Source organism: Arenibacter sp. ARW7G5Y1, from assembly GCF_003201775.1.
Lineage (GTDB): Bacteria > Bacteroidota > Bacteroidia > Flavobacteriales > Flavobacteriaceae > Arenibacter.
In genome coordinates this window covers 1-57,671 of the sequence record NZ_QJJZ01000019.1, presented here as the reverse complement: position 1 = coordinate 57,671, position 57,671 = coordinate 1, and the positions used below count along the sequence as shown (strand labels likewise).

Annotated in this window: 58 protein-coding genes (1 of these 58 running past the window's edge); 31 read left to right on the top strand and 27 right to left on the bottom strand. The window is 39.9% G+C overall.

Going from position 1 to position 57,671, the window contains the following annotated elements:
• Positions 1 to 650, bottom strand: partial view of a DUF6503 family protein gene (locus C7972_RS20630; RefSeq protein WP_110358065.1) — the 5' portion only. Its footprint begins 97 nt before the window's first position; only the first 650 of its 747 coding nucleotides appear in the window; its start codon is at positions 648 to 650; its stop codon lies off the left edge, out of view.
• A gap of 135 nt (positions 651 to 785) precedes the next feature.
• On the opposite strand from C7972_RS20630, the gene smpB reads away from it, so the two are divergent.
• Entirely contained in the window at positions 786 to 1,247 is a 462-nt protein-coding gene (gene smpB / locus C7972_RS20625) for an SsrA-binding protein SmpB (RefSeq protein WP_110358064.1), read from the top strand.
• A 7-nt stretch (positions 1,248 to 1,254) separates the two neighbouring features.
• On the opposite strand, the gene C7972_RS20620 is transcribed toward smpB, so the two are convergent.
• Entirely contained in the window at positions 1,255 to 1,896 is a 642-nt protein-coding gene (locus C7972_RS20620) for a protein-L-isoaspartate(D-aspartate) O-methyltransferase (RefSeq protein WP_110358063.1), read from the bottom strand.
• A 280-nt stretch (positions 1,897 to 2,176) separates the two neighbouring features.
• On the opposite strand from C7972_RS20620, the gene C7972_RS20615 reads away from it, so the two are divergent.
• The 7 genes from C7972_RS20615 to C7972_RS20585 all read left to right on the top strand — a co-directional run bounded on the left by C7972_RS20615 (position 2,177) and on the right by C7972_RS20585 (position 8,530).
• The gene (locus C7972_RS20615; protein WP_110358062.1) at positions 2,177 to 3,145 is read left to right on the top strand and encodes a Gfo/Idh/MocA family protein; all 969 of its coding nucleotides are present in this window, start codon (positions 2,177 to 2,179) and stop codon (positions 3,143 to 3,145) included.
• Between the two features lie 71 nt (positions 3,146 to 3,216).
• Positions 3,217 to 4,104 carry a 3-hydroxyacyl-CoA dehydrogenase family protein gene (locus C7972_RS20610; RefSeq protein ID WP_110358061.1) on the top strand — a complete coding sequence of 296 codons (888 nt, stop codon included), beginning with the start codon at positions 3,217 to 3,219 and terminating at the stop codon, positions 4,102 to 4,104.
• 85 nt (positions 4,105 to 4,189) lie between these two features.
• A complete protein-coding gene (locus C7972_RS20605; RefSeq protein ID WP_110358060.1) occupies positions 4,190 to 4,843 on the top strand; it encodes a YggS family pyridoxal phosphate-dependent enzyme in 654 nt (217 codons plus the stop codon).
• A 71-nt stretch (positions 4,844 to 4,914) separates the two neighbouring features.
• Positions 4,915 to 6,282: an exonuclease domain-containing protein gene (locus C7972_RS20600; protein ID WP_110358059.1), complete on the top strand. Its 1,368-nt coding sequence runs from the start codon at positions 4,915 to 4,917 to the stop codon at positions 6,280 to 6,282.
• A 3-nt stretch (positions 6,283 to 6,285) separates the two neighbouring features.
• A complete protein-coding gene (locus tag C7972_RS20595; protein WP_258364914.1) occupies positions 6,286 to 7,113 on the top strand; it encodes an ion transporter in 828 nt (275 codons plus the stop codon).
• On the top strand, positions 7,113 to 8,027 hold the full coding sequence (gene miaA, locus C7972_RS20590; RefSeq protein WP_110358057.1) for a tRNA (adenosine(37)-N6)-dimethylallyltransferase MiaA: 915 nt from the start codon (positions 7,113 to 7,115) through the stop codon (positions 8,025 to 8,027). The genes C7972_RS20595 and miaA overlap by 1 nt, the downstream gene beginning before the upstream one ends.
• Entirely contained in the window at positions 8,024 to 8,530 is a 507-nt protein-coding gene (locus C7972_RS20585; protein ID WP_110358056.1) for a gluconokinase, read from the top strand. The genes miaA and C7972_RS20585 overlap by 4 nt, the downstream gene beginning before the upstream one ends.
• 188 nt (positions 8,531 to 8,718) lie before the next feature.
• Here C7972_RS20585 and C7972_RS20580 read toward each other — a convergent pair whose 3' ends face one another.
• The 13 genes from C7972_RS20580 to C7972_RS20520 form a co-directional block, all read right to left on the bottom strand.
• The gene (locus C7972_RS20580; RefSeq protein ID WP_110358055.1) at positions 8,719 to 9,426 is read right to left on the bottom strand and encodes a response regulator transcription factor; all 708 of its coding nucleotides are present in this window, start codon (positions 9,424 to 9,426) and stop codon (positions 8,719 to 8,721) included.
• A 7-nt stretch (positions 9,427 to 9,433) separates the two neighbouring features.
• The gene (locus C7972_RS20575) at positions 9,434 to 11,008 is read right to left on the bottom strand and encodes a sensor histidine kinase KdpD (protein WP_110358054.1); all 1,575 of its coding nucleotides are present in this window, start codon (positions 11,006 to 11,008) and stop codon (positions 9,434 to 9,436) included.
• Positions 11,009 to 11,088: 80 nt separating this feature from the next.
• The gene (coaE, locus tag C7972_RS20570) at positions 11,089 to 11,676 is read right to left on the bottom strand and encodes a dephospho-CoA kinase (protein ID WP_110358053.1); all 588 of its coding nucleotides are present in this window, start codon (positions 11,674 to 11,676) and stop codon (positions 11,089 to 11,091) included.
• Positions 11,673 to 12,629 (bottom strand): hypothetical protein, encoded by a 957-nt coding sequence (locus C7972_RS20565; RefSeq protein ID WP_110358052.1) that lies wholly within the window; start codon positions 12,627 to 12,629, stop codon positions 11,673 to 11,675. The genes coaE and C7972_RS20565 overlap by 4 nt, the downstream gene beginning before the upstream one ends.
• 4 nt (positions 12,630 to 12,633) lie before the next feature.
• A complete protein-coding gene (locus C7972_RS20560; protein WP_110358092.1) occupies positions 12,634 to 13,641 on the bottom strand; it encodes a glycosyltransferase family 2 protein in 1,008 nt (335 codons plus the stop codon).
• A gap of 156 nt (positions 13,642 to 13,797) precedes the next feature.
• Positions 13,798 to 14,610, bottom strand: coding sequence for an enoyl-ACP reductase (locus C7972_RS20555; RefSeq protein ID WP_110358051.1), 813 nt, complete (start codon positions 14,608 to 14,610; stop codon positions 13,798 to 13,800).
• A 202-nt stretch (positions 14,611 to 14,812) separates the two neighbouring features.
• Entirely contained in the window at positions 14,813 to 16,465 is a 1,653-nt protein-coding gene (gene recN / locus C7972_RS20550) for a DNA repair protein RecN (RefSeq protein ID WP_110358050.1), read from the bottom strand.
• Positions 16,466 to 16,767: 302 nt separating this feature from the next.
• A complete protein-coding gene (locus C7972_RS20545; protein ID WP_110358049.1) occupies positions 16,768 to 17,658 on the bottom strand; it encodes a DUF4835 family protein in 891 nt (296 codons plus the stop codon).
• A complete protein-coding gene (coaBC, locus tag C7972_RS20540) occupies positions 17,651 to 18,856 on the bottom strand; it encodes a bifunctional phosphopantothenoylcysteine decarboxylase/phosphopantothenate--cysteine ligase CoaBC (protein WP_110358048.1) in 1,206 nt (401 codons plus the stop codon). The genes C7972_RS20545 and coaBC overlap by 8 nt, the downstream gene beginning before the upstream one ends.
• Before the next feature lie 3 nt (positions 18,857 to 18,859).
• Positions 18,860 to 19,192: a DNA-directed RNA polymerase subunit omega gene (locus C7972_RS20535; RefSeq protein WP_031444521.1), complete on the bottom strand. Its 333-nt coding sequence runs from the start codon at positions 19,190 to 19,192 to the stop codon at positions 18,860 to 18,862.
• 13 nt (positions 19,193 to 19,205) lie between these two features.
• Complete coding sequence (locus tag C7972_RS20530; protein ID WP_258364913.1) at positions 19,206 to 20,015, bottom strand: outer membrane protein assembly factor BamD; 810 nt, start codon at positions 20,013 to 20,015, stop codon at positions 19,206 to 19,208.
• Between the two features lie 155 nt (positions 20,016 to 20,170).
• Positions 20,171 to 21,061: a 4-hydroxy-tetrahydrodipicolinate synthase gene (dapA, locus tag C7972_RS20525; RefSeq protein ID WP_110358046.1), complete on the bottom strand. Its 891-nt coding sequence runs from the start codon at positions 21,059 to 21,061 to the stop codon at positions 20,171 to 20,173.
• Positions 21,061 to 21,597 (bottom strand): DUF6913 domain-containing protein, encoded by a 537-nt coding sequence (locus C7972_RS20520; RefSeq protein ID WP_110358045.1) that lies wholly within the window; start codon positions 21,595 to 21,597, stop codon positions 21,061 to 21,063. The genes dapA and C7972_RS20520 overlap by 1 nt, the downstream gene beginning before the upstream one ends.
• A 112-nt stretch (positions 21,598 to 21,709) precedes the next feature.
• Between C7972_RS20520 and C7972_RS20515 the strand changes: the two genes are divergently transcribed.
• The 6 genes from C7972_RS20515 (at position 21,710) to C7972_RS20490 (ending at position 27,840) form a co-directional block, all read left to right on the top strand.
• Positions 21,710 to 22,432 carry a 5'-nucleotidase C-terminal domain-containing protein gene (locus C7972_RS20515; protein ID WP_258364912.1) on the top strand — a complete coding sequence of 241 codons (723 nt, stop codon included), beginning with the start codon at positions 21,710 to 21,712 and terminating at the stop codon, positions 22,430 to 22,432.
• 2 nt (positions 22,433 to 22,434) lie between these two features.
• Positions 22,435 to 23,346 (top strand): bifunctional UDP-sugar hydrolase/5'-nucleotidase, encoded by a 912-nt coding sequence (locus C7972_RS20510; protein WP_110358043.1) that lies wholly within the window; start codon positions 22,435 to 22,437, stop codon positions 23,344 to 23,346.
• A 9-nt stretch (positions 23,347 to 23,355) separates the two neighbouring features.
• Complete coding sequence (gene fdhD, locus C7972_RS20505; RefSeq protein ID WP_110358042.1) at positions 23,356 to 24,189, top strand: formate dehydrogenase accessory sulfurtransferase FdhD; 834 nt, start codon at positions 23,356 to 23,358, stop codon at positions 24,187 to 24,189.
• A 68-nt stretch (positions 24,190 to 24,257) separates the two neighbouring features.
• Positions 24,258 to 24,632, top strand: coding sequence for a DUF7009 family protein (locus tag C7972_RS20500; RefSeq protein ID WP_110358041.1), 375 nt, complete (start codon positions 24,258 to 24,260; stop codon positions 24,630 to 24,632).
• Complete coding sequence (locus C7972_RS20495; RefSeq protein ID WP_110358040.1) at positions 24,632 to 26,935, top strand: FdhF/YdeP family oxidoreductase; 2,304 nt, start codon at positions 24,632 to 24,634, stop codon at positions 26,933 to 26,935. Before C7972_RS20500 ends, C7972_RS20495 begins: the two co-directional genes overlap by 1 nt.
• Positions 26,936 to 27,063: 128 nt before the next feature.
• Entirely contained in the window at positions 27,064 to 27,840 is a 777-nt protein-coding gene (locus C7972_RS20490) for an NIPSNAP family protein (protein WP_110358039.1), read from the top strand.
• 140 nt (positions 27,841 to 27,980) lie between these two features.
• Here the strand turns inward: C7972_RS20490 and C7972_RS20485 are convergent, their stop codons facing one another.
• From C7972_RS20485 to C7972_RS20460, 7 genes are all read right to left on the bottom strand, one after another.
• Positions 27,981 to 28,289 carry a hypothetical protein gene (locus C7972_RS20485; RefSeq protein WP_258364911.1) on the bottom strand — a complete coding sequence of 103 codons (309 nt, stop codon included), beginning with the start codon at positions 28,287 to 28,289 and terminating at the stop codon, positions 27,981 to 27,983.
• A gap of 19 nt (positions 28,290 to 28,308) precedes the next feature.
• The gene (locus C7972_RS20480) at positions 28,309 to 29,142 is read right to left on the bottom strand and encodes a fumarylacetoacetate hydrolase family protein (protein WP_110358038.1); all 834 of its coding nucleotides are present in this window, start codon (positions 29,140 to 29,142) and stop codon (positions 28,309 to 28,311) included.
• A 10-nt stretch (positions 29,143 to 29,152) separates the two neighbouring features.
• Complete coding sequence (locus C7972_RS20475) at positions 29,153 to 30,487, bottom strand: GntP family permease (protein WP_110358037.1); 1,335 nt, start codon at positions 30,485 to 30,487, stop codon at positions 29,153 to 29,155.
• Positions 30,488 to 30,577: 90 nt separating this feature from the next.
• Positions 30,578 to 32,572 carry an NAD-dependent DNA ligase LigA gene (ligA, locus tag C7972_RS20470; protein WP_110358036.1) on the bottom strand — a complete coding sequence of 665 codons (1,995 nt, stop codon included), beginning with the start codon at positions 32,570 to 32,572 and terminating at the stop codon, positions 30,578 to 30,580.
• On the bottom strand, positions 32,573 to 33,154 hold the full coding sequence (locus C7972_RS23945; RefSeq protein ID WP_181422956.1) for a TIGR00730 family Rossman fold protein: 582 nt from the start codon (positions 33,152 to 33,154) through the stop codon (positions 32,573 to 32,575).
• A 93-nt stretch (positions 33,155 to 33,247) separates the two neighbouring features.
• Entirely contained in the window at positions 33,248 to 34,111 is an 864-nt protein-coding gene (prmC, locus tag C7972_RS23940; protein ID WP_181422955.1) for a peptide chain release factor N(5)-glutamine methyltransferase, read from the bottom strand.
• Between the two features lie 67 nt (positions 34,112 to 34,178).
• Positions 34,179 to 34,664, bottom strand: coding sequence for a GNAT family N-acetyltransferase (locus C7972_RS20460; RefSeq protein WP_110358035.1), 486 nt, complete (start codon positions 34,662 to 34,664; stop codon positions 34,179 to 34,181).
• 42 nt (positions 34,665 to 34,706) lie between these two features.
• Between C7972_RS20460 and ribD the strand changes: the two genes are divergently transcribed.
• From ribD to C7972_RS20440, 4 genes are read left to right on the top strand one after another with little or no spacing between them, the layout of a single operon-like run.
• On the top strand, positions 34,707 to 35,756 hold the full coding sequence (ribD, locus tag C7972_RS20455) for a bifunctional diaminohydroxyphosphoribosylaminopyrimidine deaminase/5-amino-6-(5-phosphoribosylamino)uracil reductase RibD (RefSeq protein WP_110358034.1): 1,050 nt from the start codon (positions 34,707 to 34,709) through the stop codon (positions 35,754 to 35,756).
• Positions 35,749 to 36,351, top strand: coding sequence for an HAD family phosphatase (locus C7972_RS20450; protein WP_110358033.1), 603 nt, complete (start codon positions 35,749 to 35,751; stop codon positions 36,349 to 36,351). Before ribD ends, C7972_RS20450 begins: the two co-directional genes overlap by 8 nt.
• A 1-nt stretch (position 36,352) precedes the next feature.
• On the top strand, positions 36,353 to 37,216 hold the full coding sequence (locus C7972_RS20445; RefSeq protein ID WP_110358032.1) for a DMT family transporter: 864 nt from the start codon (positions 36,353 to 36,355) through the stop codon (positions 37,214 to 37,216).
• A 9-nt stretch (positions 37,217 to 37,225) separates the two neighbouring features.
• Positions 37,226 to 37,837, top strand: a complete 612-nt coding sequence (locus tag C7972_RS20440; RefSeq protein WP_110358031.1) for a YigZ family protein — start codon at positions 37,226 to 37,228, stop codon at positions 37,835 to 37,837.
• Here the strand turns inward: C7972_RS20440 and C7972_RS20435 are convergent.
• Positions 37,826 to 38,224, bottom strand: coding sequence for a thioesterase family protein (locus tag C7972_RS20435; protein WP_110358030.1), 399 nt, complete (start codon positions 38,222 to 38,224; stop codon positions 37,826 to 37,828). The two genes, C7972_RS20440 and C7972_RS20435, sit on opposite strands and share 12 nt — an antisense overlap.
• A 199-nt stretch (positions 38,225 to 38,423) precedes the next feature.
• Between C7972_RS20435 and dnaA the strand changes: the two genes are divergently transcribed.
• Genes dnaA through C7972_RS20420 form a run of 3 tightly spaced genes read left to right on the top strand, consistent with a single transcriptional unit; the run spans position 38,424 to position 41,053 of the window.
• On the top strand, positions 38,424 to 39,848 hold the full coding sequence (dnaA, locus tag C7972_RS20430; RefSeq protein WP_110358029.1) for a chromosomal replication initiator protein DnaA: 1,425 nt from the start codon (positions 38,424 to 38,426) through the stop codon (positions 39,846 to 39,848).
• 13 nt (positions 39,849 to 39,861) lie between these two features.
• Positions 39,862 to 40,320 (top strand): low molecular weight protein-tyrosine-phosphatase, encoded by a 459-nt coding sequence (locus tag C7972_RS20425; protein WP_110358028.1) that lies wholly within the window; start codon positions 39,862 to 39,864, stop codon positions 40,318 to 40,320.
• A 10-nt stretch (positions 40,321 to 40,330) separates the two neighbouring features.
• Positions 40,331 to 41,053: an SAM-dependent methyltransferase gene (locus tag C7972_RS20420; RefSeq protein WP_110358027.1), complete on the top strand. Its 723-nt coding sequence runs from the start codon at positions 40,331 to 40,333 to the stop codon at positions 41,051 to 41,053.
• Between the two features lie 53 nt (positions 41,054 to 41,106).
• Here the strand turns inward: C7972_RS20420 and C7972_RS20415 are convergent, their stop codons facing one another.
• From C7972_RS20415 to dapF, 4 genes are all read right to left on the bottom strand, one after another.
• Entirely contained in the window at positions 41,107 to 41,736 is a 630-nt protein-coding gene (locus C7972_RS20415; protein ID WP_110358026.1) for a hypothetical protein, read from the bottom strand.
• Between the two features lie 159 nt (positions 41,737 to 41,895).
• The gene (gene mltG, locus C7972_RS20410; RefSeq protein WP_110358025.1) at positions 41,896 to 42,939 is read right to left on the bottom strand and encodes an endolytic transglycosylase MltG; all 1,044 of its coding nucleotides are present in this window, start codon (positions 42,937 to 42,939) and stop codon (positions 41,896 to 41,898) included.
• Complete coding sequence (locus C7972_RS20405) at positions 42,939 to 43,463, bottom strand: GNAT family N-acetyltransferase (protein WP_110358024.1); 525 nt, start codon at positions 43,461 to 43,463, stop codon at positions 42,939 to 42,941. Before C7972_RS20405 ends, mltG begins: the two co-directional genes overlap by 1 nt.
• Positions 43,450 to 44,232, bottom strand: coding sequence for a diaminopimelate epimerase (gene dapF, locus C7972_RS20400; RefSeq protein ID WP_110358023.1), 783 nt, complete (start codon positions 44,230 to 44,232; stop codon positions 43,450 to 43,452). Before dapF ends, C7972_RS20405 begins: the two co-directional genes overlap by 14 nt.
• Positions 44,233 to 44,358: 126 nt before the next feature.
• Between dapF and C7972_RS20395 the strand changes: the two genes are divergently transcribed.
• The 10 genes from C7972_RS20395 (at position 44,359) to C7972_RS20350 (ending at position 56,856) form a co-directional block, all read left to right on the top strand.
• Entirely contained in the window at positions 44,359 to 45,753 is a 1,395-nt protein-coding gene (locus tag C7972_RS20395; protein ID WP_110358022.1) for a S1C family serine protease, read from the top strand.
• A gap of 122 nt (positions 45,754 to 45,875) precedes the next feature.
• Positions 45,876 to 47,324: a glyceraldehyde-3-phosphate dehydrogenase gene (locus C7972_RS20390; protein WP_110358021.1), complete on the top strand. Its 1,449-nt coding sequence runs from the start codon at positions 45,876 to 45,878 to the stop codon at positions 47,322 to 47,324.
• A 142-nt stretch (positions 47,325 to 47,466) separates the two neighbouring features.
• Positions 47,467 to 48,087, top strand: a complete 621-nt coding sequence (locus tag C7972_RS20385; protein WP_110358020.1) for a tRNA (guanine-N1)-methyltransferase — start codon at positions 47,467 to 47,469, stop codon at positions 48,085 to 48,087.
• A gap of 279 nt (positions 48,088 to 48,366) precedes the next feature.
• Positions 48,367 to 49,044 (top strand): tRNA (guanosine(37)-N1)-methyltransferase TrmD, encoded by a 678-nt coding sequence (trmD, locus tag C7972_RS20380; protein WP_110358019.1) that lies wholly within the window; start codon positions 48,367 to 48,369, stop codon positions 49,042 to 49,044.
• Between the two features lie 244 nt (positions 49,045 to 49,288).
• On the top strand, positions 49,289 to 49,639 hold the full coding sequence (rplS, locus tag C7972_RS20375) for a 50S ribosomal protein L19 (RefSeq protein WP_110358018.1): 351 nt from the start codon (positions 49,289 to 49,291) through the stop codon (positions 49,637 to 49,639).
• Between the two features lie 684 nt (positions 49,640 to 50,323).
• Positions 50,324 to 52,543 carry an NADP-dependent isocitrate dehydrogenase gene (locus tag C7972_RS20370; RefSeq protein ID WP_110358017.1) on the top strand — a complete coding sequence of 740 codons (2,220 nt, stop codon included), beginning with the start codon at positions 50,324 to 50,326 and terminating at the stop codon, positions 52,541 to 52,543.
• A gap of 123 nt (positions 52,544 to 52,666) precedes the next feature.
• A complete protein-coding gene (locus C7972_RS20365; protein ID WP_110358016.1) occupies positions 52,667 to 55,042 on the top strand; it encodes a TonB-dependent receptor in 2,376 nt (791 codons plus the stop codon).
• Positions 55,043 to 55,046: 4 nt separating this feature from the next.
• The gene (locus tag C7972_RS20360) at positions 55,047 to 55,880 is read left to right on the top strand and encodes a DUF4249 family protein (RefSeq protein WP_110358015.1); all 834 of its coding nucleotides are present in this window, start codon (positions 55,047 to 55,049) and stop codon (positions 55,878 to 55,880) included.
• A gap of 35 nt (positions 55,881 to 55,915) precedes the next feature.
• The gene (locus tag C7972_RS20355) at positions 55,916 to 56,152 is read left to right on the top strand and encodes a DUF6095 family protein (protein ID WP_110358014.1); all 237 of its coding nucleotides are present in this window, start codon (positions 55,916 to 55,918) and stop codon (positions 56,150 to 56,152) included.
• A 182-nt stretch (positions 56,153 to 56,334) separates the two neighbouring features.
• Positions 56,335 to 56,856, top strand: a complete 522-nt coding sequence (locus C7972_RS20350) for a 5'(3')-deoxyribonucleotidase (protein ID WP_110358013.1) — start codon at positions 56,335 to 56,337, stop codon at positions 56,854 to 56,856.
• Positions 56,857 to 57,671: the final 815 nt, after the last annotated feature.

The following is a 57,671-nucleotide window of genomic DNA, read 5'->3' as shown; positions in this document are numbered from 1 at the left end:
CCATCCCCTAATGGGGCCTCATAATTTTCATAATCAACAAAACGGATACCACCAAGATAGCGCTCGTTATACGCTACCCTAAAGCGTATTCCTCCCCCGTCCACATAAAACCGATACGCCAGGTAGTCGGGCTTAAAGGTCTCCTTGTTAAACCAATACAGATAAATATCCTCATAATCCTTTCCTCCATCTTGCTGGTCAAAGGTTACTTTTACCTTATAATACTCCTTACCTCCAATGGTAACTTCCCCCATTAGCTCCTTATTCACTGCGGGATCGTTCAATCCGTATGGCAAATAGGCAAAGTAATGTACCGAGTTCACAGAATTTGCATACAAATTGGCAATGGAATCCCTTAGAGGCACCAAGCTATCGTTAACAAATCTATTAAACCCCCTTAAACTTTTTACATCTTCTACCTTTAGGGAATCTGTGAATCCAATCCGTTTTAAAATTCTACTTCCTCCTTTCCATTCGGAGACATATTGATAATCCCTGAATTTATAGAATAAATCATTGGCTGTATAATGCTCTCCACCACTGGCCATTATGGACTTATCCACTATTTCCTGGGCAGAAAAGTTGGTTTGTGCCTTCTCCTTACACGAAACGGTCAAAAGCACAAGAGTTAAAAGATATACTACTTTCATTGGGTTACTTTTCAATTTAATCGTAGTACCAAGACATACATTACAAAAAAAACGTATTTATCCTAAAAAATTAGTGTCAACTATACTTGCGCCCTAATTGCCAATCGGATAATTGTTTCTATTTTTGTCGAACATATGCAGAAGAAAATAAACATAAAGAACAAAAGGGCCCGCTTTGACTATGAGCTACTGGATACCTATACGGCCGGTATTGTATTGTCCGGTACCGAAATTAAATCTATCCGGGAAAGCAAGGCATCCATCTCCGAGAGTTTTTGTGAATTTAATGATCATGGAGAATTGTTTGTCATTAACATGCAGGTAGATGAATATTCCCATGGCACCCACTATAACCACAAACCCAAAGCGGAGCGAAAACTTTTGCTCAACCGTGGTGAACTGAAAAAATTGGAAAAAGAAGTAAAAAATTCAGGCTTAACCATCATCCCCCTAAATCTTTTTTTAAACGACAGGGGCTTGGCCAAGATAAACATTGCATTGGCAAGGGGCAAGAAATTATACGACAAGCGCGAGACTATCAAGGATCGTGACAACAAGAAAAACCTGGATAGGATCAAAAAGAGCTTTAACAATTAAGACAGCTCTAATTTTTATCCTCCAATAAAGGCACGAACCTAAAAGACCCAAATTCCTTTTTTTCAAATTCTTTGGCCGATTTTCGAACAAACAGCGTCATCACTTGCTCGTCCAACCCAACCGGTATCACCAATCTGCCTCCTATCTTGAGCTGGGCCAGTAAAGGATTTGGAACAAATGGGGCCCCGGCGGTTACAATGATACTATCAAAAGGTGCCTCTTCCGGCAATCCTTTATAACCATCACCAAAGATTACTTTTTTGGGTCTATAGCCCATCTTTTTAAAAAAGAGATTGGTCTTCTTAAAGAGCTCCAACTGACGCTCAATAGTGTATACCCTTGCCTTCAATTTTAACAATACCGCGGTTTGATACCCGCTCCCAGTTCCGATTTCCAATATTTTATGATTGGGCCGTACCTGTAAAAGCTCGGACTGAAAAGCAACTGTGTAAGGCTGGGAAATGGTTTGATCCGCTCCAATGGGAAACGCCTTGTCCTGGTAGGCGTGATCCTCAAAACTACTATCTAAAAACAAGTGTCTTGGTACGGCCCGGATAGCTTCCAGAACAGAATTGTCCACTATTCCCTTCTCCAAAAGAATGTCCGCCAATTTATTGCGCATTCCCCTATGTTTTAATGTATCTTTCAATTGATTGGTTTTGGTCCGTAAAGTTAAAAAATGAAAAACTTAAAATGAAGAAATTAGAAAAATTACATGCTGCAATCTAAGCCATTCTTTCATTAAAGGGTAAATTTAGGTCAGATTTCTTTAATTGCGAAAATCACAGTTCCATTGTCTATCCCAATATTATTATCCCAATTAGCTACTTAAGTTTGATGAAAAAAAAGATAGGACTTAAAACTCAACTTTTATTTTTTAAGCCCTTAAACTTGCAAACTATCCTTATTTTTGAGGAAAATAAATACATATGCTTAATGTTGGCGTCCTAGGAGCAGGACATTTAGGAAAAATTCATCTAAGATTGCTGAACGAGTCCCAAAAATATAATTTGGTCGGTTTTTATGATCCCGATGTCATCAATGGTAAAAAAGTAGCAGCTGAATTCGGCTATACTTTTTTCGACAATATAAACAAACTAATTGATGCGGTAGATGTAATAGACATAGTAACGCCTACCCTTTCCCATTTCGATTGTGCCAAAAAGGCCATGGAAAAAGGAAAACATGTTTTCATTGAAAAACCCATTACCAACACCTTTCAAGAGGCCGAAGAATTGTTGCTTTTGGAAAGGAAACATGGGGTAAAGGGTCAAGTAGGCCACGTTGAAAGATTCAATCCAGCTTTTATGGCGGTTAAGGACAATATTAATAACCCCATGTTCATTGAGACCCATAGGTTGGCCGAATTTAACCCAAGGGGGACAGATGTACCTGTTGTATTGGATTTGATGATCCACGATATTGATGCCATCCTTAGCGTGGTAAAGTCCGAAGTTAAACAAATTAATGCCAGTGGGGTTTCGGTCATTAGCAACTCACCGGATATTGCGAATGCCAGAATAGAGTTTCAGAATGGCTGTGTTGCAAACCTGACCGCTAGTAGAATTTCCCTAAAAAACATGCGGAAGTCGCGCTTTTTCCAAAAAGATGCCTATATCGCCGTGGATTTTCTGGAGAAAAAAGTGGAAGTGGTAAAAATGAAGGATGCCCCGGAAAAACCAGGGGATTTTGATATGATCCTACAAAATGCGGAAGGAGTAAAAAAACAAATCTATTTTGAAAATCCGGACATAGCTATAAACAATGCCATTCTGGACGAATTGGAAACCTTTGCCGATGCCATAAACAACAACTCCGTCCCCGTGGTCTCCCTAGAGCAAGGTACCCAAGCTTTAAAGGTTGCTTTGGAGGTCATTGCTTCATTCCAAAAGAAATAATCACTAGCTTCTCCTAATGTAGCCACAAGACATTAAATAATAGCATAAAATTCCAAATAAAAAGCACTTAAATGAAAAACATAGCAGTCATAGGGGCCGGAACAATGGGTAATGGAATTGCCCATGTAATTGCACAAAACGGATATAAAACCAACCTTATAGATATTTCACAGGACGCCTTGGAAAAGGGGCTGTTGACCATAGAGAAAAATCTTGACAGAATGGTAGCCAAGGAACTTATCACAGAAAAGGATAAGAAATCCACTTTGGGCAATATAACCCCCTATACCACACTTGCCGATGGGGTACAGAAAGTGGATTTGGTAATAGAGGCAGCAACGGAAAACACGGCCCTTAAAATAAAGATCTTTAGGGAATTGGATGCTATCTGTGAACCGACTACCATTTTAGCGACCAACACCTCCTCAATTTCCATTACGCAGATTGCAGCCGCCACCAAAAGATCGGACAAGGTCATTGGCATGCACTTTATGAATCCCGTACCTATTATGCAATTGGTAGAGATTATAAGGGGCTATAACACCTCTGATGACGTTACTGGAACCATCATGGCACTGTCCACCAAGCTTGGAAAAACACCAACGGAAGTAAATGACTTTCCCGGCTTTGTAGCAAACCGAATTCTAATGCCCATGATCAACGAAGCCATAGAGACCTTGTTCCATAAGGTTGCAGGGGTTACAGAAATCGATACGGTTATGAAATTGGGCATGGCCCACCCTATGGGCCCCTTACAGCTTGCCGATTTTATTGGACTGGATGTTTGTCTATCCATTCTCAACGTAATGTACGACGGCTTCAAAAACCCAAAATATGCACCCTGTCCCTTATTGGTAAATATGGTAACTGCTGGAAAATTGGGTGTTAAATCCGGGGAAGGTTTTTATGATTATTCGGAATCCAGGAAGTCCGATAAGGTTTCCAAACAGTTTAATTAATAGTTCATTACACCTGTTTACTTCAATTATAGTTTTGATGATGAACAGCAGCCATGTTTAGTTTAACAGCATAAAATACAATTGAATGTCCATTAAAGATAGTTTAATAAAAATCAAGGAATCGCTTCCCTCCCATGTACAGCTAGTGGCGGTTTCCAAAACCAAGCCAATAGCCGATATAGAGGAAGCCTATGCGGCTGGACAAAGGGTTTTTGGAGAAAATAAAATCCAGGAAATGACAGAGAAGCAAGAAGTGCTTCCAAAGGATATTGAATGGCATATGATAGGCCACATACAGCGCAACAAGGTTAAGTATATGGCAGCGTATGTAGCGTTGATCCATGGAGTGGATAGTCTAAAACTTTTGAAGGAAATAAACAAACAAGCCAAAAAACACAACAGGGTTATTCCATGCCTGTTACAAGTCCACATTGCTGAGGAGGACACCAAGTTTGGTTTTGACGGGAACGAACTCAACGAATTGATCTCCTCAAATGACTTGGAGGCACTTACCAACATAAAGATAGTGGGACTGATGGGAATGGCAACATTCACGGAAAACGAGCAGCAAATCCGAAAAGAGTTCCAACAACTTAAAAGTCTGTTCGAAAAAATTAAACCCACATTCCCCCATCTCTTGCATTTATCCATGGGAATGAGTGGGGATTACAAGATTGCAATAGAGGAAGGCAGTACCATGATACGAGTGGGAAGCAGCATTTTTGGGTCTAGAAATTAGCGCACAAGCTTGCCGTTTCCTTGACGGGAGAATACGTATCTTTGTTTAGTAATTTGAATTAGAGATTTTACATGTACGTCATATTAGATATTGAAACCACAGGAGGAAAATACAATGAAGAGGGGGTTACCGAAATCGCTATCCACAAATTTGACGGGCATAAAGTAGTGGACCAGTTCATTAGTTTGGTAAATCCTGAAAAAGATATACAACCCTTTGTTGTTAATCTTACCGGTATTAACAACAACATGCTCCGCACTGCCCCAAAATTCCATGAGGTAGCCAAGCGTATTGTGGAAATAACCGAAGATGCAGTAATTGTGGCCCATAATGCCCAATTCGACTATCGGATATTGAGGACCGAATTCAGGCGATTGGGCTATAATTTTGAGCGAAAGACCCTCTGTACCGTAGAACTGGCCAAGCAATTATTGCCAGATGCCGAATCGTATAGTCTAGGCAAATTGGTACGGTCTCTCGGAATCCCCGTAAGTGACCGCCATAGAGCTAACGGAGATGCTCTTGCCACCCTACAATTATTTAAACTATTACTTTCAAAAGACCTGGATAAATCCATTTTTAAGAGTGTTTTAAGAACGGAGACCCAAGGAGAGCTGTCACCCAGGCAATTGGATATGGTAGACGAATTACCTTCGGATACCGGGGTCTATTACATGCACAATAAGGACGGTGACATTATTTTGCTGGGCAAAAGTAACAATATTAAAAAAAGGGTAAACCAACATTTTACCAATAACAGCCCTAAGGCCAGAAGAATTCAGAAAGAAACAAAAAGGGTTTCATATGAAAAAACGGGGAACGAATTGGCTGCACTCTTAAAGGAGAATGCAGAATTATTAAGGAACAAACCCAAATATAATTCTCTTTACAGAAAAAGACTTTTTTCGCATGGCATTTATCAGTCCAGTAACCAGGACGGCTATATTTCATTGACCGCAGAGGTTATAAATCCTAAAAAAAAGGCAGTAGCTACTTTTAATAGTCTACAAGGTGCGGAGAATTTTTTACACAGCATCAGGGAGGAATTTCAGTTGTGCAATAAAATAAATGGGCTATCACAGGCAAGGATGCATTGCTCCCATTATGAGGACAATGGTTGCCTTGGGGGCTGTATAGGGCAAGAGCCCGTGGAGGCCTATAATGCACGAGCATTACAAGCTATTGATAAGTACAGTTTATCAAAAAAGAGCATCCTGATCATGGACAAGGGAAGGGAAATTGGTGAGCGTTGCGGTATCGAGATCAAGAACGGTGTCTTTAAAGGCCTTGGCTATTTTAATTTAAACCATCAAATCAATAATATTCATATCTTGGAATCCATAATTACACCTATGGAAGGAAATGAAAACACGACCCATATTATTTCTTCCTATCTCAGAAAAAAAAAGGTCCTAAAAATTATAGAGCTAAAACAGTAGATTTTGAAAATCAAAAAAAGTTGGAAACACAAAATTCACGAGGTAATCTACGGGACCCACACTCCCGCCGGCAAACTTTTTGATATCCTTTTGCTCATTTTGATTGTTTATAGTGTAATCATCGTAATGTTGGAAAGCATCCCTACTTTTGATGAAAAGCACCATAAATTCTTAAACTATTCCGAATGGACGGTGACCATACTATTTACCATAGAGTACATATTGCGTATTATCTCTATAAATCGGCCCAAAAAATATATTCTAAGCTTTTTTGGCGTAATCGACCTACTTTCCACCATCCCAAAATATCTTTCCCTTTTCCTAGTCGGTTCGCAATACATAACAGCCTTTCGCATTTTAAGATTGTTAAGGGTTTTTAGAATTTTAAAACTGGTTCGCTTTGTTGGGGAATCCAATAAACTTGTGAGGGCCTTGAATGCCAGTAGGACTAAAATATTTGTATTTGTTTTTTTTGTCATCGTCATATCCGTTCTTTTGGGCACGGTAATGTATATTGTAGAAGGTCCCACACATGGTTTCACCAGTATTCCCCACAGTGTTTATTGGACCATAGTTACCCTAACCACAGTAGGCTATGGGGATATTTCACCTGAAACGCCCTTAGGGCAATTCATTGCCACCTTGATCATGATCATAGGGTATGGGGTAATTGCAGTACCAACAGGAATAGTATCGGCCGAATATGCGGCAGGTGTAATTAACAAAAAAGATATAGATACAGACAGAACCTGCCCGGAATGTGGTACGGAAATCATGCGTATCGATGCCCATTACTGTAGGCAATGTGGACATAGATTAAGTGAGGATTAATGAATAAAAAAAATCTTATTTCCATTGTTGGACCAACTGCCATAGGAAAGACAAGCTTGGCCATTGCCATCGCCAAACACTTTAAAACAGAGATTATTTCTGCGGACTCCCGTCAGTTTTTCAAAGAAATGTCCATAGGGACCGCTGTGCCTTCCCCCGAAGAATTAGCCAGTGTACCCCATCATTTTATTCAACACAAAAATATTTATGAAGAATACACCGTAGGGGATTTTGAAAGGGAAGCCATAGAAAAACTAGAAATACTTTTCCAAGCAAATGACATTGTTGTTATGGTAGGTGGAAGCGGTCTATATGTTGACGCCATAAAAGAGGGACTTGATCATTTTCCAACAATCGATCCCGAAATCCGGGAGACCCTGAACGAAAATTTAAAAAGCAAAGGCATTATAAGCCTTCAGGAGCGACTTAAAGTTCTAGATCGGGATTATTATGGCCAAGTAGATCTGAACAACCCACATAGGCTTATTAGGGCCCTAGAGGTATGTATTGGCTCAGGGTTCCCATACAGCTCTTTCTTGAATCAACAAAAACCTGAAAGGAATTTTAGCACCCATACCATAGCCATAAATGCCGAAAGGGCCATTGTTTACGACCGTATTAACCAAAGAGTGGATATTATGATGGAACAGGGTTTATTGGAGGAGGTCATGTCCCTAAAGGAACATCAGCACCTAAATGCATTGCAAACCGTAGGTTACCGGGAATTATTTGGTTATTTCAAAGGAGATTTTGATCTTGATACTGCGGTTGCCGAAATAAAGAAAAACACCAGAAGATTCGCAAAAAGGCAATTGACCTGGTTACGAAAAAAAGAGGATATTCTTTGGGTGGATTATAAATATGATTTAAACGATTTACTAAGGAAGTTAGCACAAAAACTTAATGGACAATGACTTTAAGCAATAAGAACATTCTGTTTGTAATTGGAGTTTCTGGTACGGGTAAATCTACCATAGGCCAGTTGTTGGCAGAAGAATTGAGGCTACCATTCTTTGACGGGGATGATTTTCACTCAGAAGCCAACATAAAAAAAATGTCCAATAAAATCCCGTTGACGGACGGGGACCGCTATGAATGGTTGGTTAGTCTGAACAAGTTGGCCGCGTCCCACCAAGAAACCGGAGCTGTCATTGTCTGCTCCGCCTTGAAGGAGTCTTACAGGAAATTATTGGAAAATAAAATTGAAGAAAAAGTGGTATGGATTTCCCTGGAAAGTTCTTTTGAACTGTTAATGGAACGCCTACAAAAAAGAAAGGGCCATTTTATGCCAGCCGAATTATTACGGTCCCAACTGGACACCTTTGAACCTCCAACCCGAGCCATAAAAATCTCGATAGAGCCCAGTCCCCAAGAAATAGTGGACCAAATATTGCGGGAGTACCGGAACTATCAATAGGGCCGGTCTCAAGCTTCATGGAAGAAGCTGCCCCAAGGATCCTGTGTCAAGACCATAATTCCACAAATAGAGGCGGGATCGGTTTTACTATTGCATTATGAGCCCACGGGCTTAATAATAAGGGCATAACAAATAAAAAAGCACCAAGAAAAATCTTGGTGCCATAAAAACTCTTATATACGTGCCAATTACTCGGTCTTAATCACCAATCTAAAACCTTCCCCGTGGATATTTAATATCTCCACGTTCTCATCTTTTTTGAGATATTTACGCAATTTTGCAATGTACACGTCCATACTTCGCGAAGTGAAATAATTATCATCCCTCCATATTTTCGTCAAGGCCAATTCCCTGGGCATTAAATCGTTCTCGTGCAATGCCAACAACCTAAGCAACTCATTTTCCTTAGGGGAGAGTTTAATAGCATCCTCATCCTTGTATTTTAAGAACCTAAGCTTGGAATTCAATTGAAAACCACCAATAGTAAATTCAAATTGTTTACTGTCCGCCAAGGAGCTTGAAGATTTTCTTTGAATTATGGCTTTAAGTTTCATCAATAGCACTTCCGAATCAAAAGGCTTGTTAAGATAATCGTCGGCACCTGCTTTATACCCTTTTAGGACATCTTCCTTCATTGTCTTGGCCGTAAGAAAAACGATAGGTACATTTTCGTTCTTTTCACGGATTTCCTTAGCAAGGGTAAAACCATCCTTATAAGGCATCATTACATCCAAGATACAGACATCAAAATTGTCCTTCTTAAATTTTTCAAAACCTTCCATTCCGTTTTTTGCCAACGTAACGTCAAAATCGTTCATTGCCAAATAATCTTTTAGTACAATTCCAAAATTGGGATCGTCCTCTACGAGTAATATTTTCTTATCTACTGTTTCCATTATTGTTTTAAATTAAAGGTAGTTTTATATAAAAAGTGCTTCCTTTTCCTTTTTCACTTTCTGCATAAACCTCACCTTGATGATCATCAACTATTTTCTTTACGTAAGCGAGCCCTAAACCGTGCCCCTTAACGTTGTGTATATCTCCTGTATGTTCCCTATAAAACTTTTCAAAAACCTTTTTTAGCACCGTCTTGCTCATTCCAGCTCCCTGATCCTGTACTTTTATTATGATGGAATTGCCCACCACTTCTGTATAAACATCGATCTTGGGCACTTCTGGAGAATATTTAACAGCGTTATCCAGTATATTCACTATAACATTGGTAAAATGCATCTCATTGGCCAATACCTCTGAGCGTTCCGCCTTTAAATGGGGCTTAATATACCCACCCCTATCTGCGACTATAAGCTCTACATGGGTAATGGCGTCCTCTATTATGTCGTGAACATCTGCCCTATCCTTACTTATATCCAACTGATTTTTCTCCAACTTGGATATCCTTAACACATTTTCCACCTGCGCGTGCATTCTCTTATTTTCGTCCCTTATCATTTGCAAATAGCGCAGTACCTTCTCCTTGTCATCTATAATCTTCGGATTTTTTATTGCTTCAACAGCCAAATTGATAGTAGCAATAGGAGTTTTGAACTCATGTGTCATATTATTGATGAAATCCGATTTAATCTCTGAAATCTGCTTTTGTTTTATCAACTGATAGATAGCACTGGAATAGGCCACTACAATAATCAAGGTAAACGTCAGGGACAAAATTGCCATTCCCAAAATGGACTGGATAAGGAACCTTTTCTTTTTGGGAAAGGTCAACAAAAGGGAAAAATTGGTATTCCCTTCACTGTCCTTAAACAAAGGAGCCTTATAAAGCGTGGTCTCCGAAAACTTAAATTTTTTGGATTTCACTTTTGTAGGCAGGCCTTTACTGTATACCCCATATTCATAATCTATATCTATGCCCCTATTTTTGAGTTCCCTCCCAAGAAACAGTTCGATCTCCTGTTTGGAAACGCGTTTATGGATAGGTCTGTTTTTGGCCTGTTCCCTAAAAACATCATCCATTGCAAACTGCTCAAGATCTGTCATAGACCCAATTTTCTCGAGCTTTTGGACGGGTGTCAAGGAATATTGCCTACCGTCCAGACCAAAATCCTCTTTATAAATTTCGGTTGTTCTGGTACTGGTGATGTTCCTAAAAGTGGTTGTATCCAAGCCTATATCAAAGAACGTAGATGCCATATTGTAATCCTCTTCCAAAATACCATGGCTATAAAACCGTATTTCATTGGAATTGATATCACGATCAAAAAAGAAAAAATTCTTAAGATGGGTAGCTTTTGGCTTTCCTATACTATCACTTAGTTTGTAAAACTCGTTTAGATAATCCTGTACTTCCCGTTTTTCAATATTTTCTGTAACCCTGCTCAAAATTTGGTTTACAGTGTTTGAAAATTGTTCCTCCTTGTCCGCTACCGACTTATTGATCCAATAGCTCTGAACAAAAATGATTCCGATTAGGGAAAGGCTCATCAAGACTACCAAAAGACCAAATAACCTCTTATTCATTTATTAACAAAATTAGAAATTTAACATTTAGCGAATTGCACGTTTAACCTAACCTTAACAAAAATGTTAAAATTACGTGCTTAAGCCCTTATTTTAAGTAATTTATGGTGAATTTGGGAAACCTGCCTTTGCGTAGCCTCCAATCCGGTATTTTCAATTATGAAGTCTGAAAGCTTTTCTTTATCGCGATCCGGCCATTGATTTTCTATACGTTCCATTACCGCTTCCGCAGTAACTCCGTCCCTATCAACAACCCTTTGTATCCGAATTTCCCTAGGAGAGGTCACTAGGATTATTTTATCATAAAAATCGTTGGTCCCATTTTCAAATATAATGGCAGCTTCTTGAATTACGTAAGGTGCATTCTGGCGTTTGCACCAACTTTTAAAATGCCGTCTCACGGCGGGATGGACTATATTATTGAGGGCCTGTAATAAATCTTTATCGCGGAATACTTTTTTGGCGATATACTCCTTGTTGAGTTCCCCATTTAAATAACTCCCCTTGCCCAATAAGGCCTCAATATCCTTTTTAATCTTTTTTGACCGGGTCATTAAATTCTTTGCCTCTACATCTGAATTGTAGATGGGAACCCCTAATTTTTGAAACATAGATCCCACGGTGGATTTTCCACTGCCAATTCCTCCTGTTAAGCCCACGATCATCATTGCCTCTTTAGTATAAATTCCACTTTATTCTCCCTTAACTGCACAACATTTACACTATCGGGCTTTTTGGTCAATTTCAAATCCAAAACATTTTCACTTTTATCCTTTAGGCTCGAATAGTCGGCAGTAACCACAAAATCTGTCACCGCCAGTTCCTTTATCGCACTTAATCGCCCTCTGCACAAAACTGAAACTATTTCTGGAAAAGTTCTTATCCCAACTCCTTCAGGCACATTGATGACCACTACAGGCACCTTAAAAACCTTCTCGGAAAATTTAAATACTTTGGCCGATAAGGTTATGCTATGATGTGAGTATTTGGTATTTTTTAGATTTGCCGGAAGATTTAGCTTCAATTGCTCCGAAATATCATTTGTAGTATGTGGCAGCACCAAAATTTCGGTAGTGAGTCTGGTCAGGGTATCTATTTCCTTTTTAGGCCCCATTACTGTTATGGAGTCGGGCAACAAGCTATAGTTGTTATCCATTAGATAATTTTGCTCCAAATCAATTGTTACTTTAGGAAGTACTGGTACCTTTTTTTTATAAAGCCTTTGAAAATCAAAAAACAAGGTATCCCTATCCATGTCCTCTATCCTTATAAATTTTGAAAGCTGATTTTCTATCTGACTTCTATAGGTTGATGGGGATACAAAATACTTCTCCCCTTTTTTTTCAAGTTCGGTCAAGTCCACTTCCACTGTTTTGTTCTTAAAACCAAACATCAAAAATTGAAACCCACTGGCCCTTAATCTAACCTTGATGTTGTTTTTGGAAACGCTGTTTAACAATAAGCTGTCCGGGGTGTTACCGTAATAAATATCAAAGGTGGCATTGCTGGAATATTGTTCTGCCAAATTGCTAACAAACCAGGCCAGACCGGAACATAATAGAAAGACCAGAAACAGCTTCACCTTTCTTTTATTTAAACCGTTTTTAATTTTATCTATCAACTTATTACAGAGTTTTAAAGAAAAGTTTAGGAAACAACTCCTCCGGTTTCTTATTGCTAATCCCTATTAGAATCGAATTTTTAAAAAATCCAAAACCGTATCCCGCAAATTGGATAACCACTGCTATCAATGACAACATTGCTACCTTAAAATTTTTATTGATCACCAAAGAGTGTACAAAAAGTAAACCAAAATATAAGGCATATAGGATTATAGGCCATAAAACGCCAAAAATCAACAAAGTAACAGCCCCTACGAACCCAAAACAAAATAGCGTTGGCAACCAATAAGTAAATTTTGCGGTATCCGGATGCCAATGATTTAAAATAGGCCTTACCATTCCAAATTTCTTGACCTGGGTATAAAACTTGTTCCAATCTATCCTCCGCTTATGGTATACAAAGGCATCTTCTATCAATTTAGTTTCAAAGCCCGCTTCCCATATTCTAAAGGTAAGGTCCGGATCCTCGCCAGGGTGAATATTCCCATAGCCATGGGTTTTCCCAAAGGCCTCCTTAGAGATACCCATATTGAAGCTCCTGGGCTGAAATTTACCTACAGCCCTTTTATTTCCCCGTATTCCTCCAGTAGTGAATATAGAGGTCATGGCATAATTAATGGCTTTTTGAACACTGGTAAAAGAGGGGTGTGCCGCATCAGGTCCCCCATAACAATCCACATAATTATTTGTCAAGGATTTTTCCACTACCGTTAAATATTGGCTTGGAATTATACAATCCGAATCAAGCACAATAAAGTAATTGCCACGTGCACGGTCCATACCATAATTTCGGGAATCACCAGGACCGGAGTTCTTTTTCTTCAAATACGTTATGGACAATTTATCCTTGTATTTTGCCACAATATCCTCAGAACTTTCGGACGAGCCGTCTTCCACAATGACCACCTCAAAAGGTTTATCGTAGTCCTGTACCGAAAGACTTTCCAGCAATTCATTGATCTCACTGGGTCTGTTGTAAACCGGCACTATAAAAGAAAAGAATAAATCCATCGAGATTTGGTATAATTTAAAATATTGGAACAAGAGTAACGGCTTTCCTTTACCCATGCTACCAATGCATTAAGCTGATTTGAATGATCTGTAAGGCTTTGTTCTGCCAATAACAAAAAGATTCTACAAAGCCCTATTAGCGATATATCCGAAGTACTATTCGGAAAATTTATCAATTACCTCCTGACTAACACCTGTATTGGAAAAGCCTCCGTCGTGAAATAAATTCTGCATGGTAACCTTTTTGGTCAAATCCGAAAAAAGGGTAACTGTATAATCTGCACAATCCTGAGCTGTTGCATTTCCCAAAGGCGACATCTTATCGGCATAGGTAATAAAACTATTGAACCCCTTAACTCCTTGTCCTGCAGTTGTAGCTGTTGGGGATTGGGATATGGTATTTACCCTTACCTTCTTCTCCTTCCCAAAAAAATATCCAAAACTACGGGCTACCGATTCCAAATACGCCTTATTGTCGGCCATATCATTATAATCCGGAAAGGTTCGTTGAGCGGCCATGTAGGTCAAAGCCACAATACTCCCCCATTCGTTCATGGCATCGGCCTTGTACAGGCTCTGCATTACTTTATGAAAAGAAAGTGCGGATACGTCCCAGCCTTTGGTAGTAAAATCATATTTTTCATCGGTATAGGCCCTGCCTTTACGCACATTGACAGACATTCCTATGGCGTGCAGCACAAAATCCACTTTCCCTCCTAAAATCTCCATGGATTGCTTCACCAAATTATCCAAGTCCTCTTCACTCGTTGCATCGGCCGGGATAATCCTGGAACCAGTCTTTTTTGCAAGTTCATCTATCTGTCCCATACGCATGGCTATGGGGGCATTGGTAAGTACAAAAGTACCTCCTTCCGCATGTATGGTTTCAGCAGTTTTCCAAGCTATGGAATTGGCATCGAGTGCCCCGAAAATAATTCCTTTCTTTCCTTTTAGTAAATTAAACGACATAGTCTATTTCCTTTGTGAATTTTAGATCGTCAAAGATATTAAAAATTAGCGGGTAGTCCGCAGAAAGAAGCGCTTAGAAAAGATGGTTACCTTATTGTTGCGACTCCATTTTAAAAGGCAACCGGCACAAAGCCTTCATCTTGTAGCACATTCAAATACCGGCAAACGGTATCCAGGATTTCCCAAGCCGCTTAGCCAAAGGTTAATCCAGTAATTGCCTGGCATGTGCCAAAGCCGATTCGGATAAGGTTTTACCTCCCAACATCTCTGCCAGTTCCACAACCCTTTCTTCCGTAGAAAGCCTTTTCATTTTAGTATTGGTCCCCATTAGTTCTTCCTCTTTGTACACCTTAAAATGATGTACACCCTTGGCAGCAACCTGAGGTAAGTGGGTGATAGAAAATATCTGCATAGTATTGCTCATATCCTTCATAATATCTCCCATTTTATTGGAAATCTCTCCGGATACTCCCGTGTCTATCTCATCGAACATCATGGTAGGCAGCTGTTCGTATCTGGCCAGAATAGCTTTAATGGTCAACATAATCCTGGATAGTTCCCCTCCAGAGGCCACTTTCTTAAGATCGCCATAAGCAGATCCTTTGTTCGCAGAAAACAAAAAGCTAAGGTCATCCTTCCCTGTGGGTTTGAACTCTTTGGACGGCGAAATTTCAATTTTAAAGGTAGCACTTGCCATCCCTAGGTCTATCAAGGTTTCCTCCAATTGTTTTTTCAGTTTGGGAATAACCGCCTTTCTTCTCTTACTTATATTGGAAGCTTCGGTGTTCAAAGCAGTTTCCAATAGCTGCAACTCCTTCTTTTTCCGGTCTATATCCGCTACAACATTCTCGGTTGCACTTACCTTCTCATCCAAGGCATTCCTTATTTCCAATAGTTCAGGAATCGTTTGTACCTTATGTTTCTTTAGAAGATCATACAACAACTGAAGTTTGGTATTAACCTCCTCCAACAATTGTGGATCTGCCTCTACCTTGTCATTTAAAATATTTAGTTCGCTGGAAATATCATCCAGCTCGATAAAAACGGATTTTATACGCTCATTAATATCGGAATATTGGTTGCCAAAACCGGCCAGCTTATTGGATACCTGTTTCAGCTCTGTAAGCCGGTTTACCAAGCCAATCTGCTCATCATTCAAAAGCTGTTGGCCATGGGACAATTGCTCCAGAATAATTTCAACATTATTAAGCTGTTCGTACTGCTCTTCCAATTCCTCCAATATCCCCTCTTTCAAAGGTGCCGAATTTAATTCCTGCAATAAAAAACTATTGTACTCGTGTTCCTGGGTAGCACTATTTTGAAAATCCTCCAGTTTTTGCAATTCCTTTAGCGTAGATTGAAATAACAGCAATTGGGAAGAATACGTCTTTAACACTTCTGCATTATCGGCCAGGGCGTCTATAACCTTAAGTTGAAAATCATTGTCCGCAAGCCGTAAGGTTTGATGCTGCGAATGCACATCTATCAATTGATCTCCCAATTGTGATAAAATATCCAAGGTTACCGGGGAGTCATTTATAAATGCCCGGGATTTACCACTAGGTAAAATCTCTCTTCTTATGATGGTCTTTTCCTCATAATCAAGGTCATTTTCCAAAAAAAATGATTCCAATCCATATTTGGAAATTTCAAACTCCGCCTCTACAATGCATTTATCCTGCTTCTCCCTTAGGGAAGAAAGATCTGCCCTTTTGCCCAGTACCAAGGACAGTCCACCCAATAAAATGGATTTTCCGGCTCCCGTTTCACCCGTTATTACCGTAAAGCCATTGGTAAACTTCACGTTTAAATGGTCTATTAATGCGTAATTCTTTATGGAAAGATTTGTCAGCAATGTTTAGTTTATAAGATTGCCGTAAAGATAAATTATATTGCCTTGGAAAAAAATGTGTAGTAAAAAAATTCTAGGGGCCAAATCCGAATGCGGTACCAATATGAATTTTAGAATAAAAGGTATTAAATCTCTGGGCAGGCCTGTCTGCCGACAAAGGCAGGCACTGAACCCAATATAGGAGTCTACCCTAGGGTCGAGGTATGGAACCTAGGTCCCGCCGAAAAAGGCGGGGTTAGTTCAACTTGTAATTTTAAGTGTGTCTTACCGACTTCCCAAAATTGGGTTTCACTAATAAAACCCTATCAAAATTTTATTTTGCTCCAATTGGACGAATAAAGAGGGGCTATTTTATTCAGGGTCTGCTTAAGTTGTACAATATCCACTTTGGGGCCATCGGTAAATACATTTTGTATTTCCTCCGACTTTGCATCAAAAAAAGTTTGGATCAAAAAAGCATTTGGGTGCCTACCGCCCATGGTCTCGAGCAATCGCATAGTGCCGGCAACCACTTGCTTTCCCGTACTATTATTATCCGCTAGGACGTCCAGTCCTTTTCTGTGATAATTGTACATGACAATTCTATACTCCCTGTAGGAATTGGACAAAAGATTGTCTACCAATTCAAACCTACTTCTTTGTCCGGATGTCTGCGTCCACCCCGAAAAGCCCGCACTTTGGGCCAAGGTAACAACCTGTTGCGCTTTCTTGTAAAAATCGCTTCCCCCCTCCAACGAAAAGGTATCCGCATCCAAGCCTAAAATAATATAGGCATAGTAGGATACGACCCCTACCAAATTGGAAGTTATATTGTTTTCATTTAAGATCAACGGCTGGAACTCTATATAATCAAAACTGAGCTGATTGTCCTTATAATTAAAAACAGGACTTTCATAGGAGGTATTAAAAACAGGCCTTGAAGATTGAATCTGTATATTTCCTTTAAATCTACTGGATTCATATTCTGTAATGGTGATGAAGATTTGGGCATTTACCCTTTCATTTTCCTTGTAGACCCGATTGGACCACCTATTCTTATTTACAAAATCATTTAAGGAGCGTTCGAGCGTCTTGAAAACTTGTTGATTGGTCTGCCCTACCTGGTCCGAATTAATGGTAACCACACAATTTAATTCCTGAGCTCCCAAGCTTATGGAAGTTATAAAACAAATTATGGTTAAAAATAGATTACGCATGGATCCTGGTCTTAATTTCATTTAAAATATCCAGGGCCACCTCTGCCTTGGTTTTTAACTCAAACGTTTTAATATCCAAATTCTTATCTATAAACGATATTTTATTGGTCAATTTTCCAAAACCGGCACCACTATCATTCATGGAATTCAGTACAATGGCATCCAAATTTTTCTTTTTCAATTTTCCTATGGCATTTTCCACCTCATTTTCGGTTTCCAGGGCAAACCCGACCAAAAATTGTTTCTTCTTCATTTCCCCCAAGGAGTACAGTATATCCTTGTTCTTTACCATTGTAAGGGTAAACTCCTCTGCCGTTTTCTTAATTTTCTGTTCGGCCACTAATTTAGGTCTGTAATCAGCCACAGCTGCTGCGCAAATAACGATATCCATATCCGGGTACAAAGCAACTGTTTCTTGGTACATCCCTTCGGCCGAAATTACCCTTATAAGTTCAACCTGGGAATGTTGCAGGCTTAAATGTGACGGACCTGATACGAGATACACCTTTGCTCCAAGCTTGGCGGCATTTTTTGCCAATTCGTACCCCATAAGACCTGATGAATGGTTTCCTATAAATCGGACAGGGTCTATTGCCTCATAGGTAGGGCCGGCAGTTATCAACACTTTCTTACCCCTTAAAGGTAGTCCCTTAGTTAGGTGATCATTAAGGAATTCCACAATATCTTCGGGTTCGGCCATGCGGCCCTCCCCTATCAATCCACTGGCCAATTCTCCTGAAGCAGCTGGAATCATAATATTCCCAAAAGATAATAACTTTTTAAAAGTTGCCGCAGTGGAAGGATGCTTATACATATCCAAGTCCATCGCCGGAGCAAAGTAAACAGGACATTTTGCCGAGAGATAAGTGGCCATCAGCAAATTATCGCAAGTACCATTGGCCATTTTGGACAGGGTATTGGCCGTGGCGGGAGCAATGAGGACAATATCTGCCCAAAGTCCCAATTCTACGTGATTGTTCCAGGAAACACTGCCGTTTTCCTCATTTATAAACGAAGAATGAACCGCATTCTTGGACAGGGTCGCCAAGGTTAAAGGGGTAACAAAAGAGCTGGCGCTTTCCGTTAAAACAACTTTAACGTTAGCGCCAGCTTTAATAAGTAAACGAACTAAAAAAGTGGTTTTATAAGCAGCTATACCCCCAGTAATGCCTAAAAGTATATTCTTACCGCCCAACATCCTTTAAGCGTCTTTCTCTGTATTCCTGTGATAAATTTTGTCATCCAACCATTCCTTTACGGCCAATGCATGTGGTTTGGGCAATTTTTCGTAGAATTTGGAAACCTCGATCTGTTCCTTGTTTTCAAAAACTTCCTCCAAACTATCACTGTAGGTTGCAAACTCTTCCAACTTCTCCAAAAGCTCCTTTTTTATTTCAGAATTAATCTGAACAGCTCTTTTGGCCGCTATTGAAATAGCTTCATAGATATTCCCCGTCTTGGCGTCAAAATCATTTTTATTGATCGTCACCGTGGAAACAGGGGCCTTCGAGTTTTTTAAATCGTTCATATTCATATCAAATCGTATTTTATTTGGAATAAATTTCTAATTCTTTTTCAACTTTTTCCAAGGTCTTATTGGCATCCTTAAGATACTTGGACTCCGGAAAAGATTTTTTGAAAGCCTGATAGGCAGCCTTGGCATCATTCAAGCGTTCTTTTTTAAGATAATCGAAGCTGTTGAGCGCTAAATGGGTTGAGGCGTCAAACTTATAATAAAGGGCATCCTCACGATAAACGGAACCAGGGTTGTCCGAGATAAAGTTATCAAAAGCGGTAACCGCTGGAGTTAAAAAGGTATAATCAAATTCCCCAATAGTGTTGAACTGCTTTGCAATCTCATAAGATTTGCGCTCTTTTTTTGTTGTTAGTTCCCTGGCCATAATATTGGCTTCCACCAAATATTCCGAATCAGGGTAGGCATTGATAAAATTTTGCAACTTAATCAAGGCTTTGTCCGTATCTGTTTGGTCCAAAGAATATTTTGGGGATAGCTTATAATAACTTTTCGCCCCATAAAAGCCTGCCTCTGCAGCCTTATCGCTTTTGGGATAGGATTTTAGGAACCTTTCAAATTGGTAACCTGCCATGTTGTAGTCCTTGGTCTGGAAATAAGAATCCGCCAGAAAGAACATAACGCGCTCCCCCTGTGGCTTTCCAATATACTTTGGGGCTATCTGTTCCAACAATCGGTTCGCCCTTTTAAAATCGCCGGCATCATAAAATTTTTCCGCCAAATCATATTTGGCCTTAACATCTTCATTTTTAAGTACCTTTTGGTACTCACTACAAGAGCCAAGAATGACAACCAATAATAAAAAGGAAAGTAGACGCTTCATTTTTAAAAACATTTTGCAAAATTAAGGATTCTAAACGGATATAAAAAACATTTTTATCGCGCTAAAATAGCCCGCCGCTTTAGCAACTACAACATTTTTGTGCAAGTTTTAACTTTGTTGGAGAAAAATCCTATTGGCAAGATAGCGGCCTTTCACTATACAACCGTCTTTAGCAAGGTGTTCAAAAAACTCTTGATGGTCTTTTTTAGGGTAGAAGTGGCTTCCACCAATGGCAACCTTACAACGGCAGTACCTAGACCAACGGCTTCCAACAATGCCTTGATTCCCGCCGGATTCCCTTCTCTGAAAATCAAATCCATACCATCCTGAAGCGCATAGTGCAAGGCAAAGGCTTCCTTGACCCTGCCAGCCAGCCCCAAACGTATCATTTGGGAAAATTCCGAGGGAAGTCCCTGTCCCAAAACCGATATTACCCCGGAACCACCGGCCAATACCGTGGAAAGTGCCGTAAAATCATCCCCGGAAATTACCATAAAATCAGTGGGCTTGCCTTTAATGGTGCGCATTATTTGAACCATGTCCCCGCAAGCCTCCTTGATACCTATAATATTATTAAAGTCATTGGCCAATCTCAAAACCGTTTCTGGAAGCATATTGCTACCTGTCCTACCTGGTACATTGTACAATATAATAGGTTTGGGCGAGGCCAAGGAAATAGCTTTAAAATGCTGATATATACCCTCTTGCGTAGGCCTGTTGTAATACGGTGAAACCGACAAAATGGCCGCAAAATCCTTAAGGTCGGTATCTTGAAGCTCTTCAACAACAGCGGCCGTATTGTTACTACCTATTCCCAAAACCAATGGCAATCTCCCCGCATTGGCATCCACAATGGTATTTATAACCAGTTGTTTTTCTTTTTTGGTCAGCACAACAGACTCCCCGGTAGTCCCCAAAACAACCAAATAATCTATTCCCCCGTCCACACAATAATTTACGATTTTTGCCAAAGCCATCGTATCTATAGAAAAATCCTCCTTAAAAGGAGTTACTAGGGCAACACCCGTTCCAACTAACTGTTCCATTATTTAATCTCATTTAAAACCCTTAAATACTTCCGTAACTCCTTTTTGAAAGTTTGGAAATCCTTAATGGGAGTATTCAATATCAAATCATTTAAATTCTTATCCACACTGCCAAAACCCACCTTTAGCCTAGCCTTGGTCTTTAACGTCATTAATTGCAACAATAATTTTTCATCCGTATAATAATTGACCAAAAGGTCATATTCCCTATTTAAGAACTCCAAGGCATAGCTGTTTTCTATATTTCCTTTCCACCCCAAATCCTTATTGGAAAAAACTGGGGTTGAATATGGGGAGTTTTTGTCATAAAACTTCTTGTACCCAATTATTTTTACCGAATTGGGCCTTAAGGAAAATTCATCTACAAACTCATAAAACGCATTGGCATTTTCAAACTCGTCCAAATCAACAATACAACCAACAGAACTTATTCCCTTAACCCGGTTAATAGTCTCTTGGGGAGCGTCCAATCCCCGCTGCAGAAACTTTTTACCAGCTCTAAATTTAATTTTTTCCTTAAGCGTTTTTAAAAACATGTATTTTTACATTTCAAGAATGTAAATGTAAATAATATCACCTCAATATTAATACGAAGGTAAGAAGTATATGGATTTAAAAAACAAACATTTTGTTATAATTACAACATTAATGTTTTCGCTAGGTTGCAAGGAATCCGTTCCTATACTAAGAAACATTGAGGGACAAAGGATACAGATCAATTATACTTCAAGTCCAAAAGATTCAATTGAAAACATTATCGCCCCATTTCGCAACAGGATCAACCAGGTGTTGGACAGTGTTTTGGCATATGCCCCAATAGCCATATCCAAAACAGATGGCACACTCAATTCTCCTGCAGGCAATTTAATGGCAGACATCGTAATGCAGGAAGTAAACCCTGTCTTCAAGGCTAGAACAGGCAAAAATATAGATTTTGTACTTCTTAACCATGGGAGTATCAGGTCTATAATTTCGGCAGGGAACATAAGCGAACGTACCGCCTACGAAATAATGCCCTTTGAAAATTCGGTAGTAATAGCCGAATTGGATGGTAAGGCCATCAGGGCCATGGTGTCGTTCCTTATAAAGTCCAGCGTTCCCCACCCCATTGCAGGGATTCAAATAATCGTGGATAAGAATAAAAGTTTGCAAGCTGTAAATATTCAAGGAAAGCCCTTTGACGAAAACAAGACCTATTATGTAGCCACTTCAGATTACTTGATAACCGGTGGTGACAAAATGGATTTTTTAAAGGAACATATTTCTTTGACCGATTCCGACTATTTGATTAGAAATGCCCTGATAGATTATTTCAAAAAAATAGACACTCTCACTGCAGCAACGGATAACCGGTTTATTCAAATCAACTAATTATGGAACGTAGAAAATTCATATCCGGAACAGCTGCTTCAGCCACTTTTATCAGTATTGGGGGACTATCGTTAAATTCCTGCCAAGACTCGGCGAACAAGCACGTTACCATATTGCACACCAATGATGTACATAGCCATATAGATCCCTTTCCTACCGACCACTCCAGCTATCCCAATATGGGCGGTTTGGCAAGAAGGGCGACTTTGGTAGATCAAATCAGAAAAGAAAACCCAAATACACTATTGTTCGATGCAGGGGACATTTTTCAAGGAACGCCCTACTTCAATTTTTATGGGGGAGAACTGGAATTTAAACTGATGAGCATGTTAAAATATGATGCCGCGACCATTGGAAATCATGATTTTGACAATGGCATCAATGGCCTGTATGCCCAACTGCCCTATGCTTCCTTCGATTTTTTATCTGCCAATTATGACTTTGGCAATACGCTTATGGACAGTCATGTGCGGCCTTATAAAACATATATGGTAGATGGAATTAAAATTGGGGTTTTTGGATTGGGCATAGAACTCGCTGGTCTTGTCACTAAAAAACTTTACCAAGAGACGGTATACCTAGACCCTATAGAAATTGCCCAAGACATGAGCCGTACCTTAAAAGAAGAGGAAAAATGCAACTTAATCATTTGTCTTTCCCATTTAGGGTATCAATATCAAAACCCTCAAAAACCGGATGATCTGAAATTAGCCGCACGCACAGAAAACATAGATTTGATTATTGGAGGCCATACACATACATTCTTGGACAGGCCCACCATTGTAAACAATAGAAAAAACCAACAAATGTTGGTAAACCAGGTTGGATGCTTCGGTATTAATTTAGGTCGAATCGACTTCTATTTTGACGATGGCAAACAAAACGGTGCCGAGGGAGTATCCATCAAAGTATAACCACATAGTATGATTCAGGAAAAAGGAAAATCTATAGTTTCAAGGAAAATAATAAAAATAAAGGGAGACGATCTTGTAGAACACACGGACGCCATAGCTGTTGAGGAGCCATTGCAAATTAGTATCAGCGTTTTAAATTTGGATTTTCCCATTACCAACAAAAACATCTCCATTACTATGAGGACCCCTGGCCATGATCAAGACCTGGCCATTGGATTTTTGTTTACAGAGGGCATTATACGGGACTCCGATCAAATAAAAAAGGTCGTCCATACTGAAAACAGCATAAATGTACACCTACATAACTCCGAAGACATAGATCTTGGCAAACTGGAGCGAAATTTCTACACCAGCAGTAGTTGCGGAGTTTGTGGCAAAGCCAGTATCGAAGCCATAAAAACAATATGCAGACTACCACCGTCCCCGGGCGATTTTCAGATTGAAAAAAATCGCATTAAATCCTTTCCCGGCATACTTCAGATAGAGCAGCAAGTATTTAACAATACCGGGGGAATACACGCAGCAGCACTATTTAATATTCAAGGCGAATTGATTGTAATGCGGGAAGACGTTGGAAGACACAATGCTTTGGACAAAATTATTGGAAATGTACTTAGCAAAAGGCTATTGCCCTTAGACCAGTATTTATTGTTTCTAAGCGGTCGTGCCAGCTTCGAATTGATACAAAAAGCGGCCATGGCAGGGATACACTTTGTTATGGCCGTGGGAGCCCCGTCCAGCTTGGCCATAGAAATGGCCATGGAACACAATATTACGCTTATAGGCTTTTTAAGCGAAACCAGGTATAACATCTATTCGGGCTCAAAACGGATTAAAATTTAGGAACCTAAACTTTGAGACTGATTATCGAATACCTAACTTTATAAAATTAAGGTTAAAAAATTGTTTGAATGAAAATTAGGATACAAGGAAATTCGGTTCGTTATAGGCTTACCCGTTCGGAAGTAGCATCGTTGAAGAAAGACGGCTACTATAGGGAGCAGACTGCTTTTGACGGCAAGAATTTCACCTACGCAGTTGCCGCCAAGGAAAACATTACCGACCTTGAAGCGGAATTTCAAGAAAACACCATTACCCTATTTGTACCAAAGAACGACAGTTTAAAATGGCCCGACAATGAACGGGTAGGTTATGAAAACAAAATGATTTTAAAAGACGGTCAGGTACTGAATTTATTATTGGAAAAAGATTTTGTTTGTTTGGATGAACGCCTGGAGGACCAATCCGACAACTATCCCAACCCCGCGGCAATAACCAAGAAATAATGGCCAAAAACCAAGAAAAACCTAAGGCAACGGCACCGGCAAAATTGACCGGTATAAAAACTACTGTTCCAAAAAAAGTAGCTGCAGGTATTCCTGCCGTTATTTCTTCAGCCAAACATGTATTTGGAGAAATGGGACTCGGCCGAGGATTGAAAGCGCTTGCAAACCTCAACCAAAAGGGCGGAATTGATTGTCCCGGCTGTGCCTGGCCAGATCCCGATGATGAGAGAAGCAGCATAGCCGAATACTGCGAGAATGGTGCCAAGGCTATTGCCGAGGAGGCCACTACCAAAAAACTGGACACCGCCTTTTTCCAAGAAAACAGTGTCTCGCAACTTTCCACGCTTTCAGATTATGAAATTGGAAAAAAAGGTAGATTGGCCCAGCCTATGTACTTGCCCGAAGGCTCCGATTATTATCAAGAAATAAGCTGGGAAAGTGCATTTTCCAAAATAGCAGGACATCTAAATGGACTAAAAAGTCCCGACGAGGCCATATTTTATACTTCGGGCAGGACAAGTAACGAGGCTGCCTTCCTGTACCAACTTTTTGTTAGGGAATACGGCACCAACAATATGCCCGACTGCAGTAATATGTGCCATGAAAGTAGTGGCGTTGCCCTAACCGATACCTTGGGTATAGGCAAGGGTTCTGTAAAACTGGAAGATTTTTACAAGACCGAGGTTATCCTTATCCTGGGACAAAATCCGGGCACCAATCATCCAAGAATGCTGAGCGCCCTAAAAAAGGCCAAAGAAAATGGGGCTACCATTATCTCTATAAATCCAATCATTGAAACCGGATTGTTAAATTTCAACAATCCCCAGGAAATAAAAGGTGCCCTGGGAATAAAGTCGAAATTAACCGACCTGTACCTACAGGTGAAAATTAATGGGGATATGGCGCTCCTACAGGCCTTGGCAAAACTTATGTTGATTGAGGAGGACAAACATCCCGGGGCTATTTTTAACTTGGATTTTATCAAAGAAAAAACCCAAGGTTCCGAAGATTACCTAGCTCACCTAAGAACACTGGATCTAGATAAGTTAATAATGGAATGCGGAATTCCACTGCAGACCTTGCAGAGGGTGGCCAAAATACTATGCAACAAAAATAAGATTATTGCTTGCTGGGCCATGGGTCTAACCCAGCACAAGAATTCTGTAAATACCATAAAAGAGGTAGTAAACCTTTTATTACTGAAGGGAAGTATTGGCAAACCTGGAGCCGGCACCTGTCCTGTTCGTGGCCATAGCAATGTACAGGGAGATCGAACCATGGGAATTTACGAAAAGCCTCCCAAGTCATTTTTGGACCGTTTGGAGAAAGTTTTCCATTTTACCCCACCGCGCAAGCATGGATTTGATACGGTAGACAGTATTAATGCCATGCATTGCGGTAAGGCCAAGGTATTTTTTGCCATGGGCGGTAATTTTCTATCCGCTACCCCAGATACCCTGTTTACGGCCGAGGCACTGCAAAAATGTAAGCTAACGGTACAAGTTTCCACCAAATTAAATCGCAGTCATCTTATCCACGGCAAAGAAGCATTAATTTTACCGTGTTTGGGAAGAACGGACAAAGATCTTATGAACGGTGAATTACAGTTTATAAGTGTTGAAAACTCCATGGGGGTCGTTCACAGCTCCAAGGGAAGTCTTAAACCCATATCGTCCCAAATGTTAAGTGAACCTGCCATTGTTTGTCAAATGGCCATGGCAACCCTAAAAAACTCCAAAGTGGATTGGGAAAAATACCTGCAACATTACGACCATATAAGGGACAGCATTGAAGAATGTATTCCTGGATTTGAGGACTACAACCAAAGGGTAAGGCAGCCATCCGGCTTTTACCTACCCAACGGGGCACGGGACAATTCCTTTAACACCACTACTGGAAAGGCCAATTTTAGCATATCCAATAGTGGGGCCATAGCTTTGGACGAAGATGAGCTTTTAATGATGACCATAAGGAGCCACGATCAATATAACACCACTATTTATGGACTCAATGATCGTTACAGGGGCATATTTAATGAACGAAGGGTTATATTGATGCACCCCAAGGATATTGAAGGATACCACCTCAAGGAAAGGGATTTGGTAGACCTTTATAATTTTCACAACAATACAGAAAGGGTAGCGCAAAAGTTCATTGTTCTGCCTTATAATATTCCTGAAAAATGCTGTGCCACCTATTTCCCCGAAGCCAATGTCCTGGTACCATTAAACAGTACAGCCGATAAAAGCAATACCCCTACATCCAAATCAGTGGTCATTAAGCTCAAAAAACATGGATCCTAGCCCTTGCCATGAAGAGTTTGGGGGGTTACCCAATATTGTTAGTTTATTTAAAATAATTATTGCATTATATTCAAAAGCCCTAACTTAAGAGGCACCAAAAATCTAATATTTATCTTAAACCAATTCCAATGTACAAAACTGCATATATTTCAGTTCTTTTATTGCTATTTACGATAAACACCTATAGTCAGGCCAACCAGCGGGAATATTACCAACTAAAAACCTACCTCCTGGATACGGAGGAACAGGAAAAAAGTACTGACGATTACCTAAGTAAAGCCTTATTGCCTGCCCTCAAAAAACTCAATATCAAGAATGTGGGGGTATTTAAACCAAGAACAATCGACTCACTACATCCGCGCAGTATTAAAGTATTGATTCCCATGAAAGCTATTGACGATATGGATACAATGGGAACCAAGCTGCAAAAGGACAAGGTTTATATGGCAACTGCCAAGGATTTTTTGGATGCCCCTTATAACAACCCACCCTATAGCAGGGTTGAATCCGTTATTTTAAAAGCTTTTGTAGAAATGCCTAAAATGAAGCCTTCACCCCTTGGTGGCCCCCGTAAGGACCGAATCTATGAATTAAGAAGTTATGAATCGGCAACAGAGGCCAAATACATCAACAAAGTGGCCATGTTCAACAAAGGTGGGGAAGTAAGCCTTTTCGACAGTTTGGGCTTTAATGCCGTATTCTATGGTGAGGTTTTGTCCGGTGCAACAATGCCGAACCTCATGTATATGACCACCTTTGAAAATCAGGCCAGTAGGGATGCCCATTGGAAATCCTTTTCCGACTCACCTGTATGGAACAAATTAAAATCGGACCCCAATTACCAAAACAACGTTTCCAAAAACGTTACCCGATTCTTCTATCCTACAGAATATTCCGATTATTGATCATACACCCTTTTCTTTTTCCCATGCCAACCTATAAACCAGGAGGCAATGAAAAGTATTTAAAAAAAAGCGGTCATGGGTATAACATGACCGCTTTTTTTATGGTGATAACTACCTGGCATTGCCCCAAAACAACAGTACTACTGTTGAGCTAGAAAAAACGCCACCAATTGGCGTTGTTCAACATCCAATTCTATCTCCGGAAATTTTTTTCCTGCCATTCTATACCAATATCCCGCATTGAACTTATCCCCTTCCTTACGGTGCAAATAGGCATGGATCCAGCTGCCATCTGAAGTATGCAGGTCCTGTGCAATTTCATGGGAAGACTCCCAATCCCCCTTGGCATCGAACCACATGGCCCGTAAGGCTTCGGGCCAAGAGGAGGGTGCCGTTTGTTGGGACAAGGTCGCATTAAACTCTTCTATACTGTTGGGAACGGCCATCATTCTTGATTTATATATACGATTAAGCTACGGTATTGGATAGGGTCCCTATGGAATCGACCGTAATGTTAACAACATCCCCATGGTCCAAGGTAAAAGAATCCGGAGGCACCACTCCCGTCCCTGTCATTAAAAGGCTTCCAAAAGGAAAGGACATTTCACGATACAAATAGTGAACTAGATCGGTGAGTTTTCGTTTCATTTGGCCCACCTCGGTCTCCCCTTCGAACACGGTATTTCCTTTTCGTACAATTTCAATTCTAATCTTGGCATCCATAGAAATAGGTTCCTTGGTCAGCCAAATACAAGGGCCTATAGCCGCAGCGCCATCATAACTCTTGGCTTGGGGAAGGTACAATGGATTCTCACCTTCAATATCCCTGGAGCTCATATCGTTGCCAATAGTGTAGCCAATTATTTTGCCGTTTGGGGTAATCACCAAAGTCAATTCCGGTTCAGGAACGTTCCACTTGGAATCCTTTCTGATCCTTACATCCTGCTTGTGGCCCACTGCCCTACTTGCCGTACTTTTAAAAAACAATTCCGGCCTTTCCGCATTATAAACCCGGTCGTAAAAATCGCCACCACCAGCATCTTTGGATTCTTCAATACGGGCCTCCCTACTCTTGTAGTAGGTTACCCCGGACGCCCAAATTTCTTGTTGACCAACCGGAGGCAGTAAACTTCCATTCAACAAGGCAGCACTATTGTCTATAGGCTGAAGCTTGGAAATTAAACTTAGTGTGTTATCGTAAATGGCATCATCGGTAATAAAGGAATCCCATTCCTTATCGGTAAGATAAAATTTGTGGTTATTTTCAATCAAAACTCCTTGGTTGGTCTTATACACTTTCATTCTATAAAAATTAGATTATTAAACTGATTATGGTTAACACGATCATCGCAGATAAGCCCAGAATGGCAGTCCCCAAACTGTGTGTCCTGTATCCTTGATTTACTTTCATATCGCTTAGCTGGGTAACCACCCAGAAAAAACTGTCATTGGCATGGGAGACGAAGGATGCCCCAGCGCCAATGGCAATGACCGCCAAAGCTTTTGAAACCTCGGTATCAAATCCCATAGCAGGCATTAATGGGGCAATAATGGAAGCTGTTGTAATTATGGCCACTGTAGAGGAACCTTGGGCAGTCTTTATCCCCGCAGCGATCAGAAATGGAAGCCATATTCCAAGATTGCCATTGGAAATACTGCTCTCCAGCAAGGTACTAATATCCGAAGTCTGCAGTACTTTGCCAAAAGCCCCTCCGGCACCGGTTATCAATATAATAATGGCTGCTGACGTAAGTGCCTCCCCTATCCAGCCAGAGGTACTTAACATTTCCTTGTCCAATTTCTTGGGCAGGGTAAACGACAGTACCATTCCGATCAATAAGGCCACCACTGGGTTGCCCACAAACCCTATGGCATACTTAAAGGTTCCGTCCCCAAACGGCAAAGTGGGGTATTCGGCAAAAGACCTCAACACAATAAGAATAATGGGAACAACAATAGGGATGAAGGATTTGAAGATTGACGGAGCATTTTCCAACTGGGAATTGATCTGTTCTTCCGTTAGTTTTGGTGCTGGATCAATGAAAATTTTGGAACCTATTTTTTTGGCAAACAAAATACAGACCAACAAAGCAGGTATACTGGTCATTAGACCAAAGAGGATAACCTGGCCCAAATCGGCACCTAGGATTCCTGCGGCAGCAATAGGGCCGGGAGTTGGTGGCACCATCGTATGGGAAGCCATTAAACCTAGTGACAAGGCTACTGCTGTTCCTGCCAAGGATAATTTTGCCTTTTTGGTAAGTGCCCTATTTAATGGGGAAACAATAATAAAACCGCTATCGGCAAATACAGGTATGGATACAAAGTAACCAATAAACCCCATCGCCATATGTACCCGCTTGGGACCTATAATCTTTAAGACAAGGTTGGCCAAGGTATAGGCTCCGCCCGATTTTTCCAGAAAGGTTCCAATAATTAATCCCGCGATAATAATAATGCCTATTCCTCCGATAGTACTTCCAAAACCATCATTTATGGTTTTAATGAGCTCATCCAAGGGGAGTCCGGAAAAAATACCAAATAACAAACTAGCGGTAAGCAATGCCAAAAATGGGTGAAGCTTAAAACGGGTGGAAGCCACAATAATAAATACAATACAGAGTAGTAGAAGTAGTATGGTATACATAATTACAATTTAATTCAAATATTTTACCTTCATACACCCATATTTTTTTATTTCTTACCCCACACATTTTCCATAGCCATGGACAAAAAATTATAGCATATTCAAGAAATCCGCCTCTGAAATAATCGGGACACCCAGACTTTCGGCCTTGGTCCTTTTGCTCGGGCCCATTTTGTCCCCCGCCACAAGATAAGAAGTTTTTGAAGAAATACTGGAACCTACCTTTCCTCCGTTGTCCTCGATCAATTTTTTAAGTTCATCCCTGCCCAAGTTCTCAAATACCCCTGATACAACAAAGGTCTGCCCCTTTAAGATATCGGTCTGATTCTCCAGTTTGTCGGCAGATACTTCAAATTGCACTCCGTACTCCCTTAACCTGGAAATAATTTCTATATTGATCCCGTTCCTGAAAAATGACACAACACTTTCTGCAATACGTTGACCTATTTCATCGACCGACATTAGCTCTTCTACGGTAGCCATCATGAGCCCGTCTATATTCTTATAGGCCCTTGCGAGTTTCTTGGCCACGGTTTCCCCAACAAACCTTATCCCTAAGGCAAAAAGCACCCTTTCAAATGGTATTTTGACCGATTCGGCAACGCCTTTTACCAGATTTTCGGCCGATTTTTCAGCCATGCGTTCCAAGGGTATCAACTGTTCCTTGGTAAGTAAATAAAGATCCGCATAATTCTCAATAAGACCTTCCTTAAAAAGAAGTTCAACGGTTTCCCCTCCAAGTCCCTCAATATCCATCGCCTTGCGCGAAATATAATGTTGGATACGGCCTGTGATCTGGGGAGGGCATCCATACTCGTTGGGGCAATAGTGTTTGGCATCACCTTCGGAACGCTCCAAGGGCGTGTTACACTCCGGACAATGGTCTATATATTGCGTAGGCTGGGAATGGATAGGTCTTTTCGTAAAATCCACCCCCACTATTTTCGGAATTATTTCTCCCCCTTTCTCCACAAAAACGGTGTCCCCTTCCCTGATATCCAGTTTTTCTATTTGATCTGCATTATGTAAGGAAGCCCTTTTCACCGTAGTACCCGCCAAAAGCACTGGCTTCAAATTGGCCACTGGCGTTATGGCACCTGTGCGACCAACCTGGTAAGTGATTTCGTTTAACACCGTGGAGACTTGCTCTGCCTTAAATTTGTAAGCCATGGCCCAGCGTGGGGATTTGGAGGTGTATCCCAATTCTTCCTGATGTTGAATACTATTTACCTTAATGACCACTCCGTCTGTCTCATATGGCAATTCGTGCCTGTGTTTGTCCCAATACTCTATAAACTCCAGAACCTCATCCGTGGTTTTACATAATGTGGCCGCCTTTGGAACTTTAAACCCAAAACTTCTTGCTTTTTCCAACATTTGGAATTGGGATTCAATTCCCAAATTTACTCCCACTATACTATACAACAAACAATCCAGGGGCCTTTCTGCAACCAAGGCACTATCCTGTAGCTTTAAACTGCCCGAAGCCGTATTTCTAGGGTTCATATAAGGGTCTTCCCCATTTTCTATTCTTTCCTGGTTCATCTTGGCAAAGCCTTCAAAAGGAAGTACTATCTCCCCACGAATATCAAATTTAGGGGGGTAATCCCCTTTTAACTGTAAGGGCACCGATCTTATGGTCTTAATATTACTGGTAACATCATCTCCCTGAAATCCATCCCCCCGTGTCAACCCCCTTACCAACAGGCCATTTTCATAAGTTATACTAATGGAGGCTCCATCATATTTTAATTCACATGTGAATTCAACTTGCGCATCACCCAATATTTTTTGAATCCGTTTTTCCCAATCTTCCAAATCTTCTTTGGAATAGGAATTATCCAAGGAATACATTCTATGCTCGTGAACGACTGTTTCAAAATTCTTGGTAATTGTTCCTCCTACCCTTAAGGTTGGGGAACTGGCATCATAAAATTCAGGGTGTTTTGCCTCAAGAGCCTGCAACTCCTTTAGTTTCATGTCGAACTCAAAATCGGAAATAGTGGCATTGTCCAATACATAATAATTATAATTATGCTCCCTGAGCTCTGTTCTAAGGTTTTCTATTTTTTGTTTTATTTCCATTTATAACTGTTCCTTTTTAATCCATTTTGGCAATGGCAAGGGTTGGTAATTTTTCATTTTTTGTAAAAGTCCGTCAATAGAATTATCAACCAACAAAATATCGTAATACTCCTGCTTCAAAAATCCCTTGGCTACCATAGTCCTCAACATGGCGAGCAATTCATTATAAAATCCATTGATATTTAAAAGACCGATTGGTTTTTGATGGAGTCCCAGTTGTGCCCAGGTAATCATCTCGAATAATTCCTCCATTGTCCCATATCCACCCGGAAGTGTAATAATTCCGTCGGAAAGCTCATGCATCCTTAATTTGCGTTGATGCATATTTTTCGTAATGATGAGTTCTGTAAGTCCGGAATGAAAGACTTCCTTCAATTTCAAAAAGTCAGGAATAACACCTATAACCTTGCCCTTATGGTCCAAGGCTCCCTGAGCCAATTTTCCCATAATGCCTATTTTTGCAGCGCCATAGACCAATGTTATGCCCTCTTTGGCAAATACCGCCCCCAATTCATAGGCACACTCCACTATTTCGGGGTCGTTGCCTTCATTGCTTCCACAAAATACTACTATGTTTTCCATTTTAAATAAACTTTTCACTTGGAAAAATATTAGTGACTACAAATAATAATTTTGAAATTACAGGGTCACATTATACCTCATATTTCCATTTTATCATTTAGGATTGAACAGACCTTTTAACATTCTGTCATTTCCATACAAATCTTTTCTGAGTTCAATTTCAGAAAAATTCTCCCGCTCCAGTAGGTGTTTCATTTCTTCACCAAGATATTGATTTATCTCAAAAAACAAGACCCCGCCTTTCTTCAGATGGCTCAAGGCAAAGAGTGTGATTTTTTTATAGAAAACCAAAGGATCCTGATCGGAAACAAAAAGGGCCAAGCCGGGTTCGTGCCCCACAACATTGTTCTTCATTTCCATTTTCTCCAACTCCCTTACATAGGGTGGGTTGGACACTATTACATCAAATTTATCTTTAAGACCCTCAAAGGATAAAATATCCGCTTCCAAAAAGACTATGTCCACATTATTATCCAGGGCGTTCCGTTCGGCAATCTTCAATGCCTTTTGCGAAATGTCCAGGGCATACACTTTGGCATTGGGCATTTTTTTGGCCAAGGAAATGGCTATACAACCACTTCCTGTTCCAATGTCCAATATTTTTATTCCTTTCTGGGAGTCCAGCCTTGGTTGTTCTTCAAGAATCCAATACACCAATTCTTCAGTTTCGGGACGGGGAATCAAAACGTTTTCATCTACCCGAAACTCGAGTTCGCAAAAGTGGGCCTTCCCTAAAATATACTGAATGGGACGTTCTTGTTTTAACTGGCTCAATGCATAAAATAAGGCATTCTCATTTTCTTTGGATACTACCAGCATAGGCTGCATGGCCAAAACAAATCTCTCCAAACCCAAATAATGATCTATTGCCAAATAAAAAAAACTATCCACTTCTTCTTTTGGAAAAAGGGTATCCAATTCTAAATGGTAAATATTTTTAATCTCTTTTAATAACATTCTCAATTTTTGGAAAACATTTTGATCATGGTGTCCCTAAAGAAAATCCATAATGAAACAAATGGCCCTATAAACCTTTAAGCATCCAGACCGGACATGAATAATGACCGGTGTTACCCATAGGTTCATGGATATAATGAAAACCCGACTTTAAATATAATTTTTGTGCGTCTTCCATATAGGGCATAGTTTCCAAATAACAATGGGCATAGCCATACTCAGTAGCTCTATTTATACAAATATTGATCATTTTGGCTCCCAATCCCCTACCCCGGGCCTCTTCCAGAAAATACATTTTCTGTAACTCGCATACATTCCCTTCGTGATTCTGCAATGGGGCAATTCCAGCACAACCAATAATCCTTTCATTTTCCTCAACCACAAAATAATCGGACCTTGGTTGGTCATAGTTTTCATACATTTGGTCCAATGCTTTATCGGCATAAGCGGTACCCACTTTAGGAACTCCTAGATCCTCTAGTACTTTTCTTATTAGCCTGGCAACATTCTGATTGTCACCAGCCTGAATTTCCCTTATTGTAGTGACTAACATAAGATTACCAATAATCTACTTATATTGTTCTATTTTTACGAAGTGAAGATACACGAAAAATATATTTCAAGATGCATACAGCTCGCCAAAAATGGCTTGGGAACTACCTTTCCCAATCCCATGGTGGGCAGTGTTATTGTATCTGGAGGAAAAATTATAGGAGAGGGCTACACCAGTCCATGTGGTGGTTCCCATGCCGAAGTAAATGCTATTAATGCCGTAAAGGACAAGGCGCTTTTAAATAATGCCACCTTATTTGTTACCCTGGAACCCTGTTCCCATTATGGAAAAACGCCTCCATGCGCAGACCTTATTATTAAGCATCAAATACCGAATGTTGTAATAGGCCTTTTGGATCCACATGAGAAGGTTGCAGGAAAGGGCATTGAAAAATTAAAGGCGGCAGGCTGCAATGTTACGGTGGGTGTACTGGAAAAAGAATGCCGCGAACACCACAAACGCTTCTTAACATTTCACCTAAAAAAAAGACCGTATATCATATTAAAATGGGCTGAGACCGCCGACGGTTTCATTGCCCCCCGTGAACAAAAAAGAAATGACCATCCAGAACCGTATTGGATCAGCAATCCATATTCCCAACAACTGGTGCACCAATGGCGAAGTCAGGAACAGGCAATTTTGGTTGGAACCAATACAGTTTTGGCCGACAACCCCAAATTAAACGTTCGCCATTGGAGGGGTAGGAATCCTGTTAGAATTGTGTTGGACAGATATCTAAAAATCGACCGCAAACACCATGTTTTGGATGGAAACCTTAAAACCATCATCATTACCGCCAATCGGCCTGAAAATACACTTGAAGGGATTATATATGAGGTTATTGATTTTAAAGATAATGTGTGCACTCAAATTTGCGCCATCCTTTACAGGCACAATATACTTAGTGTCATCATTGAAGGAGGCGCCAAGACGCTACAGAGCTTTATTGACTCCAAATTATGGGACGAGGCTAGAATTTTCAAGGGACAAAGCCGATTTGGGGAAGGACTGGAATCGCCTAGGATCCATGGTTTTATGAAAGGTCAAAAGCAAATAGAATCGGACGTACTAACACTCTTGAACAATGATTAAAAATATCATATTCGATTTTGGCGACATTTTCATCAATCTGGACAAGCAGGTAGTTTTTAGAGCACTTCGGAATCATGGCATCCAAGAATTTTTACCTAAATACCACAGCATTAACGAAGACTTTGAAATTGGCAAAATTAGCCCCCAGGAATTTGTAGCAAGACTACAACCCGATTTTCCCCACCTCAGCTCTCAGGCCATTACCGATATTTGGAATTCAATGTTATTGGATTTTCCTGAATACAGGCTGAAATTTTTGGAAAGCCTGGTAAAGGAGAACAGGCATAGGCTATTTCTTTTGAGCAACACCAATGCCCTGCACATTCCCCATGTAACCAAGATTATGGGTACCGAAAAATTTGCGCGATTTAAAAATTCCTTTGAACAGTTTTATTTATCACATGAAATCCAATTGAGGAAACCGAACCGTGAAATATTTCAATTTGTCCTTGAGCAAAATAAGTTGACCCCACAGGAAACACTTTTTATAGATGACACCAAGGAAAATACCGATGCGGCCAATAAGTTGGGTATTAAAACATGGAACTTGATTGTGGGCAAGGAAGACGTAGTTCAATTAAAGGATAGACTATAGTATGTTGGACCTCGCATTAAGTATACTGTTTTCCAGCCTAATTTTTGTGGTATTCAAATTGTTTGACACTTATAGGATAGAGACCCTTACTGCCATCATCATCAACTACGTGGTGGCTTCTGCGGTAGGAATGTTTTTTTACCAGAGCAAAATTGATCTATCAGAGATTCCATCAAAACCCTGGTTTATAGGTACTTTGGCTTTGGGCATTTTATTTATCATCGTGTTTAATCTTATGGCCGCCACATCCCAAAGAAGTGGGGTGTCCGTTGCCTCGGTCGCCACAAAAATGTCCTTGGTAATACCAGTCCTATTCGGTTTGCTGGTATACAACGAAAAGCTGGGTGCCTTAAAATCGGTAGGTATCCTGTTGGCCCTGGCCGCCGTATATTTTGCTTCCGTAAAGGCAAAGGGTGTTGCCCTCAGGAAAAATATGATTATACTGCCCACTTTAGTTTTTATTGGTTCCGGGATTATAGACACCAGCATTAAGTATTTGGAAGAAACCTTGGTTCCCAAGGAGGAGTTTCCCTTGTTTTCTGCGGTAGTTTTTGGCTCTGCAGCCACTACAGGCGTTATATTTATCGCGATCAAATCCTTTAAAAAGCGGTTGGCGCCCAATTTAACCACTGTCCTAGGTGGAATTACCCTGGGGATTCTAAATTATTTTTCTATATTCTACCTATTACGGGCACTGCAGCACGAGAACCTGAACAGTGCATCTGTTTTCACCATTAATAACGTAGCCATAGTTATGTTTTCCACGCTTTTGGGGGTAGTTCTGTTCAAGGAACGCATCAGCAACAAAAATTGGATGGGAATAACACTTGCTATCATCAGCATTTTTCTAGTGGCTTTTTTTTAATAGATTTACATGGAGTTGGATGTTTACAAAACCTTGAAAGTACCTTCCAAGGAGATCTTGTTCAAAGAACGCAAAAGCAAGTTTTTTGGTTATGCCTACCCTATACTGCATGAGGACGAGGTAAAACCCATTATTGAGGAGCTAAAAAAACAGCACCATACAGCCAACCATGTTTGTTACGCCTGGCAATTGGGGTTTGAGGATGTTAATTACAGGGCCAATGACGACGGTGAGCCCAATAATTCTGCAGGTATGCCCATATACGGTCAAATACAGTCTTTTGGAGTAACCAACGTCCTAGTGGCCGTTGCCCGGATCTTTGGCGGCACAAAACTAGGGGTTGGCGGCTTGATATCCGCATACAGGACAGCCGCATATATGGCACTGGATTCGGCGGAAATAATTGAAAAAACGTTACAGCAACGATATATGCTCAATTTTGAATATTCAGAAATGGACAAAGTTATGAGGGCCTTAAAGCAACATCAATTGGAAATTATTAGCCAAAAAATGGAAATGGACTGCACCATTGAAATATCCGTTAGAAAGAACGATGCCCTATTAACCGAGAATATTTTTAATGCCATGTATCCCGTAAAAATTAAAAAACTAGATGTCTAGCTTATTTAGAATATAATCCGGACATTTCATGGGCTTATTGGTTTTCATATCGATAAAAGCCAGAACGGTGTTCGCTTCTATCAACAACTCTTTGGCCTCATTGTGTATCTCATAGTCAAATTCTATTCGCACTAGTGGCCGCTTCCTTATATAAGTTGTGACTGTTAAAAGATCGTCGTAAACTGCCGATTTCTTAAATAAAATGTTTAAGGAAATTACGGGCAACATTATTCCGTTTTCCTCCATTTTTTTGTAAGAAATCCCCATGGATCGCAACCACTCTACACGTCCCATTTCCAGATATTGCGGGTAATTCCCATGATAAACAACGCCCATTTGATCTGTTTCGCCATACCTGACCCTAAAAGAAAATTCGTTAAAATCCATGTTATTCCGAGTAAAACCTTTATATTTAAAAGTGTGAAAAAATTATGGTACAACATGAGAAAAAAAAAGGGAAAATTCAACCACTTTGGATTTTTTTTTTAGAATATTTGTTCACATATTTGCCCACTTGATAGTCCCATTTAACCTGGCTGAATATCATTCATAAATTACACTAACCAAAAAAAAGAAAATATTAAAAATGAGTGTTACTGCAACGTCCGTATGGAACCATTGTTTAGGCTTTATAAAAGACAATATCCAACCGCAGGCATTCAAAACTTGGTTCGAACCAATTAAACCTGTTAAGCTTTCAGATAATGCCTTGAGCATTCAAGTGCCCAGTAAGTTTTTTTACGAATGGCTGGAGGAGCACTATGTTAAATTGTTAAAGGTGGCCCTTACCAAAGAATTGGGAGAGACCGCCAAATTGGTGTACATTATTAAAATGGAAAACACCTACGGCAATCGCGAACCTTTTACGGAAAAAATACCTAGCTCCAATAGGGCCCATGTAGAGCCCCAAGAATTGGACGTGGCCATAAAATCCAAAAATCCGGAATTAAAAAATCCCTTTGTCATACCTGGGATTAGAAATATAAAGATTGAATCCCAATTAAACCCGAGTTACAATTTCGACAATTTCTTGGAAGGGGACTCCAATAGGCTGGCAAGATCGGCCGGTATGGCCGTTGCCAACAAACCTGGGGGCACTTCCTTTAATCCATTATTGGTCTTTGGCGGTGTAGGTTTGGGAAAAACACATTTGGCCCATGCAATAGGTGTGGAAATCAAGGATAAATACCCAGAAAGAACCGTATTATATATATCGGCGGAAAAATTTACCCAGCAATATATTGAATCTGTAAAGAAAAACACAAGAAACGATTTTATCCATTTCTACCAATTGATTGATGTGCTCATTATTGATGATGTACAATTTTTATCAGGGAAATCCGGTACACAGGACGTTTTCTTCCATATTTTCAACCATTTGCACCAAAACGGAAAACAGGTAATACTAACCTCGGACAAAGCCCCTGTTGATATGCAGGACATTGAACAGCGTTTGCTTTCCCGTTTTAAATGGGGATTATCTGCCGAGCTTCAGACACCGGATTACGAAACAAGGATCTCGATTTTAAAAAACAAATTGTATCGGGATGGGGTGGAAATGCCGGACGATATCATAGATTACGTTGCCAAACACATAAAGACCAATATCCGGGAACTGGAAGGCGCCATAATTTCCCTAATAGCCCAATCTTCGTTCAACAAAAAGGAAGTTACACTGGAATTGGCCCAATTGGTAGTGGAGAAGTTTGTTAAAAACACCAAAAGGGAAGTATCCATTGATTATATCCAAAAGGTGGTTTCCGACTATTTCGAGATGGATGTGGCTACGCTACAATCCAAAACAAGAAAAAGACATATTGTACAGGCCCGGCAATTGGCCATGTTCTTTGCCAAGAAATTCACTAAAGCCTCCTTGGCCAGTATTGGATCCCAAATTGGAAAAAGGGACCATGCTACGGTTCTACACGCCTGTAAAACCGTGGATAATCTTGCCGAGACCGACAAGCAGTTTCGAAAATACATAGATGATCTAACCAAGAAATTCTCCTAACACCTCCATTGCCATGAGAACCAAAGTCCTTATGGTCTGTTTGGGAAATATATGTAGGTCACCGTTGGCCGAAGGTATCCTTAAAAGTAAATTGGACAAGAAAACCATCCTTGTGGATTCTGCAGGCACTGCCAGTTATCATATTGGAAAGAAACCGGATGGCAGGTCAATATCAATTGCCAAAAAATATGGTATCGACATAAGCCAGCAGCGATGCAGACAATTTACAGCAAAGGATTTTAGTGAGTTCGACATAATTTACGCTATGGACCGTAGTAATTATGCCAACATTGTTGCTTTGGCAGAAAATGAAGAACAAATAGCCAAGGTCCATTTATTACTCCAAAGATCCAATTCTACCCATAAGGAAGTTCCAGATCCCTATTATGGGGGTGAAGATGGATTTGAGGAAATTTATCATTTAATTGATTCGGCATGCAACCTTATTGCACAGGAAATAATTCATAAATAAACATATCCCTATGGACCAAAGAATGGGCACTATTGGAAAGTTATATCTAATCCCAACAACCCTGGGAGATAACGAACCCTTGGAAGTTCTTCCCATATCCATCAAAAGGACCATTGAACAAATTGATCATTACATTGTTGAAAATGAAAAAACGGCTAGGCACTTTATAAAAAAGATAAGTTCCAAAAAGTCGCAGCCAAGTTTACACATCAATTTACTTAACAAATTTACGGAATCAGAAATCCTTCCCACTTTTTTAGACCCTTGTTTTGAAGGTTACAACGTAGGCATAATATCGGAAGCTGGTTGTCCAGGAATTGCCGATCCAGGTGCCGATATTGTGGCAATTGCACATCAAAAAGGAATAAAGGTAGTGCCACTGGTTGGACCGTCTTCAATTCTCTTGGCCTTAATGGCCAGTGGTCTTAACGGACAGAGTTTCGCCTTTAACGGTTATTTGCCCATCGAAGCCGGGGAGAGAAAAAAAAGTATCAAGAGGTTTGAAAAATTGTCCAGAGACAATGACCAATCACAGATTTTTATTGAAACGCCCTACAGGAATGACAAACTGTTGGCCGAACTAATAAAAACCCTTGCACCACAAACCTTGGTCTGCATTGCATGCGACATAACATTGCCTACAGAGTTCATCTTGACCAAAAGGGTGTTGGATTGGCAAAAAATTTCTGTTGATCTTCACAAGCGACCATCAATTTTTATAGTCCACGCATAAAAAAACCCCAACATATTGCCGGGGTCTTTTTCATTTTCATAATTGTAAACTCTTTATATTCTTGGGTTTCTTTTAGGGGTTACATGTGAAATGTCATAACCCGAGAATTTTTTAATATAATATGAAACCGATGACCCAAAGTCATCATTCACATTTAATTCCCCGTTGGACCGTAAGTACTTTTTCACATTGCCCGCACCTGCCAAATGGGCTGCGGCCAGTATACCCGATTCTGTAATCTCCTGACCATTTATAACCGATCCAACAAAACGTTTAATATCCCTTCTCAAAATCCACTTGTTCCTAGAAAGGTTGGTATGAAACACCCTTTCCTGCAAAACTGGATCGTTCAGAAATAATGTAGCGTTGTAGACACCAAGTAGTTCCAGGGTACCAATACCAAATTGATACTTACCTAAATAACCCAATGCGTTGGTCGTAAAATAATTCCCTTGAGATTCCTTAAAGGCCAAAGCCTCTTTAAACCCATTGTAGGACGTTCCTAAAAAGGGCGGCGCAGCCATAGTTGTTTTTATTACAGTTCTGTGTTTGGGAAACAGAACTTCTGTAGGTCCATTTACTCTAAAAGCCTCGGGAATCACCATTTTAACTGGCTTAAACCCATAACTTACAAGAATAAAAATCATGATAACGGGGAACAAATAATTTGTCCACTTTCTCATATATTTGTTTTCTTAAGACTCACGACCAAAAAAAACGGTCTGCTTAAATTTCACATTGCAAAGATATACCTGATTTTTAAAACCCGACCTATTTTAACGCAACTTTGTACAAAATGTAGTAAATATTGGATAAATGACACAGATATAAAGACCAATGGTTTACCTGTTGATCTTCTGGCTATTTATCCACCGGACATACTGTGCTTTATTTCGGTTATGTTGCGACAAGGTCTTCGCAAACTTGTGATAACCAAAGTTTTCCACATTGGCAACAAAATAATAATAGTCATGCCTTTCAGGGTTTAAAACAGCATCGATTGCCGATATATCGGGCATGGCAATGGGTCCAGGAGGTAAACCCGCAACCTTATAGGTATTATAAGGGGAATCCAATTCCAAATCTCTATACAACACTCTTTTTATAATGGTATCAAAATTACCTGTATGTTTTTTTAGGGCATAAATAACGGTAGGGTCTGCCTGCAGCAACATACCGGTCTTCAATCGATTAAGATAGACTCCGGCCACCCTGGGCCTTTCATCTACCTTTGCCGTCTCCTTATGTACTATGGAAGCCAGAGTAATCACCTCAGAGGAGGTTAAACCTACAGCTTTTGCCTTTGCTTGGCGCTTATCGTTCCAAAACCTGGTATATTCCTTAAACATCCTTTCCCTAAATCCCTCGGCCGAAGTATTCCAGAAAAACTCATAACTGTTAGGTATGTACATGGACAATGCCGTCTCATCATTAAAGCCATTGGCCCTTAAAAACTCCTTATCTTTAAAATGGTTCAACAGAGCAGTACTATCCGCTTCTATCTGAAGTGATATTCTTCCCGCCAAGTCTTCCAAGGTTTCCTGATTGTTAAAAGCAACCTTAACAGGGATATTGCCACTTCGCAAAGAATTTACAATATCGTTATTGTTCATCCCTTTTCTTATTGCGTATTTACCCGGCTTCACATTGTCGCTATACCCCTTTTTATCGGCAGCCGATGTAAAGGTTTTCAAATCTTTCAAAAGTGGCTCCAGAATATCCTTCGCTTGCTCAAAGTTGGCGTTTGACGGAATAAACACATAGGCTACCTCATTATTGAATTGCGTATTGGGTACAAAGAAGGCCCTGTAAACCATATAGGCGAAAGCCCCACCGACCAACATACCAGCAATAACGATAACCAATAAAATTTTCTTTATATACATTAGTTATTTATCTTTTGAAACAAGATTTCATTTTTAAAAGCCCCATTGGAATATATCCAATCCCTCTTTATTCCAACTTTTTCAAACCCCAGTTTTGTAAACAAATGTATACTGGGAGCGTTTTCCTCCAGTACATTTACATAAACCTGTCGCATTCCCAATACGGAAAAGACATAGTTGGTAAGTATCCCTACCGCTTCAGAACCAACCCCTTTATTTCTATCCGGCTTCCGACTCACAATAATTCCCATGCCCACTCTTAAGTTCTTTGGATCAAAATCAAATAAATCGATTAATCCAACTACATTGTCCTGCATATTACAGATACACAATCTCAATTGTTTCACCTCATAAATGTCCTTATGGGCATTTTCCAGATAAAGTTGAAGCACATGTTTGGAATAGGGCGCGGTAGTACCGCTTATTTCCCAAATTTCAGGATTGTTCTCCAAATTATACAGGAAATCCAAATCTTTGGGCTCCAAGGCCCTTAGGTAAATCTGCTCTCCTTTAAGATTCAACATCTATCTCCCCTTTAAAAACCAGTTGTGCCGGCCCTGTCAACCATATTTGGTCGTAGCCATTTTCACTGTTCCTGAACTTCACTTGCAGATTACCCCCTGGGGTAACGATCTTTACGAAATCCTTTTTGGTCTTACCCGAATGGTACATAGCCAGGGCTACGGCGGTTACCCCGGTTCCACAGGAAAAGGTCTCATCCTCTACTCCCCTTTCATAAGTCCTTACATTAAAGGTATCCTCACTGGCTTGATCAACAAAATTGATATTGCTTCCCTGTTCCCCGTACAATCCATAGCGTAACTTCGCCCCTTCCTTACGAACATCAAACTCCTTTAGTCCGTCTACCAATTGAACATGGTGCGGGGATCCCGTATTGAGGAACAAGGAATTGGACTTTTCCCGTATTTCCTTAACATCCTGCATTTCCAAGCTAACTATCCCTTCTGCCATAGTCGCTTTATGAAGTCCATCCACAGCCTTGAATGTTATATTTTGATCCACAACCCCCAAATGATGGGCAAATGCCACAATACATCTACCTCCATTACCACACATGGTACCCTGTCTACCGTCAGAATTATAATAGACCATCTTAAAATCCGTGTCCTTATCATTTTCCAGCAAGATGAGTCCATCGGCACCGATGCCAAATCTTCTATCACATAAAAAAGAGACCAACCCAACGTTGTCCTTCGGAAAAAATTCTTTGCGATTATCTATCATCACAAAGTCATTTCCGGTTCCCTGGTACTTATAAAAGTTTAGTAACATATTGTAATTTATAAAGCAAAGATATAATTTTATTAAGGTTTTATTATCAGTTAAAAACTCGTTAAAGCCAAATAATTGCTATAGAATTATGTTAATTTTACAAGAGCAAATTAAAAAAATGTTTTTATGAAGAAATTTGGAAGTTTATTATTGGTCTCTGTTTTTGCAGGGGCAATTACATTAGGTGCTTACAAACTTTTTTTTGAGAAACCAAATTATGCCGTTATACAGGGAGACAGTGGGGCAAAAATGATTTCATCCAGTTACACCCCAACCTCCGCCAAGGGTGCTGGAATCAATGAAGTGGATTTTACCATAGCTGCTCAAAATACGGTAAATGCAGTGGTACACGTAAAAAATGTTACCGTGAGCAAGGGTCCCTCCACCATTATGGAGTACTTCTACGGTTATAGCGGTAGTCAAACCCCTCAAGTGGGTACCGGTTCCGGGGTAATAATCTCACAGGACGGCTATATTGTGACCAATAACCACGTTATAGCCAATGCCGATCAATTACAGGTTACGCTAAATAATAATAAATCCTATGATGCCGAACTGATCGGTACCGACCCCAATTCCGATATTGCCCTTATAAAAATAGACGTGGACAGGCAATTACCTTATTTGGCATTTGGGGACTCGGACAATACCAAGGTTGGGGAATGGGTCTTGGCCGTAGGGAACCCCTTTAATTTAACGTCCACTGTTACTGCTGGGATCGTTAGTGCAAAAGCTAGGGCCCTGGCTAGTTTGGATCAGTCGTTTATCCAAACGGATGCGGCCGTAAATCCCGGAAACAGTGGTGGCGCATTGGTAAACACCAACGGCGACCTAATAGGCATAAACACTGCCATTACCTCGCAAACGGGTTCTTACGTAGGCTATTCCTTTGCTGTTCCCAGTAATATTGCCAAAAAAGTGGTGGAAGACATTATGGAATACGGTAACGTACAAAAAGGTATCTTAGGTATCAATACCGTCCCCATGAACAGCCCATATGCCGTTGAAAATGGTATAAATGAAATTGACGGGGTTTACATTGCAGGTATCGAGGAGGATTCCGGCGCCTATGACGCCGATTTAAAAGAGGGTGATATTATAAAAAACATAGACAATGTAGAAATTCACAAATTTGCAGATCTAATAGGCTATATATCTTCAAAAAGACCTGGGGACGAGCTTTTGGTAACCGTTTTACGAGGTGATGAGAAGATGGAATTCCCCGTGATGCTTAAGGAACGGCAAACGATCATTATTCCTGTCCTGGGCTTTGAAGTTAAAAACCTTACCGAAGATGAAAAGAAAGCCTTTAGAACCAAAAAAGGGGTAAAGATCATAGGAGTACCCGAAACTTATAGAAATTATGGTTTTGAAGGAAAAGTTCTATTATCCTTTGGGGATGAAGAAATCAACAACATTCAGGATGCCAAAACCAAATTCGGCCGGATTTCCAGATATGATAGGGCAAGTATTACCATGTTGAATAAAAAAGGTGAAAAAGAACGACTGATAATTCAATAAAAGCCAAAGTAGCTTTTAAAAAAAACGCTCCTATCGGAGCGTTTTTTTTATACTTTATTTTTTACGAAAACGTTTGAAATATATAATTTTGCCCCAAAACCAACAAATATTAAGATCAGCCTATGAGTGCCATTACATTATATGAAAAGGAATTGGCCTTTCAAGCAGACAGAAGGAAGGCCACCACCGAATTCATTAAAATTGCCAGTGATTTATGGTATGACAAATCCATAGAAATAGTTCTTTTTAAGAATCAGGTCATAGATAAAAATGTCAGCGACATATTGAACCTGCATGAATATGCAGGGGATTTTGTTCAAAAACCAATCTCAATTTTCGATTCTGTCGAAATATTGCGAACTATAAGCGACATAGAATTACCCCCTTCAAAATTGGATATTGGAAAACTCACCTATGAATATCATTCATTTGAAAACAACTACAACAATGTTAAGGCGTTTGTATCGGACAAACTAAAAAGTGCCAATTCCCAGAACGGGATAATTCCCAAAGATGTGGTATTATATGGCTTTGGGCGAATTGGCCGCTTATTGGCAAGGGAATTGATGGCCAAAACCGGCAAAGGAAATCAGTTAAGATTAAGAGCCATCGTTACCCGGGGTCCCATAACTCCCGAAATTTTGGAAAAAAGGGCCAACTTATTACGGACAGATTCCGTACACGGGCCATTTATGGGTACAGTGGATATCGATTTTAACAATAAAGCTTTGTCCATAAACGGTACAACTGTCCATATTATTGAAGCAGATAGTCCGGAGGACATAGACTACACCCAATTCGGGATTGCCAACGCCTTGATAATAGATAATACGGGAGCCTTCAGGGACAATGAAAGCCTCAATAGACATTTAAGGTCCAAAGGAAGCAGTCAGGTATTGCTTACTGCTCCCGGTAAAGGGATCCCAAATATTGTACATGGCGTAAACCATTTGGAATTTGATCCGGACACCCATAAAATTTATTCTGCCGCCTCGTGCACCACCAATGCCATAACCCCTATCTTGAAAGTAGTAGATGATTCCTTGGGTATAAAAAAAGGGCATATAGAAACCATTCATGCCTATACCAATGATCAAAATTTAGTAGACAATATGCACGGAAAATATAGACGGGGAAGGGCTGCCGCCCTTAATATGGTCATAACGGAGACCGGGGCCGGAAAAGCAGTGGCCAAAGCCCTTCCGCAACTTAGTGGCAAGTTGACCTCCAATGCCATTAGGGTACCAGTACCCAATGGCTCCTTGGCAATATTAAATCTAGAGATCAACAATAAAACTTCAAAACCGGCATTGAACACCATAATTAAGAAATATGCTTTGGAAGGTGATTTAGTTGAACAGATAAAGTATTCACTAAGCAATGAATTGGTATCAACGGACATAGTTGGAACTTCTGCCCCTGCCATTTATGACAGTACGGCAACCATAGTATCGGAAGATGGAAAGAACCTTGTACTATACATTTGGTACGATAATGAATTTGGGTATTCGCACCAAGTAATCCGCCTTGCCAAATACATTGCCAAGGTTCGCAGATATACCTATTATTAAAATTTCATCAATATATAATAATATACAAAATTGTGGGTTATTCTATTTAGTTAAAGTACGTCTTATCCCTTTTTTTAATAATTGGGAATATTAAAGTATTTTAGCCTTCTCTAAATCATTATTAACAATAAGAATTACATAAATGAAAATTTCGAAATTACTCTTTATCGTAATGGCTCTATTGTCATTTAACCTACACTTTGCACAGGAACCCGAGGAAGAGGACAAACTTTCCTTGGACCAAGGTCCTATTAGTTCCCAATTCGAATATATCTCCAAAAAATCTGGTAACTACCGGGCCGATGGAGTAAGATACGAGGTGGTAAAGGAGTTTAACTTGGGAAAACTGAGACAAAATGTATTGGATTCCATTAATGCCTTTAACAAAAAGGTCAATGAACTAAACGGTACCATTACCGCCCATGTAGAAACAATTGAATCGCTGAACAAAAAATTGGAAGAGACGACCAATAATCTTTCCGAGGTAACCGAGGAGAAGGATAGCATGTCTTTCCTTGGTATTCTGGTAGCGAAAAGCACCTACAATTTTATTCTTTGGACCATAATAACAGGGTTATTGCTGTTTTTATTATTTTTCATCTATAAATTCAGAAATAGCAATATTCTAACCCAGGAAGCCAAAGCGACGCTTGCGGAAGTAGAGACCGAATATGAGGACCATAGAAGAAGGGCTTTGGAAAGGGAGCAAAAAATTAGTAGACAGCTCCAGGACGAGATCAACAAACATAAAAAATCCAAGTAAACTACCTCGGGGCAAGCCCGCGAGGCATTCGTAGGAAACGAACTTTAATTTTCGAGGCAAGCCTCAGGGTATTACACCCTTTGGCGGTGCCAATAAAATAAAGGGAACCTATTATTTTATTTGACTTTGGAATTTAAAAAGCTCCTTTTTTGGGAGCTTTTTCCTTTAGGGCCTTGGGCAATGGTATAACCGCCAAAAAAATTGGCAGAAAGGATTGTGTCTATTTTTACTACTTTTGAACCTGCCCCGTAAAAAACATTAACTGTTATTGATTTTCCCATGCGAATAGATATAATTACCGTAGTTCCCGAAATACTTAAAAGTCCGTTTGAAGCTTCCATTTTAAAACGTGCCATTGAAAAAGGGATTGTAGAGGTCCATTTACATAACCTAAGGGATTATACGGATAAAAGTTACAATCAGGTAGATGATTACCAGTTTGGGGGCGGTGCAGGTATGGTCTTGATGATAGAGCCCATAGACAAGTGTATCGCTACCTTAAAAAGTCAAAGGGACTACGATGAGGTCATCTATATGACCCCCGATGGAAAAACATTGAACCAGAAAATGGCCAACAGTTTGTCCTTATTAAATAATGTTATTATTTTATGTGGCCACTACAAAGGTGTGGATCAACGGGTAAGGGACCTATATATTACCAAAGAGATATCGATAGGTGATTATGTCCTGTCCGGGGGCGAATTGGGGGCTGCAGTGCTATGCGATACCATAGTTAGATTAATACCGGGAGTTTTGAACAATGAAACCTCTGCGCTGACCGATACATTTCAGGATAATTTACTTGCGCCTCCAGTATACACCAGGCCTGCGGAATACAAAGGCTATAAAGTACCTGATATTCTATTGAGCGGGAATTTTCCGGAAATAGAAACATGGCGAGAAGACGAGGCATATAAAAGAACCGAGCAACTGCGTCCAGACCTACTTAGCGACTAGTCCAGGTTTGGATTGTTTCTTGGTCCGACTTTAATATAAAAATGCCTATTTTGCCATATGCTACATTTCCAAGGGGTTAGACCAATGGAATACAATGAACTTATGATGATTTTTAAGGGATAATATTGATAAAAAACTCCCAATCACTTGTAAGTTATAAATATTAGATTAATTTTGCACTCCATTAAATCAACCTCTGACGATAATCGTGAAAGTTGGTTTAAGTAAATAATAATTAAAAACGATGGAAGAGTTATTAAAATTTGTAGAAAACGAATTTATTCCTAAAAAAGATTTTCCAAACTTTTCAGCTGGGGACACTATTACCGTGTACTACGAAATTAAGGAAGGTGAAAAAACAAGAACACAGTTTTTTAAAGGTGTTGTTATTCAAAGAAGGGGAACTGGAGCTACCGAAACCTTTACAATCCGTAAAATGTCCGGTACTATAGGTGTAGAGCGTATTTTTCCAATTAATATGCCTGCTCTACAAAAAATAGAAGTGAATAAAAAAGGTAAGGTTAGAAGATCCCGTATTTTCTACTTTAGAGGTCTTACTGGTAAAAAAGCTAGAATTAAAGAGATACGCTCTTAACAAGCTCATAAAATTTACAAAAAAGCATCCTTATTCAGTAAGGATGCTTTTTCATTTATAAACATTTGTTCAGAACTACAGTTCATAATATGTTGATAATAAAATCGTTACAAAGCTTGTTTATTCAATAATAATTCCTTACTTTTAAGTGTGGCTGGAAATTCGTTACTCGGATTAATGAATGTCACATAGAGTTTACGTTCTTTATCTCATTGTTATTTGTCCTTCTATAGTGTTATGCATTATAGATTGCATTCTAACTATTAACTTGCTTGTGTAAGTTGGTAGATTTGTAAGTATTGTGATATTGTTAATGTTAGATCTAGGTTATACATTAGGAATACCAAATATTTGAACATTGAGGAGAAACATCTTTGTCACTTGGTTGTATTATTAAGGATAGAATGTTTCAAACGTTGAAATAGCGACGCAAATGCAATCAATGGTTGCCGTTTTGTAAAAGACAAAACAACAAGTTTGTAAACTATTTCTAGAAAGCCATATCAAGGTAATTTTACAATGATATGGCTTTTATTTTTGCCATAATTTTAACTTCAATATAAAGAATATTACCTCCCTTACTTTCCTAGTACACATTTACCCAATATTATAGCCCTTCCCTGTTTATTTGGCATTTTTAAAATTGTATATTTGCTCCGCTTAAACTTAAAAATCTAAATTATAATGCCAAAAATTTTATATACCAAAACAGACGAGGCCCCTGCATTAGCAACACAATCATTCCTACCTATCATAAAGGCATTTACCAAGACAGCTGGAATAGATGTTCAACTTAAGGATATTTCCCTGGCAGGTAGAATAATTGCAGTATTTCCAGATTACTTAAAAAAGGAACAGCAGATCTCGGACGATTTGGTAGAATTGGGAAATTTGGCCAAAATGCCTGAAACCAACATCATAAAACTTCCAAATGTGAGCGCTTCCGCTCCCCAATTAAACGAAGCCATTGCAGAATTACAAAGTAAGGGATATAACATTCCAAACTATCCGGATAACCCAAAAAATGATGTTGAGAAAGATGTTAAGTCTAGGTATGACAAAATAAAGGGAAGCGCCGTGAACCCTGTTTTGCGAGAAGGTAACTCGGACCGTAGGGCTCCAAGGGCCGTTAAAAATTATGCCAAGAAGCATCCGCATTCCATGGGGGCTTGGAGCGCAGATTCCAAAACGCATGTGGCCACCATGACTGAGGGCGATTTTAAATCAAACGAAAAATCAATTACCCTACAGTCAGCCACCGCTGTAAAAATAGAACTCACACAAACTGATGGTACCAAGACTTTACTAAAGGAAAGTATTCAACTTCAGAAAGGTGAAATAATTGATGCCACCGTATTGAGCAAAAAAGCGCTCGTAAAATTCCTACAAGAACAGGTTAAAGACGCCAAAGAGAAAGGTGTGTTGTTTTCCGTGCATTTGAAAGCAACTATGATGAAAGTTTCCGACCCTGTTATTTTTGGTCATGTCGTAAAGGTATTCTTTGCAGATGTTTTTAAAAAACACAGCGCTACATTTCATAAAATTGATGTCAATGCCAATGATGGTCTTGAGATTTTATTAAAAAAAATAAAAAGTCTTCCCGATTCTGAAAGACAGGAAATTGAATCGGATATTGAGAAAACCATTCAGCAAGGTCCTGCCCTAGCCATGGTAAATTCCGATAAGGGAATCACCAACCTACATGTACCAAGTGATATCATTATAGATGCCTCCATGCCGGCCATGATCCGCAATTCAGGTAAAATGTGGGATTCCAACGGAAAAGCTCAAGATACCAAGGCCGTAATTCCAGATAGTAGTTATGCCGGAATCTATACCGAGACTATCAACTTCTGTAAAGAACATGGCGCTTTTGACCCTACAACTATGGGAACGGTACCCAACATAGGATTAATGGCCCAAAAAGCAGAGGAATACGGGTCCCACGATAAAACTTTTGTTATAAAGTCCAGTGGCAAGGTTTCCGTAGTGGACATCAATTCTGGTAATGTTCTAATTGAACACGATGTAGAGGAGGGGGATATTTGGAGAATGTGCCAAGCAAAGGATGCACCTATTCAGGACTGGGTAAAACTTGCCGTGTCCAGAGCCAGGGCTACCAATATACCCACCATATTTTGGCTGGATGAGAATAGGGGCCATGATATTGAATTGATAAAGAAAGTAAACACTTATTTACCCCAACATGATACTTCTGGATTGGACATAAGGATAATGTCTCCTGAAAAGGCTACGGTATTTACGTTGCAAAGACTTAAGGAGGGAAAGGATACCATATCTGTAACCGGGAACGTGCTTAGAGATTATTTAACAGATCTCTTTCCTATTTTGGAAGTGGGTACCAGTGCAAAAATGTTATCCATCGTACCTCTTATGAACGGTGGTGGACTTTTTGAAACCGGTGCAGGTGGCTCCGCCCCCAAACACGTGGAACAGTTTTTATCCGAGGGACATCTAAGATGGGACTCTTTGGGCGAATTCTTGGCCCTTGGGGTGTCTTTGGAATTTTTCGGGGAAAAGAATAACAATAGTCAAGCCATAGTCCTTGCCGATGCTTTGGACAAGGCTACGGAACAATTTTTGGAAAACGACAAATCCCCTTCAAGAAAAGTTGGGGAGCTGGACAATAGGGGTAGCCATTTCTTCCTGGCGCTTTATTGGGCAAATGCTTTGGCTGAACAAAATGAGGACCAGGAACTTAAAGCCGTTTTTGCACCTATTGCCGAAAAGCTTTCGAATAGCCAGGATGAAATTCTTAAACAATTGAACGACGCCCAGGGTGCACCCATCAATATTGGAGGTTATTATTTACCAGATGAAAATCTGATAAGTAAGGCCATGAGACCGAGCGTTACATTTAATTCCATTTTGGAATCCATCTAAACGAACTTTTTTCTAATTTAAAATGACCTTTTCACTTTATGGAAAGGTCATTTTACTTTAAGAGATTGCAAACTTTTTTTTCCTCAAGAAAATATCGATACATTTAGGTGAAAAATGCTTTTAATGGGAAAAAATACATATGTGCCGTTTTATTTATTACTTCTATTTTCCATTAATCTATTTTCGCAGGAACGGTTCACCCTGAGTGGGACAATAACCGAAATAGCAAGTAATGAGACACTAATAGGTGTCACAGTTGCTGTGCCATCCCTAAGCACAGGGGTTATTACAAATGAATACGGATTCTACTCCATTACGTTACCCAAAGGAAGCTATCAACTTCAAATAAGTTCTTTGGGATACCAAGATATTATTCAAACCATTGATCTTACCTACGATCAAAAAATAAACTTTCAATTACTTGAAGTAGCGGAACAATTGGAGGAAGTAGTGGTTACCGAGGATATTGAAAAATTAAATATTCGTAAACCTCAGATGAGCGTTAACTCCCTATCGGCAGAAACCATAAAAAAGATACCTGTAATTCTGGGAGAGGCAGATATTATAAAATCCATTCTCCTTTTACCCGGGGTTAGCAATGCCGGCGAAGGGGCATCAGGCTTCAATGTTCGGGGAGGAGCCGTAGACCAAAACCTTATTCTACTGGATGAGGCCACCATCTTTAATTCCTCCCACCTATTTGGATTCTTTTCTGTATTTAACCCAGACGCCATAAAGGATGTAAAATTATTCAAGGGCGGTATACCCTCCCGTTATGGAGGTAGGGTGTCCTCAGTTCTGGAAATTTTTCAGAAAGAAGGAAATAGTAAGGAGTTAAAAGTCAATGGTGGTATTGGTGCCGTTGCCAGTAGACTATTGGCCGAAGGGCCCATAATCAAAGACCAAGCGGCATTTCTTATTGGCGGTAGGGCATCCTATGCCCATTTGTTCCTACCTCTTTTCGACATAGACAATACAGCCTATTTCTATGATCTAAACACCAAGTTGAACTTTAAGTTAAATGAAAGCAATAACATTTATTTCTCGGGCTATTTTGGAAGGGATGTTTTTTCAATAAGCGAAAGCTTCGTAAACACTTATGGCAATGCGGTTCTTAATTTCCGATGGAACCATTTGTTTTCGGATAAATTATTCTCCAATTTATCCTTGATATATTCTGATTATTATTATGGCTTAAAACTGGATTTTGTAGGTTTCAAATGGAATTCTGGAATTCAAAACTTTAATCTCAAATACGATTTTAAGCATTATCTGAGTAATAATTTTCAAATAAACTATGGTATCAATAACATTTATTACCGCTTTAACCCTGGCAAGATAGAACCCAGCGACTCGGAATCTGGGATAATTGAAAATCAGCTGATCCAAAAATACGCCAATGAATTTGCTGTTTATGTAGATGTTGAACAGAACATTACGGAAAATTTAAGCATGCAATATGGCTTGCGTCTCAGTAATTTTATACGTCTGGGACAGGACGAATTAAATGTGTACACGAATAACGACCCGGTAGTTTTTGATCCCTTTCTGCAGATATACAAGGAGGCAGATCCAATAGAAATTCTTACTCCTGAACGTAGCGAACAACTCGCAACCTTTACAAATTTAGAGCCCCGTATAGCCTTAGCTTATTCCCTTGACCCCAATAACTCCTTAAAAGCAAGTTACACCAGGTTGGCACAATATCTTCACTTGCTATCAAATACAAGTTCCCCTACTCCCCTAGATGTGTGGACCCCAAGTGGAACTTTTATAAAACCACAATTACTGGATCAATATGCATTGGGATATTTCAAAAATATAAAGGATGGAGATTACTCCCTGGAAACCGAATTATTCTATAAGGATATCCAAAACAGAATAGATTACATAGACGGCGCCAATTTAATTGCCAATGATGCTATAGAACAGGTAATCCTAAACGGGGAAGCAAGAGCGTATGGGCTTGAACTGCTTATAAGAAAAAACCAGGATAGATTTCAAGGTTGGCTGGCCTATACCCTATCCAAATCGGAACAAAGGACCCCTGGACGAAATGCTACTGAAACAGGTATTAATTTAGGAAATTGGTACAACACTCCCTATGATAAGACCCACGACGTTTCCCTATATGTAAATTACGACTTAAATGAAAAATGGAGCTTTAACAGCAATTTTGTGTTCCAGACCGGCCAACCTACCAATTATCCCATTGGCCAATTCCAATTCCAAAATTTGGTTGTGCCATATTATGGACTAAGAAACAAACAGCGACTGCCGGCGTATCACAGAATTGACTTTTCGGCAACACTTACCCCTCGAAAAAATAAGGGCAGAAAATTAAAATCGGAATGGGTCTTTAGCATTTACAACTTATACAACAGAAAAAATGCTGCCTCTATCGGATTTAGTCGCAACGGGGACACAGGGGTAAATGAAGCAGTCCGTACCTCAATTTTTGGCTTGGTACCCGCCGCCACCTATAACATCAAATTCTAAAGAAATGAAGAACATTGTAATTTTATTCTTGTGTTTTATAATCTTTGGGTGTCAGGATGTAATTGAAGTAGATCTTCCTACGGAAGAGCCTAGATTGGTTATCGATGCCCTGATCCGATTGGAGGAGATGGACAATCCTTCTGTATTGATCCAAATAAAGGCCAGTCTAACCAGTTCTTTTTTTGATGATTTATCGCCTGCCCAACTTCAGGAAATTACCCTCACAAACACGCAATCAGGGTCGGTAATAGTTTTGGAAGAATCCATTCCAGATACCGGTGTTTATGAAAATGAGTGGGATTTAGAGGAATTGACACAAGGAGAATTGGAACTTACCATTCAATATGGGGGCCAAACCTATTTGGCGAAAACCAAATACGTACCTGCCGTTCCCCTTGATTCCTTGGAACAGGGAACAACTACTTTGTTTGGAGATGATGAAACCGAAGTAGTCCTAACCTTCACAGATAACGGGGAGAGAGAGGATTACTATTTATTCGATTTTGATTTCGGTGAATATTTGGTGAGCGAAGATGAGTTTTATCAGGGAAAACGATTTCAGTTTTCATTTTTTTACGATAGTAAATTGGAAGATGAAAGATTGCTAACCATTAGTATTTTAGGTATAGATCAGGATTTTTTTAATTATATGAACCAATTGATTCAACAAAGCGGAGCGGATAACGGTCCCTTTAGCACACCTGCAACCACGGTCAAGGGAAATATAATTAATGTAACCAATACCAGTGATAATGATAGTACAAATAAAAGTAATTTTGCCTTGGGCTATTTTGCCATTTGCCAAACGTTTTCGGATACTCTTCTGATAAAAAAATAATCCATAACATTAAGACGGTCTACAAAATCAAACCTATGCGAACAAATAAAGCCCTCTTATTAAAAGGCCTCAAATATATTGCCTATACCATAGCCCTAATGTTTACTGCGCCGATAATAATATACCAAGCCTTTAAAAATGAAGGGCACCCTTTCTATTGGCCTGTCTTGATCATTGGTATTATTTTAGCCATTGCAGCCATTTCAATGGGGTTTTATAGTATTAAATTGATAATGGATGCCCTGTTCAATAAGGACAATAAACAAGATTAATCGTACCGGCCCCATTCCATAAAGCAAACGGCTCTACTCCCGTTTCTATTGGCGTATTACCAAGGTTATTTAAGGTCTTCACTGGAATCCCCAACACATTTAGGCTGTCTCATTACATCCAGAAGCAAATCTTTCCGGTCTTCAAGGGAAAATGGTTATTTTCGTATTTAAAATTTAATTCAATGACCTTATTTGTAGATATGGACGAGGTGTTTGCTGATGCTTATAATGCACATATAACACTTTACAATGCCGAGTTTAATGAAAACCTGACCGAGATGGACTGTATGGGACGTGAGGTTTGGCAATCCGTTCCTGAAGAACGGCAATATAGTGTAAGGAACCATGCCAGGACAGACGGCTTCTTTCGCAATCTGGAACCTATCAAGGACAGTAAGGAAGTTTTAAAGGAATTATCCTCCAAATATGAACTCTATGTAGCCTCAGCTGCCATGGAATACCCCAACTCTCTAAGGGAAAAAAGCGATTGGCTGGATGAGCATTTTCCTTTTATCCATTGGAGAAATCGTATTCTCTGCGGCAGCAAGCATATTCTTAATGGAGATATTTTGATAGATGACCGTAGCTACAATCTGGAGCACTTCCAGGGAAGGAAAATAATGTTCACCTCTCCTCACAACATACACACCACTGGATATGAACGTGCCAACAATTGGTTGGAGGTAGCCCGTTTGCTGTTGTAAATTACAGGGTTTAGGGGATAGTTAATTTGAAAATTTGTTAATGGGCCGATTTGAAAGTGGAACAGTGTAGCAATGAAATAATGTACCAATGATTCAATGTAACAATTTGCTGATTTGAAAATTTGCTGATGGGCCGATTTGAAAGTGGAACAATCTAGCAATGAAACAATGTAGCAATGATTCAATGTAACAATTGGCTGATCTTAAGAATTGATGGCACTCTGCAAAGTCGTTGTGCAAAGTCGCTGTGCAAAGTCTCCCGACTTTGAACTTTCACACTTTATAAAGTCTCCCGACTTTGGTTTTTCCGTGGAACAATCCTAAAAGTTGTGTGTGAATTACAAAAAGATATAGTTTACTATCTCAAGTTTGTGTCCTGTTCATTTTTTGCATCGCCCAAAAAACGACCAGGGCCGAATAACCAAGGTACGGTGTACCTTGGTTAGGAGGAGCCAGCTGTAGCCATGGCCAAGCTGATTTTAAATTTCTTTAAATCTACGCACTTTCCACGGCCCCGGCGTCCAGGCCGCTTTCACTTGGGTGAAATGCTCTATGGACGCCTTCCACCTTCCAATGTGAAAACCACTTGATTTAAGACGAAATTGAAAATAGGCCGGTCCTTTATTATGTCGACTCTAACATAGTGTCGATAAATCATTACGTCGCTGTACAAAGTCTCCCGACCTTGGACTTTCCGTTTGGCGTACGGATACTGGAATCAATCACGCCCAAGGCGTGCCCTTTTATTAAAGTTCGGACAAAAAAAAGCACCTACCGTAAAAACGGCAAGTGCTTTCAAAAAAAGGCGGCGGCCT

Excerpts from the sequence above, each read along its gene's own strand:
- smpB (WP_110358064.1), top strand. The coding sequence starts at position 786 with ATGCAGAAGAAAATAAACATAAAGAACAAAAGGGCCCGCTTTGACTAT.
- C7972_RS20615 (WP_110358062.1), top strand. The coding sequence starts at position 2,177 with ATGCTTAATGTTGGCGTCCTAGGAGCAGGACATTTAGGAAAAATTCAT.
- C7972_RS20610 (WP_110358061.1), top strand. The coding sequence starts at position 3,217 with ATGAAAAACATAGCAGTCATAGGGGCCGGAACAATGGGTAATGGAATT.
- C7972_RS20605 (WP_110358060.1), top strand. The coding sequence starts at position 4,190 with ATGTCCATTAAAGATAGTTTAATAAAAATCAAGGAATCGCTTCCCTCC.
- C7972_RS20600 (WP_110358059.1), top strand. The coding sequence starts at position 4,915 with ATGTACGTCATATTAGATATTGAAACCACAGGAGGAAAATACAATGAA.
- miaA (WP_110358057.1), top strand. The coding sequence starts at position 7,113 with ATGAATAAAAAAAATCTTATTTCCATTGTTGGACCAACTGCCATAGGA.
- C7972_RS20585 (WP_110358056.1), top strand. The coding sequence starts at position 8,024 with ATGACTTTAAGCAATAAGAACATTCTGTTTGTAATTGGAGTTTCTGGT.
- C7972_RS20580 (WP_110358055.1), bottom strand. The coding sequence starts at position 9,426 with ATGGAAACAGTAGATAAGAAAATATTACTCGTAGAGGACGATCCCAAT.
- C7972_RS20575 (WP_110358054.1), bottom strand. The coding sequence starts at position 11,008 with ATGAATAAGAGGTTATTTGGTCTTTTGGTAGTCTTGATGAGCCTTTCC.
- coaE (WP_110358053.1), bottom strand. The coding sequence starts at position 11,676 with ATGATGATCGTGGGCTTAACAGGAGGAATTGGCAGTGGAAAATCCACC.
- C7972_RS20560 (WP_110358092.1), bottom strand. The coding sequence starts at position 13,641 with ATGGATTTATTCTTTTCTTTTATAGTGCCGGTTTACAACAGACCCAGT.
- C7972_RS20555 (WP_110358051.1), bottom strand. The coding sequence starts at position 14,610 with ATGTCGTTTAATTTACTAAAAGGAAAGAAAGGAATTATTTTCGGGGCA.
- C7972_RS20545 (WP_110358049.1), bottom strand. The coding sequence starts at position 17,658 with ATGCGTAATCTATTTTTAACCATAATTTGTTTTATAACTTCCATAAGC.
- coaBC (WP_110358048.1), bottom strand. The coding sequence starts at position 18,856 with ATGTTGGGCGGTAAGAATATACTTTTAGGCATTACTGGGGGTATAGCT.
- C7972_RS20535 (WP_031444521.1), bottom strand. The coding sequence starts at position 19,192 with ATGAATATGAACGATTTAAAAAACTCGAAGGCCCCTGTTTCCACGGTG.
- C7972_RS20530 (WP_258364913.1), bottom strand. The coding sequence starts at position 20,015 with ATGAAGCGTCTACTTTCCTTTTTATTATTGGTTGTCATTCTTGGCTCT.
- dapA (WP_110358046.1), bottom strand. The coding sequence starts at position 21,061 with ATGGAACAGTTAGTTGGAACGGGTGTTGCCCTAGTAACTCCTTTTAAG.
- C7972_RS20520 (WP_110358045.1), bottom strand. The coding sequence starts at position 21,597 with ATGTTTTTAAAAACGCTTAAGGAAAAAATTAAATTTAGAGCTGGTAAA.
- C7972_RS20515 (WP_258364912.1), top strand. The coding sequence starts at position 21,710 with ATGTTTTCGCTAGGTTGCAAGGAATCCGTTCCTATACTAAGAAACATT.
- C7972_RS20510 (WP_110358043.1), top strand. The coding sequence starts at position 22,435 with ATGGAACGTAGAAAATTCATATCCGGAACAGCTGCTTCAGCCACTTTT.
- fdhD (WP_110358042.1), top strand. The coding sequence starts at position 23,356 with ATGATTCAGGAAAAAGGAAAATCTATAGTTTCAAGGAAAATAATAAAA.
- C7972_RS20500 (WP_110358041.1), top strand. The coding sequence starts at position 24,258 with ATGAAAATTAGGATACAAGGAAATTCGGTTCGTTATAGGCTTACCCGT.
- C7972_RS20495 (WP_110358040.1), top strand. The coding sequence starts at position 24,632 with ATGGCCAAAAACCAAGAAAAACCTAAGGCAACGGCACCGGCAAAATTG.
- C7972_RS20490 (WP_110358039.1), top strand. The coding sequence starts at position 27,064 with ATGTACAAAACTGCATATATTTCAGTTCTTTTATTGCTATTTACGATA.
- C7972_RS20485 (WP_258364911.1), bottom strand. The coding sequence starts at position 28,289 with ATGATGGCCGTTCCCAACAGTATAGAAGAGTTTAATGCGACCTTGTCC.
- C7972_RS20480 (WP_110358038.1), bottom strand. The coding sequence starts at position 29,142 with ATGAAAGTGTATAAGACCAACCAAGGAGTTTTGATTGAAAATAACCAC.
- C7972_RS20475 (WP_110358037.1), bottom strand. The coding sequence starts at position 30,487 with ATGTATACCATACTACTTCTACTACTCTGTATTGTATTTATTATTGTG.
- ligA (WP_110358036.1), bottom strand. The coding sequence starts at position 32,572 with ATGGAAATAAAACAAAAAATAGAAAACCTTAGAACAGAGCTCAGGGAG.
- C7972_RS23945 (WP_181422956.1), bottom strand. The coding sequence starts at position 33,154 with ATGGAAAACATAGTAGTATTTTGTGGAAGCAATGAAGGCAACGACCCC.
- prmC (WP_181422955.1), bottom strand. The coding sequence starts at position 34,111 with ATGTTATTAAAAGAGATTAAAAATATTTACCATTTAGAATTGGATACC.
- C7972_RS20460 (WP_110358035.1), bottom strand. The coding sequence starts at position 34,664 with ATGTTAGTCACTACAATAAGGGAAATTCAGGCTGGTGACAATCAGAAT.
- C7972_RS20450 (WP_110358033.1), top strand. The coding sequence starts at position 35,749 with ATGATTAAAAATATCATATTCGATTTTGGCGACATTTTCATCAATCTG.
- C7972_RS20445 (WP_110358032.1), top strand. The coding sequence starts at position 36,353 with ATGTTGGACCTCGCATTAAGTATACTGTTTTCCAGCCTAATTTTTGTG.
- C7972_RS20440 (WP_110358031.1), top strand. The coding sequence starts at position 37,226 with ATGGAGTTGGATGTTTACAAAACCTTGAAAGTACCTTCCAAGGAGATC.
- C7972_RS20435 (WP_110358030.1), bottom strand. The coding sequence starts at position 38,224 with ATGGATTTTAACGAATTTTCTTTTAGGGTCAGGTATGGCGAAACAGAT.
- dnaA (WP_110358029.1), top strand. The coding sequence starts at position 38,424 with ATGAGTGTTACTGCAACGTCCGTATGGAACCATTGTTTAGGCTTTATA.
- C7972_RS20425 (WP_110358028.1), top strand. The coding sequence starts at position 39,862 with ATGAGAACCAAAGTCCTTATGGTCTGTTTGGGAAATATATGTAGGTCA.
- C7972_RS20420 (WP_110358027.1), top strand. The coding sequence starts at position 40,331 with ATGGACCAAAGAATGGGCACTATTGGAAAGTTATATCTAATCCCAACA.
- C7972_RS20415 (WP_110358026.1), bottom strand. The coding sequence starts at position 41,736 with ATGAGAAAGTGGACAAATTATTTGTTCCCCGTTATCATGATTTTTATT.
- mltG (WP_110358025.1), bottom strand. The coding sequence starts at position 42,939 with ATGTATATAAAGAAAATTTTATTGGTTATCGTTATTGCTGGTATGTTG.
- C7972_RS20405 (WP_110358024.1), bottom strand. The coding sequence starts at position 43,463 with ATGTTGAATCTTAAAGGAGAGCAGATTTACCTAAGGGCCTTGGAGCCC.
- dapF (WP_110358023.1), bottom strand. The coding sequence starts at position 44,232 with ATGTTACTAAACTTTTATAAGTACCAGGGAACCGGAAATGACTTTGTG.
- C7972_RS20395 (WP_110358022.1), top strand. The coding sequence starts at position 44,359 with ATGAAGAAATTTGGAAGTTTATTATTGGTCTCTGTTTTTGCAGGGGCA.
- C7972_RS20390 (WP_110358021.1), top strand. The coding sequence starts at position 45,876 with ATGAGTGCCATTACATTATATGAAAAGGAATTGGCCTTTCAAGCAGAC.
- C7972_RS20385 (WP_110358020.1), top strand. The coding sequence starts at position 47,467 with ATGAAAATTTCGAAATTACTCTTTATCGTAATGGCTCTATTGTCATTT.
- trmD (WP_110358019.1), top strand. The coding sequence starts at position 48,367 with ATGCGAATAGATATAATTACCGTAGTTCCCGAAATACTTAAAAGTCCG.
- rplS (WP_110358018.1), top strand. The coding sequence starts at position 49,289 with ATGGAAGAGTTATTAAAATTTGTAGAAAACGAATTTATTCCTAAAAAA.
- C7972_RS20370 (WP_110358017.1), top strand. The coding sequence starts at position 50,324 with ATGCCAAAAATTTTATATACCAAAACAGACGAGGCCCCTGCATTAGCA.
- C7972_RS20365 (WP_110358016.1), top strand. The coding sequence starts at position 52,667 with ATGGGAAAAAATACATATGTGCCGTTTTATTTATTACTTCTATTTTCC.
- C7972_RS20360 (WP_110358015.1), top strand. The coding sequence starts at position 55,047 with ATGAAGAACATTGTAATTTTATTCTTGTGTTTTATAATCTTTGGGTGT.
- C7972_RS20355 (WP_110358014.1), top strand. The coding sequence starts at position 55,916 with ATGCGAACAAATAAAGCCCTCTTATTAAAAGGCCTCAAATATATTGCC.
- C7972_RS20350 (WP_110358013.1), top strand. The coding sequence starts at position 56,335 with ATGACCTTATTTGTAGATATGGACGAGGTGTTTGCTGATGCTTATAAT.